A 56,186-nucleotide genomic window follows, 5' to 3' on the forward strand; every position below is an offset into this window, starting at 1 on the left:
CACATCTTCCGTGGTCTTCACCCGCATGCCCGGGGTTCGACTTCTCCTTGTCCTGCATGCGCAGGGGCTCTTGACGAAGCGGCAGGATTCACTTGATGTTACGATCTGTTCGTTTGCTGATCCAGGGCTCTAACCTTAAGATTTCTCTACCAGTTACCTGTCAGCTACCGAGCGTCTTGGCACTTACTCGGATTGGACTTTCACCAATAAGCAATTAACGGCTTGCTAGGCACGCGGCATGTGGTGAGCTTCCTCGGGCTTAACAGCCCTGCGGGATCTCACCGATCATGTTCATCCCGCAGGAGTCTACTTCATCCCCCTCCGGACCTGGCCGAATAAGAAACTCGAAATCCACCAAAAATGCCTGCTAAAATTAACTGGAGAGCAAAAAAATATCTAGCTTATTTAAGTGTACAACCCTTGATATATAAGGGTTTAAGGCTGTTCCAAAACGATTATCTCTCTTATACAAGGGGCCGTTCACTCCTCCATCATAGGGTAGCGGAGGAAACAAGGAGGCTCCCGCGGGAGAAGGAGCTAGGCGAGACCCCACAGGGAGTGTCAACGACCGAGGAGGCTTGCCAGTTCCCCCGCAGGAAAGCGAGTTGTTTCCGCAGCCAGCCTCCTCAAATTTTGGGCAACAGACCAAAGATATCTCGAAACTGAGTCTTCAAGTATCCGGCCCTTTAGCGTAATAAGTTTTTTAAATAAAATAGGCTCTTAGTTTAGAAGCTAAATCTAAATACCCTTCATGTTTTTCAAGATTAGAAGCCATTCCTTTGACCACCGCTACACGCGGAGACGTGCGTTCCAATTCAAGAGTGAGAACTTCAGCTGTATCTATAATATCCTGTTCCGCTTCTGACACAGTGACTTCTTTTAACTCGCGAATGAGCTCATCCAGTTGTGAAAGGCTGAAGTCATCAGGAGCCATTTGCTCGATGATCTCCTCCGTGATGACGGGGGCATCCTTGTTTTCCATAATCCCCTTCATCATGTAATCCACCTTCGTGACAATAGAGTCAGCTACTTCTAAAAAGTTAAATTCAACGTTATCGACGATGATTAAATCAATATAATTACTGACTAAGCTTTGAGTGATTAAGCTTCCTTCCCAGGCATATGTCTCCGCTTCTTTTCCGTAAATGGAGACCAAATGATTTTTATAAAATAAATACGAATGGTAGCGCATCTTTTTAATAAATTGCTCGATATTTTCATTAAAAGGAATAACCTGCTCACGGATCTGCATAATAATGAATTCCCTGTGATTCGCTACCTCCTCTATTGTAATTTTCAGCTGCTGGACTAATTTTTCACTCGGCTCAAGCGGCTCCGAAGAAACCTCGTTGACCCGACGCTGCATTCTTCTCCAGTAATGCTCAAACAATTCATATAACAACTCATCCTTAGACTTAAAATGAAGGTAAAAAGCGCCTTTTGATATATTGCATTCTTTTGCAATCTCCTGCACGGAGGTAGAGCTGAAACCTTTTCTTGCAAATAGTTTGATCGCTTGCTCTATAATATTCTTTTTCTTTGGATCCATATTGATCGTAACCCTTTCTATACGTTCAGAGTTTGGTTCTTGACTTATGACCAGTCAGTCATGTATATTTTAGACCAGGTTGACCGAGTGGTCAAATTGAAAGGAGAGGAACAAATGAAGCAGATTATAAATTTTTCCATGAACAACAAATTCGCTGTGTGGTTAATCACGATCATTATAACAGCAGCAGGTTTGTATTCAGGATTAAACATGAAACTGGAAACCATTCCAGACATTGATCCACCCATTGTTACCGTAACCACCACGTATCCGGGAGCAACTCCCGAAGAGGTAGCAGATGAAATTTCAGAACCGCTGGAGCAGCAGGTAGAAAATCTGAACGGAGTCAAGACCGTCAGTTCATCTTCCTTCCAGAATGCTTCAAGTTTACAGCTTGAATACAGCTATAGTAAAGATTTAGATGAAGCTGAGGATGAACTGCAAGAAGCGGTTGATTCCTTCACGCTTCCTGAAGCCGCTCAGCAACCCGAAGTATCCCGGGTGAACTTTAATGCATTCCCGGTTATAAGTATGAGCGTACTTAACGAAAACGGTAGCTTAGAAGATTTAACCACCACCGTTAACGATACCATCGTTCCAGAGCTGGAAGGATTGGAAGGAGTCGCTGATGTTCAAGTTTCCGGTCAGCAGGTTCAGGAAGTTCAAATGAACTTTGATGAAGAAGCCTTGCAGGAAAATGGACTTGATCAGGAAACCGTGACCAATTATATCCAGGGAGCAGATGTTGCTTTCCCATTAGGCTTATACACGTTTGATGACACGAAAAAATCGGTCGTTATGGATGGAAACGTTACGAATCTAGAAGACTTAAAGAATCTTGAAATACCAATCACCCCTTCCCAGAACGGACAAGGCGCCGGTCAGCAAGGTTCAGGGCAGTCAACTCAGGAGAGTGTCCCTACGGTTCCATTGTCTGAAGTGGCCAATCTCGAGATTGTAGCCCAGACGGATTCCATCTCCAGAACAAATGGAGAAGAATCCATCTCTATACAAATCGTAAAATCCCAGGAAGCGAACACAGTTGACGTAGTTAACCTTGTGAAAGATCAAGCTTCCGAGTTTGAAGAAGACATCAATGGAATAGAATTCGTTTATTCCTTTGACCAGGGTGAACCGATTGAAGAATCTGTCAGCACGATGTTAAATAAAGCTCTCTTTGGAGGACTATTTGCAGTTGCTGTCATTCTATTGTTCTTAAGAAACTTCCGAACAACGATTATTTCCGTTATCTCAATCCCACTATCCTTGTTTATCGCTCTTATTGTGTTAAATCAAATGGGCATTACGTTAAACATTATGACTCTCGGTGCGATGACAGTAGCCATAGGGAGAGTAGTGGATGACTCTATTGTGGTTGTCGAGAATATTTACCGGCGGATGTCGCTGACCGATGAAAAACTGGAAGGAAAAGACCTGATACGATCCGCTACGAAGGAAATGTTTATGCCGATCCTTTCCTCTACGATCGTAACGATTGCCGTCTTCCTGCCGTTAGGATTAGTTGAAGGCGTCGTAGGCCAAATCTTCCTTCCTTTTGCCTTAACGGTTGTATTTGCCTTACTTGCATCTCTGGTGGTTGCGGTCACCATTGTGCCGATGCTGTCTCACAGTCTATTAAATAAGAAGCAGGCAGCTAAGGGTCATAAAGAAGGTCCCGGAAGAATGGCTAAAGGCTATAAGAAAGTATTAAACAGTGTATTAAATCACAAAATCATTACTTCCCTGGCCGCTGTGGTTATTCTGGCTGGAAGTATTGCCTTAATCCCGCTGGTAGGAGTAAGCTTCCTTCCTTCTGAAGAGCAGAAAATGGTCATGCCAACATATAGCCCAGCGCCAGGCCAGACCGTAGAAGATGTGGAAGGAATTGCGGATAATGCTTATCAATATTTCGCTGATCGTGAAGACGTCGAAAATATCCAGTATTCCGTGGGTGGAGAAAATCCAATGAACCCCGGTGCCTCTAACCAGGCGGCATTTTTCGTAGAGTATAACGAAGATACGGAGAACTTTTCTGATGAGAAACAACAGGTTATGGATGATCTGAAGGAAATGACCGATCGCGGAGACTGGAGTAACCAGGACTTCTCATCAACCGGTTCCAGCAGTGATATTCAAGTCCAGATATTCGGAGATTCTACTGAGGAAATCAAGCCTTATGTAGAAGAAGTGACACAGATTCTAAACGACCAGGAAGACCTGTCGGATGCTGAATCAAGCTTATCTGAATCCTATGAAGAATATACGCTTGTAGCCAATCCTGACGAGCTTAGCAGCCTCGGACTCACAGCCGGTCAGGTTGGTCAGACGCTGAGTCCGAATCGCGAACGTCCGGAAGTGACCACCGTGCAGCAGGACGGAGAAGAGCTGCAGGTTTATCTGGAAATTGAGAACGACAGCTATGAAAGCATTGATGAACTGACAAATGAAGAAATTCAGACGCCGCTCGGTCAGACCGTGCAGGTAGATGATATTGCAGAAGTGGAAGAAGGCACTACAGAAGATACGATCAGCCGACAAGGCGGTCAGGTCTATGCGAGTGTAAGCGCGACATCTTCTTCCGATGACATCGGCTCGATTTCTGCCGACGTGCAGGAAGAGATTGATAGCATTGACCACCCGTCCTCTGTTGATCTATCCATTGGCGGAGTGACCGAGGATATCAATGAATCCTTCAGTCAGCTGGGTCTCGCCATGATCGCAGCGATTGCCATCGTTTATTTGGTACTCGTCATCTTCTTTGGCGGAGCGTTAGCCCCTCTTGCGATTCTATTTGCCCTGCCGTTTACCATTATCGGCGCAGTATTAGGACTGCTTGTCGGCGGCGAAACGCTGAGTATCTCAGCAATGATTGGCGGGCTCATGCTGATCGGAATTGTAGTCACGAATGGTATCGTATTAATCGACCGGGTGATCCAGCGCGAAAAAGAAGGATTTACAACTCGTGAAGCTCTTCTTGACGCGGGAACTACCCGATTACGTCCGATCCTTATGACTGCCCTAGCGACGATTGGTGCTTTACTGCCGCTCGCATTAGGATTAGAAGGCGGATCTATTATTAGTAAAGGTCTCGGATTAACGGTTATCGGTGGTCTCGCAAGTTCGACGCTGCTGACTCTGTTAATTGTTCCCGTAGTCTATGAACTGCTTTCTAAAATAGGCAGAAAGAGACGAACTAAAGTAGAAGACAAAATAGGAAAGGCCTCTCCTTCTTTTGATCGCGACAACGTTTACCAGGATGAACTGGCTGCAACGAGTCATAAGAATGGAGAATCTCAAAACCATATTTTAAACAAAGCTGAACACCTTTTTATCCAAAAAGGATACACAGCTGTCACCATGGCCGAAGCAGCTCAACAAAGTGAAATGAAGGAACAAGAATTGAACGGTTTCTTCACGACGAAGTTTAGTTTACTTTCAGGCTTGATGGACCATAGTCAGAAAGCTCTGAACCAGGAGTTGGCAGAGATCAATAAGGACGACAAGCTAACACCGTCTGAAAAGATCTACCACCAGATTGAAGCCCGCATCAAACGAGGTCTGTGGCTGCGTAAAATGGTTCATCAACCTGCTGATGCTGAGGCTATTGATATGGCCCTTGTGAAATTCAACGACAAAACCTTTATTGATCATCAGCAATTGCTTATCGCAAGTGTCTATGATCAAGCGGAGAAATCCTATTCAATGGATGCAGCCGTTATGCTGAATGGTTTGACCAAGGAATATGTGAAACAATTCATGGTGATAGATTCGAACGTTGACTCCTCCCACGTCACTTCGTTCTTAATGGAGTGTCTGGATGGGTATATGACTCAGTTGAACCAGAGTAATCAGGATCCAATTCTGACCTGGGCTAATATGAGTACAACAGATGAAGACAACCAGAATTTCAATTTGACCAGGTTAAGTATTAAGCAGCTGAGAGAAATGGTGCCTCACCTTAATCTTAGTGAAGAGAATCAGCATAAACTTCTCTCCACTCTGGATTCTGTGGAAGAAGAGGTTAATACTACCTCTCCGAATAAAAAAGCAATTAAATGGATGCTAAGTTATCTGACTACGATTAATAGTCCGGTCATCCGCGGCTACGTGGACCAGATGCTGGGTGATACCAGAAGTAAATAAGTAGTTTTTGAGTGTAGCTGAATACAAGAAATCAAATTCACCCCTGACCAATCAGGGGTGGATTTTTTCATTTTCACTGGGACCGCAGTTTATGCTTAGTTATGCAGGATGAGCCCAGGTATCTCTGCTAAACCATCAATCACATCATCCGCCTCTGCTCCATTCCATTGTTCGTTCCTTTTCCAGATCCCTTTCATTCCAAGCTCGCGGGCTGCTTTTACATCATTATCGGGGTGATCTCCTATAAACACACAATCTTCAGGCGATATCTTAAGCCTCTCTGCTGCTCTTTTAAAAATGGTAGGGTCAGGTTTCTTAACTCCTTCCCAATCCGATATAAGAATAGTATCTATATATCGATCAATTTCCAACGCTCTGATGTTATCCATTTGAAACTGCCCTTTTCCATTGGTAATCATTCCAATGAGGAAGTGGTTTTGTTTTAGTTCCTTTAACGTTTCTAAGAGATCGGGAAATGGCACACAACTGTCCTTAAAGAAGTACAAGTAATCTTCGAGTAACTCATGTAACGAAATCTCTTCAATTTCAAATTCCTTCATTAGTTGTTCAAATACCTCGTCTTTCCAAACATATCCATGGTCATCCAGTTCAATAAATCTTTGTATGTATTCTTCTTTAGGGATATGGCGCAGCCACTTATTCAATCGATCGTGCTGTTTAGATATAAAGATCTTCAAGGAGTCATCCCTGTTCAATAACGTTCCATCTAAATCAAAAATAATAGCTTTAATCATAAGAATTCCCTCCTATGAACCACGATCTTAATACAGGTCCCATAAAGGAATACCCCTTATCGGCTGTAACCTAAAAACAATTCAAAAATGGCATAGTTATAAATGAAAAAAAGAACTAAACCTATAATACTTGCAAAGATTTGCCTGTACCTTCTGCCTTCCTTTCCTTTAAACCAATAAATTAAAGTAAAGATGATAATAGCAAACCCAGGAATTAAATAGAGCCACATAATCGTATCTACTAACACCGAATTCTTTTCCCAATAGGTTACGGACTCTAAGTCATAATTGGATTTAATTCTTTCCCTGAGGATCACAAAAACCAGGGTAAGGATCAGGAAATATGCGTAACCTGTATATGTGATAAAGTTTGGAAATACCGAAGCCATATATAAGGAATAAAAAACAACCACCATCAATGGAAGCAAAACAAAGTATTCAAGCACAGCTGTCTTCCCTCCCCTTTTAAAGCTTAGTATCGAATCACGTTAAATCTTTCACTTGTAACTGAGTTATCGTCCCTTGATGAAAATACAACTGCCATCTGTCATCTATAAATTTCCAAATAGAGCTCCTAAGTGTATTCCTTTTTCTTGTGTGATCTTCGATGAAGTAAGTGGATAGGACAACATCTTCAGCTAATTGTTGAATGGCATAGTTGTGCAGGGTCATTTGTGATAATACTACTCCAAGATCCAGACAATCTTTTTTATCATACATAATGCCTGAACTGCCGATTTCCCAAAAGTCATCAGCCAATAGTTTATCGAGTTCCACCGGAGATTCTCTTACTTTAAGGCTTACATGCGCTTCCTCTAACTCTCTTATATGTGTTTTTAAAGAATCGGTCATGAATTTTCTCCTTTACTCCCTTTCGCCAGGCAGATCTGGGCTTAAATAATTCCTCTCATTCCTTTCTTTTCAATAATAACAGGTTAAAATCCTTCTTCTTCCACCTGGGCAATACGCTGATCCCGCCCATCACGAGAGGCGCTCAAAACCAAAAAACCAAAAAACCAAAAAAACCCACCTCAGGTCATCCAGAATCTGGATGACCTGAGGTGGGTTTATAAAGGGGATCGTAGGAAGGAATCTTCCAAACTCCTATTTGTGCTTCTATGAGTAAAAGAACACTGGTTTAGGGCGTTACTCTTGAATCGCTGTCTTTATTTCTTCCGCCATCTTACCTACTGGAGGAAGCCCGCTGGACAGATACCAAATTTCAGGATCCAAGTAGAAAATGTTCTCGTCCTGAGCAGCGTTTGTACCATTAACAAGCTCATTATCCAGCACTTCACTAGCTGCGGATTCCCCGCCCACTACCTGATCGCGGTCAATCACGAACAGATAGTCCGGATTTTGCTTTGAAATATACTCAAAAGAAATTTCCATCCCGTGGGTGGAAGCTTCAATTTCTTCCGTTACGGGGATTACTCCAAACACGTCATGAATGATACCAAAGCGTGAGCCTTTTCCGTAAGCACTCAACTTCCCGCCAGAAGACAGAACAACCAAGCCTTTCTTATCAGAATTTTGAGCTATATCCTGAACGGAGGTTGCAGTTTCTTCAAATTGATTGATCTTTTCTTCCACTTCTGTTTCTTTTCCAAAAATTTCACCAATGGTCTGGAGACCATTCTTATACGACTCCTCCAGCTTTTCCGTGTCAGTACTAATATAAACAGTCGGAGCGATATCACTCAAATCCTCATAAGCCTCGCCCTGACGTCCAGCCATAATAATTACATCAGGATCCATCTCATGAATGGCTTCAAAATCCGGTTCCTTCAAGGAGCCTATGTTCGTGTATTCTTCGCTGTCATATTGGGACAGGTAAGAAGGAAGGGTGCCTTTAGCCACTCCTTCTACGGAGATGCCCAAGTCATCCAGATGAGACAGCGTTCCATAATTAAATACCGCTACCTTCTCAGGGTTTTTCGGCACCTCGGTTGTTCCAAGCTCATGCTCTACACTGACAGTTTGGCTTGACTCATCACTAGCTTCACTTTCTTGTTCACTGGATTCATTACTATTATCTGACGCTGAAGCATCTTCAGAATTATTTCCACACGCGGCTAGAAACATCATGAAACACGCTAATACGATAAACCATATACTTTTTTTCATTTTCTCCACATCCTTTGATTAAAAATAAATACAGATTCGCTTTCCATCAATCAACTGCACAGGAATCTCCATATCGTACACGTCCCGCAGCACCTCGGTCGTAATCATTTCTTCCGTAGAGCCTTCTCTCACGATCTCGCCATTTTTCAAAGCGACGATGTGATCGGAATAGCAGGAAGCAAAGTTAATATCATGGATAACGATAACGACCGTTTTTCCTAACTCTTCTACCATCTTTCGCAAAGCCTTCATAATTTGAACGGAATGTTTCATGTCTAAGTTATTGAGCGGTTCATCCAGCAGCACATACTCGGTATCCTGGGCGATAATCATCGCAATATAAGCCCGCTGCAATTGGCCGCCGCTTAATTCATCAATGTAACGGTTCTCTAGTTCTTCAAGTTCCATGTACTGAATCGCCTGGTCGACCTGGTGCTCGTCTTCCTTAGTTAGAGTGCCTTGAGAATAAGGGAAGCGGCCAAAGCCGACTAAATCACGGACAGAAATACGAATATTAATTTGATTGGATTGTTTTAAAATAGAAAGCTCTTTGGCCAGCGCATTGGGCTTATAGCTTTGAATCTCCTGTCCGTCCAGCAGGATCTCTCCCTCGTCCCGGGAAATAAGACGGCTTACCATAGAGAGAAGCGTGCTCTTTCCTGCTCCGTTCGCCCCAATAAAGGAAGTCACCTTGCCTGGCTTTATATCGACGGATACATTTGATACGACTCTTGTCTTTCCATAAACTTTCGAAACATCTTTTACCTCTACCACGAGCGATTCTCCTTTAATAATAAGTAAAGAAAATAGATTCCTCCGGCTAAGTTAATGATCACACTGATGGGAATAGAAAATTCAAACAGCCGCTCGACGATTAACTGACCGCCTACAAGGGTGACAATACTCAGCAGGATAGCCCCTCCGATTAAATAGGAGTGCTTATACGTGCGGAACAATTCATGAGCAAGATTCGCGACCAGAAGACCGAGAAATGTGATCGGCCCGACCAGTGCTGTGGCGACTGAAACGAGGATCGCAATAATGATGAGCCACTGCTGGGCGATTCGGTCAAAAGGAACACCGAGGTTAACGGCCTGATCTTTTCCAAGCGACATTACGTTTAAATATTTCAACAGCTTCTTAGCCCACAGGCTTACTAGAAGAACCAATAGAAAAGATAGAACTAGTAAATCCTCATTCACATTATTAAAACTTGCAAACATGCTGTCCTGAACCAGGGTGAACTCATTTGGATCGATAAGCAGCTGCAAAAAGGAGGAAATGCTTGAGAAGAACGTTCCAAATATAATTCCTATTAGAAGCAGGAAATAGATATTACGGCCTTCTATCCGAAACACTAACTTAAACAGAAGAACAGCAAAGACTACCATAAGGCCCACGGAAATAACAAAATGAACTCCACTATCCATGAGCGCGAGCTCCTTGCCGCCAAAGAAAAACACGATAGCCGTCTGAATCAGCATATATAATGAATCCAGCCCAATCAGACTCGGCGTTAAAATCCGGTTATTCGTGATCGTCTGAAAAATAACCGTTGAAAAAGCAATGCACCCTGCCGTTAATACGATAGCCGCAACTTTCGTGAACCTTCTTGGCAGCACATAATCAAATGACGAACCAAGGTCCCAGAATAGGAACAAGAGAATAAAGGCAATTGATAGACCACTCAGCAGGATCACTTTAGATGAATTACGCATATCTTCCCCTCCTTATTAACAAATAGAGGAAGATTCCACTGCCGAGGACTCCGACCATAAGACCAATGGAGACTTCATAAGGGAAGATGATGATTCTTCCAAGAATGTCACATACTAATACGAACAAAGCACCAAGCAGGGCTGTATGGAGGAGGTTTTTCTTCAAATTGTCACCTTGATAAATTGAAACGATATTGGGAATAATCAAGCCTAAAAAAGGCAGCATTCCAACGGTCAGAATGACTACGGATGAAACAAAAGCAGCAATGATTAAGCCGATATTCACGACTTGCTGATAATTAAGCCCAAGGTTCTTCGCAAAGTCCTCTCCCATTCCAGCAATCGTAAACCGGTTAGCAAACAGGTAAGCCAGAAGTAAGGCTGGAATGCTGAAGTAAAGCAGCTCATATCTCCCTTTGAGAATCATCGAAAAATCCCCTTGCAGCCACGATCCGACACTTTGAATTAAGTCAAATTTGTAAGCCATGAAGGTAGTAATGGATCCGACTATGCTGCCAAACATCAAACCAACGAGTGGTATGAAAATCGTATCTTTAAATTTAATTCGTTTTAACAATTGCATAAATACAAAGGTGCCTGCCAGCGCGAACAAAAAAGCAATCGACATCTTCAAGAGCATTCCGGCACTTGGAAAAAAGATAAGGGCAACGAGAACGCCAAGCTTAGCCGAATCCATCGTTCCCGCAGTGGTAGGTGAAACGAATTTATTTCGGGTAAGCTGCTGCATAATAAACCCAATAACGCCCATGCTCATCCCAGCGATAAGAACACTGAGAAGTCTCGGAATTCTGCTGATAAATAAAATATCGAGTTGATGTTCGGTCAGCTCCCCTATGTCCAGGATGGAAAGGTCAGAGACTCCTAGAAATAGAGATAGTATAGATAAAGCACCTAATAAAATCAGTAAGTATAAAACCTTCATATGACTTGCTTCTTAATTAATCTAAATTCTTCCGCGATCATCGCGAAAGATAATCATTATCAATTAAAAAAGGTTGAACCTCCCCTCTGCCGTATGCTGAAACTTATTATATCGATAATGAGATTCATTATCAATTGTTTTTTGGTTTTTTTTACCCCTAGACAAGTACAGATTGCATCTCTTCCATCATCATGGAATTAATCCCCCATCTTTGACACCTTTTCCAAATGGCTAACTTTCAGGCAATCGAGATAGGAACAGAATATATAAACACGTAGAAAAGAATCGTAACAACGAAGCAGCTATTCTAGTAAAAATGAATCATACTTTCAAAAAAACTATCGGACAATTATCATCCACATTCAACCACTATGTAACGCAATCTGTAACTTTTTATCGCTCAAAACCTACTAATTACTACAACCAGTAAAGTATTATAGAGTTAGGTGATTAGCTTGAAAGCAGGAGGAGAAAATATGAGGAGATTAGCAGTGTACTTCGCCTTTCTTCTAATAGTAACTGGGTGTTATCCAGGCGCAAATGAAGGTGGACATCTATCAAGAAGCCAGGTGTTAAACCTGAACCCGGACGCTGATTTAATAGAGTTGGAAGATGGCGATGTTTATACTCAAGGAGCTGAATGGGTAAAAGAAAAAGGGTATCAAAAAGGAGAAAAATTAGGAGAAGTAAAAAAAGGAATGGCCACGAAAGCACCTGTGGGAGCGGATATCTATAAGACTAAAGAGAACTCGCCTGTGATCATAGTAGAATATAACGGATTATCAAAGATGTACTTACTAGCCATGGGAGAGTAAAAGGTAACAGAAGAAACACAGCGTAAAGGGGGATCACGATGACAGCGTTTCAAAACAAAACCACACCTCTCTTATCGGCTAACCAAACGCCGGATCAAACTACCCTTTCACTCTTCTACGTGCCCGAAACTCTGTCCCAAAGAAGACGCAGGCAACCAGGAATAACAGATTGGAAAGCATTAGAACAATTCCATTCCAATTTCCGTCAAAAAGTGTGACATTCACCAGGGTCATTCCATGCATAAGAAAAACAACCATAAACAAAATTACATAGGTTTTCAAAAAAACACCTCCCTCATAATCATCGCTCGCTATTAGAAACATTAATGCTCTTCCTTCTCTAATTCGCCGTTGTGATGATCTAACTTTTTTATTTCAAGCTCTATCTTCTTTTCTTCAAATTCCAGTTCTTTCTCTTTAAGGTCATTGTCTATTTTTTTGACATATCCATAATAGATAAGAGAAAAACCAACAATGATCGTAATATAGAAGAACAAATTCATTTGTTACGCCCCCCTGATTACATAGCTTTTATAACCGTCCCCTCATTTACTTTCGATCTTTCCATTCATCTATCTTTACGATTTGATTCCAGTATTGGTTGCAAAAAGAACAAAGATATCATAAATAAATCCTTATGAAGGCCGTGTGTCCCTTTCCATTAAATCCGAGTTTACCAAGTCCAGAATAATTTGTGAACAAAATGTGAACAAGAAAACGCTTGCATTTTATTAATAGAATTACTTTGTGAAAAAATTCACAAAACCTATTGATTCGATAAGCAGAATATTGCACAATAAGCATGTGATATATTTCACAATCATTCACAGATACCATTTAGGAGGAATTCATATGACTAGAGAACGAGTAAACCGTGTTGCACTTATTGGAGCAGGATCTGTAGGAAGCAGTTATGCATTTGCTATGTTGAACCAATCTATTACGGAAGAGTTCGTGATTATCGATTTGAACGAAGATAAAGCTATGGGAGATGCGATGGATTTGAACCACGGTAAGGTCTTTGCTCCAAATCCAACCAAAACTTGGTACGGTCAGTATTCAGACTGTAAAGATGCCGATATTGTTTGTATTTGTGCAGGAGCAAATCAGAAACCTGGGGAAACTCGACTGGATCTTGTGAAAAAGAATCTGACTATTTTTAAAGGCATCGTCGATGATGTCATGGCGAGCGGCTTCAACGGAATCTTCTTAGTTGCTACGAACCCAGTGGATATTCTGACGTATGCGACTTGGAAATTCAGTGGTCTGCCGAAAGAGCGCGTGATCGGAAGTGGAACAATTCTGGATTCTGGCCGATTCCGTTTTCTATTAGGAGAATACTTTGACGTAGCCCCTTCTAATGTTCACGCCAATATCATTGGAGAACATGGAGATACGGAGCTACCAGTATGGAGCCATGCATCTATCGGCGGGGTACCTGTATTTGAATTAATGGAACGTCATCAAGAATATGACATGGAAGACCTTGATGAGATTTTCACCAATGTTCGTGATGCAGCTTACCATATCATCGAGAAGAAAGGCGCAACCTATTACGGGATTGCCATGGGACTAACACGTATTTCAAAAGCGATTCTAAATAATGAGAACAGTATTTTAACCGTAAGTGCTTATTTAAATGGAGAATACAACGCGGAGGATGTTTATATTGGAGTACCTGCTGTTATCAACCGCACAGGCATTCGGAATATCGTGGAAGTCAGCTTAAACGAAAAAGAACAAAGCCAGTTCGATCACAGCGCTAAGGTTCTTAAAGAAATCTTAGATGCCAATTTCGAAAACCAGCCAACAACCTAGATTAGTCATAGAAAAGAGTTGATCGCCCGTGTGGTTACAGCAGTATGATCCGTTTGGGAATGTATTTATTAGTGCGCTGATCGCAGCTTTACCCATCTTTTTCTTCTTTCTAGCGCTGACACGCTTTAGAATGAAGGGAATCTTAGCCGCTTTTCTAACCCTTGGACTAAGTATTCTCGTATCCGTTATATTTTTTGACATGCCGATTGTAAAAGCAGTTTCTGCTTCCCTGCACGGCGTAGCTAATGGACTATGGCCGATCGGTTACATCGTCATCATGGCGGTCTGGCTCTACAAAATCGCCGTTCGCACCGGGAAATTTAGAGTAATTCGCTCAAGTATTGCGAACATCTCCGAGGATCAGCGTTTACAGCTATTACTAATTGGTTTCAGCTTTAACGCCTTTCTGGAAGGTGCGGCCGGGTTCGGTGTACCGATTGCCATCAGTGCCGCTCTTCTTGTAGAGCTTGGATTTCGTCCCCTGAAAGCAGCGGCCTTATGCTTGATCGCAAACGCTGCTTCTGGAGCATTTGGCGCCATCGGGATTCCTGTTATTGTAGGAGCACAGATGGGTAATTTGGAAACAATGGAGCTTTCCCGGACACTCGCTTACATTCTCCCGCTGATTTCCTTCGCTATTCCATTTTTGCTCGTGTTCATTTTAAGCGGAGTAAAAGGAATCAAAGAAACCTTGCCTGCGTTGTTCGTCGTCAGCGGAATTTATACAGGAACGCAAATCTTTACCATCTTATTCCTGGGACCTGAGCTAGCGAACATTCTTGCTGCGCTGACTAGTATGGCTGGACTTGCTTTATTCTTAAGAAAATGGCAGCCCAAAAACATTCACCGGGAAGAAAACGCTCCAGATGTTCAACTGAATGAATCTTACAGCATCAAAGACATCATTAAAGCCTGGTCACCATTTTACATTTTAACGGCAACCATCACGGTTTGGAGCCTGCCTTCCTTTAAAGCTCTATTCAGTGAAGGCGGCCTTTTAGAGAGAACAACGGCCTTCATACCTGTTCCTTTTCTTCATCAGCAAATTCAGAAAGCACCGCCCATCGCTCCAGATACGGTAGCTTTAGATGCACTTTTTAAACTAGACTTAATATCTGCAACAGGAACCGCCATATTAGTGGCCGTACTCCTTACTGGATTATTCAGTTCAGCGATCACCCTGCCGCAAGGGATGGACTCTTTAAAATTAACCATCCAGGATTTATGGATTCCCGTTTTGACCATTTGTTTCGTCATGGGTTTCGCGAACTTATCTAACTTCGCTGGTTTGAGTTCTTCCATTGGACTAGCTTTAGCGAAAACCGGCGCCCTATTTCCTCTATTCAGTCCTATTCTAGGCTGGCTCGGTGTGTTCATAACAGGTTCTGTCGTCAGTAACAACGCCTTGTTTGGCCATTTACAGGTGGTCACTGGGAATCAAATCATGGCAAACCCGGCGCTTTTACTTGCAGCCAATACGGCCGGCGGAGTGATGGCCAAGCTGATCTCCCCTCAATCTATTGCGATTGCAACAGCGGCGGTAAAACAAACAGGACAGGAGTCTACGTTGTTTAAAATGACACTGAAGTACAGCTTAGGGTTATTAATCGTTGTTTGTCTTATCACGTTCTTACTATCTATGATAGGAATTTAATAGATTCTTTTCACCACCCGTTTTTATACGGGTGGTGTTGTCTGGGGTCAATATGATTCTTCTTCAGCTTTTGTATGCATTCGCTCACCGTATCGTTTACGAAATTCTTGAATGATTTTATCCGCATCGGTTTCGCTTACGTTTTCCAAATAAATTTCTTTATCGTCTCCGCTTTCCTTCCGAATGGTAAGCACATCCCCAACCTGCTGCACCCGTTTCACTTCCTCATCGGCCGCCCGCCATCTTGGGCCGGTAATCCCACGACGGATATCAATGACTTGCTCTTCGAAACGAATGTAATCCCGCTCCGGCATTTTCAAGTAATGGATCATCTGCAAGACACTGATCACCGTCATTACTCCAACTACATACACCAGGAAATCCACTACGCGGCCGTTACGGAACAAAATAAAAAATAGAACGATTACCTGCGCTAACCAATTGAAGAAAGCTCCCCTGGCTTTCTTTTTCCAAATGGATGAATTGCTATACTGGATGTTCCACTCACTGATCATCATTACCACTCATCAATTTTCTCCCCTTCTTCATTTCTATCCTGTCTCATCTTTTCAAGAATTGAGCTTTACATAATAAATGCTGAGTTGAATAGCATGAATCTCTCATCGTATTGAACTTATTTTCTCATATTTATTACTTATTTTGTTATTAAATGTAAAATAAAGCTTTGCCTACAAAAGTGAAGTCTTTAATGGTTGGCTTTGTTAAACTTCCGTGTTGATATTAAGGCTAAGGTCCCGTTTGTGTAAGACTCCGTTTTAAGCCTCTTTTAAAAATCAACCATAAACTTTAACAGAGTCTAATGGTTGAAAACAACAATTATGTATCTATTTCCCACTAGAATAATGTAGTAAAATATCATTATTTTCCCTAACAAATTGTAAACAAAAATAAACCATTCCTACTATCTTTAGCTCTTCAGGGTACCGTTTGCACGAAAAATGTTATACGCCTTCATTATTAATTTATCAGTTTAAATACGACTTTATGCTCCTTTTTCATTTGCTAAATCCCACCATTGACGGATGAAATTTCTATCCTTAAAGTTAGACTCGTGTTCCGGAGCACATACATCATCCAGTTCTACGAGGAGGTAATTGAATGAAACGCACTAAATCTTCTAAATTTTCTTTAACTAAATTAGTTTTAGCAACCGCTCTATTGGCAGGAACGTTTATCCAGCTTCCATCTCTAGTAAGCGCCGCCGAAACTACGGATACTCCAGTATGGTCACGTGAGGATGTCCAGGACTTTAACCTGACCGAAGATAACACCGCACCAAACATCGACTCTTTTACAGACATAGCTCCAGATTACTGGGTATGGGACACATGGCCTCTGCGTGATCGAGATGGCTCTATTGCAAAAATTAACGGGTATTACGTTACATTTGCACTTACAGCAAGCAAAGAACATACATGGAGCGGGCGTCACGATCATGCCGTTATCCGTTACTTCTATTCTAAGAATGGAAAAGACTGGACGATGGGCGAAGTTCCATACGACAAGGAAAAAGCACTTGGTTACCGTCAATGGGCTGGATCTGCCATGATGGAAAAAGACGGTACTATCCACTTATTTTATACCGCAACTGGCCGTAAAGACGAAGGCCCTACATTTGAACAACGCTTAGCGAAAACCACATTCGAAATGGATGCAAAAGGAAAATCTGGTATTACTGTTTCTAATAACGGCGATCACGTTATCCTGGCAGAAGCTGACGGAGAATACTACGAAACTCAAGAACAAAGAACAGGCGATATTCTATATTCCTTCCGTGATCCATGGTTCTTCCAGGATCCACAAACAGGTGAAGAATATATCATCTTCGAAGGAAACAGCGGCGGATTTGATAAAACGCTGGAAGATAAACACATCGGTGACATAAACGAAATCGTACCTGACGGAGCTGAGAATTACAACGGTAACATTGGTATTGCCAAAGCAACCAATGACGAGCTTACTGATTTCGAATTAATGGCTCCTCTTTTAGAAGCGAACGGCGTTAACCAACAGCTGGAACGTCCTCACATCGTAACTAAAGGAGACGATTACTACTTATTTACGATCTCTCACCAGTTTACATTCGCACCTGGTCTAGACGGACCGGATGGACTTTATGGCTTCAACGCTAATTCCCTATTCGGTGATTATGAGCCGCTGAACGACACAGGGCTTGTCGTAGCAAACCCTGAAGAAGATCCTTTCCAGGCTTACTCCTGGGCAGTTCTTCCACACGGTCAAGTCATTTCTTTCGTAAACGAATTTCATGATGAAGATGGGAATTTCCAACAAGGCGGTTCTTTCGCTCCGACGCTTCGAATCAACCTTAAAGGCGATACGACAGAAATCACAAATGTTATGCGCGAAGGTGAAATCCACGGTTAATACACAAAACACATGGGAGAAGCTAGTTTATAAGCTGGCTTCTTTCTTTCAAAATAAGGAGGGTACACCTATGCCAATGAAACAAAGAGTGCTGCGAACGATTTTGGCAACGACGACGCTAGCATCGTTCAGTCTGGGATCTGCGCAGTTTGCTTCTGCGGAAGAACAAACTCAGCAAACGTCCAACTGGACCATTGAAGATGCTTCTCAAATTGAACGAACAGATGATAATACAGCCCCATACATTGAGCCTGATTTCGAAAAGATTGCTCCTGAATTGCACGTGTGGGATACATGGCCATTGCGTAACAAAGATGGTTCAATTGCTAAAGTCAACGGGAACTATGTCATCTTCTCTCTTACGGCTTCCGCTGACCTCTTACCAGGGAAGCGCCATGATGTAGCTACGATCCGCTATTTCTATTCTAAGAATGGACAAGACTGGACACTCGGTGGAAAAGCTTTCGAAACCGAAGAAGCGTACGGGGCTAGACAATGGGCTGGCTCAGCTATGATCGAAGACGGCGAATTGAACCTGTTCTACACAGCAACCGGACGTAAAGGCGAAGAAAATGTATCCTATGAGCAGCGCCTTGCTCTTGCTAAAGGAGATATCCAGGCAAACGCTCATGATGTTTCTTTCTCTAACTTCGACCATTCTATTATTCTTGAGCCTGAAGGCGAATACTATCAAACAGAAGAGCAATCGAATCAAGGTGATATCTCTTATGCCTTCCGTGATCCATGGTTCTTCGAAGATCCTAAGACGGGCAAAGATTATATCCTGTTTGAAGGAAATTCTGCAGGTACACCTGTCGAGAGAAGTTTAGATCCTGCTTACATCGGCAGTGAATCTTTCCAAAACGACTACGAGCTCGAAATGGAAGATTTCGCTAAACTATTCAATGGCAGCATAGGGATTGCCAAAGCAACAAACGACGAATACACAGAATACGAAGCACTCCCTCCACTATTAGAAGCGAACTATGTAAACCAGGAACTAGAGCGTCCTCACATTGTGACAAAAGGAAACCAGTATTACCTGTTTACTAATACGCATGAACATAAATTCGGTCCTGGCGTAGACGGACCTGATGGTCTATATGGTTTCTCTTCTGATCAACTGCTGGGTGAATATGAACCCTTGAATGACAGCGGTCTAGTACTGGCAAACCCAGAGGACAATGCTTATCAAGCGTATTCCTGGATGGTTCTGCCTAATGGAAAAGTGATTAGCTTCTACAACTTCCACGACCTTGACGGCAGGAATATTGCAGATTTAGGAGCTACATCACCTGAGTACCAGATGAATCATTTTGGCGGTACGCTCGCCCCGACGATTAAACTAGCGATTCAAAACGACTCAACTAAAGTCCTGAATGCTGGTAAGCCTGGGAAAATCAAATAACACTAAAAAAAGAAATGCCTATCCAAGGCATTTCTTTTTATATATATGTTTCATTTAAAATGATCATCTTGCAATCTTTTAAGGTACAATATGCTTTCACATTACTAGTAGGTAGGCTAACACTATCTCCCTTAGTGTAAATTATAAAAAGCCTTATTTCCTATTCATATATCCATCTTACCTCCTTCAAAGAATTCCTCTTTAATAAGCACCCTCTGAGTAGGTTAATTCGTAACTATGCGTGTAGATCTCAAAAATGTTACCAAACGGATCTTCTACATACACCATCTTGAACGGCTTCTCCCCAGGATAATATTCGCGGATCGGCATACGCTGTTTCCCGCCATGCTGTTTTATTTTTTCCACCATTCCTTCGATGTCCGGATCCTGAATACAGAAATGGAAGATCCCCGTTTTCCAGTATTCAAAATTATTGTCCGGCTGCTCGTTTTCCGGAAATTCAAATAGTTCAATACCGATCCGGTCTCCAGTTGATAAATGGGCAATTCTAAATTCGTCCCAATCACTGCCGAAGACGTCACGGCACATTTGGCCAATCGGTGTTTCATCATTTTTCACCTCTGAAGGCTCCATAATGACATACCAGCCAAATACATCTGTATAAAATTGAACCGCTTCATCCAGATTAGGTACGGATAATCCTATATGAGAAAATGCTCTCGGATAAGTGTGCATATTATCGTTCCTCCTCATTTCTTTTTTGGTACAACATCCATTATAATTTTTAGTAATAGACGATGTAAGTATGCACTTTTTAGTGAGACACTTACTAAAAAGTAAGGAAGGACGGTTTAAAAATGGATGCTCCAATGGATAAGGACGGTAAATTGAAATGTTCGATCGAATACACGCTGAAGAAAATAGGCGGTAAGTGGAAAACGGTCATCTTATGGCACCTAAATGTAGATGGAACTCTTCGGTACAATGCCTTAAGAAGATTGCTTCCCGGCGTCTCGCATAAAATCTTAAGTCAGCAGCTTAAAGAGCTTGAGGAGGATAATTTTATTCAACGCGTACAGTTTAACAGTATCCCTCCCAAAGTAGAGTACTCGATTACAGACTTCGGTAAGACGCTGATGCCGATTCTTGAGCAGATGCACATGTGGGGGACGGAACATGGGACCTTAGAATAAGTCGTCCTATCTTCCACTTAATAAGTTGGAATCTTTGATGAATACATGGAAAGGCACAGGGAACCCCCCCCTGTGCCTTTCCCGTGATTTTTTTGATCAAGCTACTGTATGGTTTTCAAAAGTTTATAAGCTTCTTCTTTCGTCGTACAGTTCATAAGTTGTTCTCGATAAGAGTCATCCATTAATTTTCTGGAAAGCATCTGTAATATTTTCAGATGATCTTCTCCTTCTCTATCCTTAGGAACAGCGATCATGAATATCAGTTTTGCTTCAGATCCATCCATACTGTTCCAATCTACACCTTCACGTTTGATACCAAACATTACTGCGGGTTTCGTAACAGCTTCGGACTTCCCATGAGGTATCGCAATTCCCATCCCGAGACCTGTACTGCTTTCAGCTTCCCGGTTTAATATAGCTTCCTTGAACTTTTCGCGTGATTTCAGCGCACCCTGGTTCGCCAGTGTTTGAATCATTTCATCCACGACCTCATCACGCGTCTGCCCGTTCAAATCAATATCGATTAACTCCGGGGTCGTAATATCTGTTAATTGAGTGATCGAAGGCTTCTCCTCCAGTTCTTCCTCTTTTAGTACGACCGTTTCCTGTTCATGAGTCTCTTCTTTATCTGTTGCGGCAGCCATGGAACCGGCCGGAGCACCTGCGACAGCTACATCCTTTTTCAATGCATTGACCATAAACGCCGTAATCACCACACCAATAATTGCAGCAACGAAAAACATAAGTACGTTATCCACCGCTCCAAGTACAGCCACAATTGGACCTCCATGGGCTACTCGATCCCCTACACTACTCAGCATCGCTATAACCGAACCTGCCATCGATCCCACTACTATACTTGGAATTACGCGTAATGGATCCTGTGCAGCAAACGGGATTGCCCCTTCGGTGATACCAAAGAGTCCCATAGTGAAAGAAGCTTTTCCGGTCTCACGTTCAGCAGGCTGGTACTTCTTCTTGTTAAGGAAAGTAGCGAGCCCCATGCCTAGAGGAGGAATACAAATGGCAACAGCAATCGGTCCCATGATGCCGTAGTTTCCTTCTGCAATCATCGCTGCCCCGAATAAGAAAGCCACTTTGTTAAAAGGCCCTCCCATATCTACTGCAATCATGCCGCCCAATATTAGAGCTAGTACGATAGAACTTGTTCCTTGCATACCTTCCAGCCACTGCGTTAATCCTTCAAAAATTGCTGCGACTGGCGCACCAATAACAAAGATAAACAGTAACCCAACAATTAATGAGGCAATCACTGGAATGAAGATAATAGGCATAACTGGTTGTATAGCCTGTGGAACTTTAATCTTTTTAATACCTAGTACTACATAACCAGCTAAGAAACCAGCAATAATACCGCCTATAAATCCTGCTCCTGCTTCACTTCCATAAAAACTTCCATTGGCAGCAATATACCCACCGATGATACCAGGCGCAAGACCGGGCCGATCAGCTATACTCACAGCTATAAAACCAGCTAAAATAGGTACCATAAAGCTGAAGGAAGCCGCTCCGAGACTCTCAATCTGTTTCCAGAACGAATCTTCCGGAATTTTTAAGCCTCCAGGAGTCTGTTCTCCCCCAACTGCCAGGGCAATCGCAATTAGCAACCCACCAACCACGATAAAAGGAATCATATAAGAAACGCCGTTCATCAAATGTTTATAAATGGGATTCTCTTTATCCTTTTTCTTCTGCTTAACGGTTTCTGCAGATGGCATCGAACCTTTGTAAACGGATACATTTCCTTCCATAATACGCTCGATTAACTCCTTCGGCTGACGTATCCCTTCCTGCACGCCGACTACGATGAGAGGCTTTCCTCCAAAACGCTCTTTTGTAACTTCTTTATCACTAGCAATAATGATTCCATCAGCTTCAGCTATATCCTTCTCCGTTAATTCATTTTCCACACCAATAGATCCTTGTGTTTCAACTTTAATATCCACACCCATTTCTTCAGCTGCTTTCTGCAGATTCTCAGCAGCCATGTATGTATGCGCAATTCCAACAGGACAAGCTGTTACGGCTAAAACTTTCATAATTACTCCCCCTTTTGTCCTTTTCTAAGTTCATTTTAATACTAAGAACCCATAAAAAAATCATTTATTTTTACCGGACTTCCGGCAAAATAAATGATTATTTCAAAACCTGCTTTAAATCTTCCAGATCCGCGGCTTCTATAATCTCCTGGACCAATTCAGGCTTGGAACTTATCCGAGAAATGATATGCATCACCGAGCGAATCTTTGTTTGATCTTCTTTGGAAATCGCTAATAGAAAGACAACGGAAACACGTTCGTTTCCCCATTCGATCGGTTCTTTTAATACTGCTGTAGAAACGTTAGACTCATAGACCTCTCCCGGGGGAGCATGAGGGATAGCTATACCTCCCCCTATCGCTGTAGAAGAAGTTCGCTCTCGCATAACCGCCCGCTGGGGAAAGATCTGTGAAACCAGCTTTTTTTCTACAAGTTCTCGCCCAAGCATCTCAATGACTTGATACCGGTGCATTGGTTCAACTTCGAAGTGAGACGTGCCGCTGTTCAACCATTGCCATAAGTCACTGGAGATTAAAGGTTTTTGCGCATCTTTCTGAAGAAACTGGTCTAGTTTTTTACGATCTTCTGCTTTTAGTAATGGAGAAATGACAAGGGTAGGTATTCTCTGCTCCCCAAGGTCTCTCGTCGATAAAATAAAATCTATGGATGCATTTTTCAATTTTCCATCTAAATCACGGACTCCGATACAATCGACAATTTCCATTCCTTTGTAAGACTGCTCCAGTTTGGCCTGCAGCAGGTGAGACATCCCTACGCCAAGTTCACATACAATCAATACCTTCTTCTTGATATCCCGTTTCTTCTGCAGACGCTCGACAGAAGCCTGGAAATGGAGGACCAAATAAGCCGCTTCATCTTCAGGGATCACAATGGAATACGTCTTGTTCACTTCCTCAAGGGCCATTACCATCATGCTGAACATATAAGGATACATTTTTTTAATTTCATTTAGCATAGGGTTCCGAATGGACAGCCCGTGACGTACGCGGTGAATGGTTGAAGAAAGGTGAACATTTAAGCCGTCCATAAGAATCGGATCATTCCTGAAATTCGTCATGGTCATAATTTGAAGCTGTGCCGTTAGTTGATTTACAACTTCACTCATCAATCGATCAGTATCGGTATCCCGCTTAGTCAATAAATCTTGATGGGAAAAGCTCATGAGGTGCCATGTGAAATAAACTTTTTCAGATTGAGGAAGCTCAAGCTTCATTACGTTCTTAATCGAGGTTAAGAAGTTTTCGGTCATTTGGTACTCCTGGGAGCTCTTCGCTTGATCGATTTCTTCCTCTGTTAGAACCATAGAAGCAGATTGTCTCACCCTTTTCATCATGACAAGCGCGTGGATCGTTAAGCTTTCAACTTCATCATCCGCCAGTTCCCATGCCCACTGCTTTAACATCCTCGTGATGGACTGACGAACGAGGTCTGTCTCGTACTTCGGAAACAATTGTAAAATATACTCTGTTGAATTATCCGCTTCTGTAACCAGTTCAGGCAGGTGAGCCAGAGCATTCCTTTTATCGAGCTCCTTACCTTGAATCGTACTGCCCAGACGCTGTTTAGATATGATTTCAAGCCCGAAGGAATAGAGCCATTTGGACAAAGTCACCATATCATTCCTAATCTCTGCAGGTGTTGCAAAATAAGAATCTGCTAATCCCTGCAATGTTAGTGGCTTTTCTTCTACAAGTAAGCGATACCCGATTTCCAAAAGCCGATCATGTTCATTATTCCAGTCAAATCGATATAGCTCATGGAATACTTTCCTTTTATCCTCTTCACTGATGGAAATATGCAATCCAATGCCAGGTTTACGGCTGAGTTCGGCATTTCCATGTACTGATAAAAACTGTTCGATAACTTTCAAATCATTGCGAATCGTTTTTTCTGAACAGTCAAGTTCATCAGCGAGATACTGTACGCGGATCGATTCTGTTGTATGAAGCAATAGTTTCTGAATTAATTTTGTCTGTCTCTTATTCAATCCATACACCTCTATCTTTATGAAACCACTTTCATTCTATCTTATATCGGCTTACTGTCAATCAGCTGAGGATTTCATCCGAGAGAGATTATAAATCAAAGAATTCTTAATTATTCACGAAAAAGGTTTAAATAGCTAGATGAATTTTAAGCTTCGTCCATCAATCCTGATGTATTTTTCAGAAGTAATAACTATATATTCTGGTTTAAATGGTTATAAGAAAGGCTAAATAATTTGAAGAAAAAAACATTGGATCGTTCTTAAATACAATATAGTTTGTTGAAAGGAGAAAAACGTTGAAAAAACTTGTTTATATAATTCTACTAATGTTATTAGCGGCCTGTCAGCCCGGGGAAACGGAAACTTCTAATTCAAACTCTAATTCCAGTGAATCAGAAAGCGAAAGCAAACAAGCTTTAGAAGAAAAGCCGAGCGTAACCTTTACATATAAAGGGGAAGAAATTGAAGCGAATAGTATACGCCAGTGTTTTGCCCCTGACTGTTCGGAGAATTCTGCCACCGTCGACCAGATGAACCATAAGGAGATGGCGGAAGGATTGGAACCTACTCAAGTAGAGGATGGGGAGAAAATCCAAGTTCATATTGATGGTAAACAGCCCACTCAGACTCATTTGTCCAGATATTATGGGACAACGATTGAAGGGGGAACATTGGAAGAAAATGAAATAACGATCCATAGCGCTAGTAAAGATGAACGTAAAGAAAGCTTTTTTGTAAGATTGGATTGGTATAATGAGAATCAAGAATTCCTTGGTTCAGTTTCCAAAGCTTTTATAGTGAATGTAGATGGAATATCCTCTGAAAAAATTGATAAACAGGATCCCAATCATTGATGGTTGGGTTCCTGTTTATATTGTAAGGTTCATTCGAAAAGCTTTATTCTTCCTACAAATTTTCGTCTGGAAACACTAGTTCTCTAGGAAGCATTCGGCCACCCGTCACTTACTCATTTTGCTCTCTAGCCTCAAATAATCTCTTGTTTTATGTAATTCAACCTCATGCTTGTTGGCAAACTCCGTTAAATAATCAAAAGCTGTTGGAGGATAGAGTTCAACTAAACGAATTTTTCTTCCGTTCTTAACATCTATCATCACAGCCCTTTTAACCCACATTTGTCGGACAAAGCTGATTTGACTGATATCCCCGGGCGATAGTTTTCTTGAATGAATTGATTTTTTAAAGAATAAAAGTCGGTACACCACTTGCTCTTGATCTATTTCGAATTTAAATCGAAACGCACTGAATAATACCAAAAGTAATAAAATGATGGCAAATGATAGTATGGAATATCCATAAATATCGGTCAGTATATTCCATAGGAGGATAAGCCCAAAGACACCAAACATAGATAAACGTTCTGATCTAACATTAAATTCCATATACCATCCCTCTTGCACCGCATAATTTCTTCAACCTTAACCTATCTACCTGCCCTATTTGAAACGAAAACTACAAATGCTTATCGCTTAACCACCATAATGGAAATTTCTTTAAACAAAAGCTGATTTCCGTTTATCGTGAGGTTCACTCACGAGGCAGCCTGGTCGGAAAAAACAATAGATACTCTTGACCAAAATCATTGTCGAAACGGATTATTTCCTGGGAAATTTTCACGACTTTGGCAGACAAGTAACTCATTTGAATGATGGCTTCTCTCTCGATACTCTTATGCTATGAACGATCCAGGTCACTAAAGGTAAAATAGGAATAAGGTAAAATAGCGTCGTAACCTGCAATAAATAACCAACTATGAAAGGTAGACTGGCGCTGATGGCTAAACCAAAAGAGAAATTTATTCTAGTAAACAATAAGCCTAAAGCAATACTACATAGACTGATTACGACGAAAGCAAACAGTACTATCACCACGCCCATTCTTCCCACCACCTTTCTTGAGCACGAAAGACGTTCTAACCCAATTTCTATCATTCAAAAACACGACACTGATAAATCTACTCAACTTCACTTTAATACAGGCGTTTCTTATAACTTTCTTTCAAATCTTCCTCTACCGATTCTTCAGTTATACTCCGTGTACTAGCATGAGCAGCCATTATTTTAGCAGCAGATGGAAGCTTCTCTGTTTTCGGCCAGTGCTCCGGTTCCCATAGTTTCGAACGTTTAAAGGCTTTCGCACAATGGAGGAAACACTCTTTCACTTCAACTCCTATACCCAACAATGGAGCTTTTCCTTGAACGGTCATCTTCTCAAGATATTCAGGGTCTCTCGTTATATAAGCTGTTCCGTTTACTCGCAAGGTTTCTCCCGTCCCTGGGATCATAAAAAGCAAACCCACGGATGGCTGCGATAATATATTTTGTATAGAATCCAAACGTTTATTGCCTTTTCTTTCAGGAATAATAAGCCTTGCAGAATCTAATACGTGGACAAAGCCTGGCTGATCTCCACGAGGAGAAGCGTCGCAATCTCCAAATTGGTTCACCGTAGAAAGAACTAAAAACGGAGAATGGTTCATAAATTCTATACAGTTTTGATCCAGGTAAGAAATTACTTTATTCTTAGCTAATCCCCCGGGATCACCTGCCACTTCACGCAGTTCAGCTATCGAATGGACGAGATTTTTGAAAGGTGGCTCGCTTTTCAAAACATTCACTCCCTGAGAGACTCGTATTTTAATAGATTCTGATCACAAGTGGTAGTTACAACTGTTTTATAAAGTCTTAAGAAGTAACAGAGGCATTTACAAAAGCTAATACCGCAAGGACAGAATACCAACCGATCGATCCTGCACTAATGGAAAGTACCATCACCGAGCCAATAGAAAGGAAACTCTTAGGCTGGCGCCTTTTCTTCACAAAAACATATCCGGAAAACAGAAGACTGAATAGCAGAAATGTGCCGAAGAATAAAAGCCAGAATCCGTTTAAGCGTATGGAATTCCAAAATAATGTTGTTGTTATAAAAAAGACATTACCGGCAGCGGCCAGAAGTAAGAGAAAAGCTCTCATTCGATCCTTCCTTTCTTTTTAAGAAGCGCCTGTTTCCAGTAATTTTGGACTATTTCCTTCAACTAGCTGCTTTAAAGCTTCGATTCGTTTAACCTTTTTTAAAGTGAGCAGTGAAATTAAGGTTACGAGAAGATGTGTTCCATAATGTTAGGTTTATTTTAACATTATTAACCAGCAAAAGCATAAACCTATTACCAATGTTCCCCACTAAAAAAAGCCGCATATCACTTTGGAATCCGGGCCCTGTTCATATTCACGAACTTCCTGATGATCGGAAGTACACTAATCCGCATCGTAACATCACGAATGAAGATCCTCCATCGTGTATCCGGGAGAAAGTAATGAGCAAATCTTCTTCCAGATGCCTGCGTTTTCATAACCTGCGGTTTTAAATCGACTTCGTACTTATCCAATGCCTGTGTTACGTCGTTATTCTCCTGCAAACAGCGCGCCAATACATAAGCGCCAGTCATAGCGAGAGACGCTCCCTGGCCCGCCATCAGTGAAACCGCCTGGCAGGAGTCTCCTGCCAGGACGACTCGCCCCTTGCTCCAGTGAGGCATGACCACCTGGGAAACCTCGTCATAATAAAAATCTGATGTTTCCTCTGCTTTATTGAGCAATTCCGGGACGATCCATCCCATATGTTTGAAGTGATTTTTCAACTCATCTTCAGCTTCTTCTCTAGATAAATGCTCCTCTTTTTTGGAAGATTTATATAAAAAGAACGTCGCTGACCGGTCTCCTCTGATCGGATAGACGGAAGCCTGGAGTCCCGGGGATGATAAGGAATAAAAAGCGTTGTTTAATTCCTTATTCATATTGGAATTTTCTATAATATATGCAGCTGTATCATACCCCATGTGCTTGATATAGTTCTGATGATCGCCAAATACTAAAGAACGCACGCGGGACCTTACTCCATCAGCTCCCACTACTACATCTGCAGTATCCCGGCTGCCATCGGATAATGTTACATGCACTTGATCGTCATCCTGCTGGATATCATCTATCGTTTCTCCAAATTTGAAATCGACCCGATCCTTCACCAGATCATATAAAACCTGCTCTAAATCTCCTCTCAGGAAGTTAAAATGGCGTCCATTAAATAAATATCTGAGAGAAGGGTAAGGAAGCTTGAACTTAAACTTGCCATCCTCGTTCAGAAACTCCAAACCTGAAATGGGATAATGGATGCGGCTAAGCTGATCCAGAATTTCCATTTTCTCTGCTACGTCATAGCCAGGTCCAAAAAAGTCCATCATATACCCTTCTGTTCTTAATTCTGAAGCCTTTTCTATGATCTGCACATCATTTCCATTCCTATTCAGCCAATAAGCCAAAGTCAACCCAGCGATACCTCCGCCTACAATAATGACTTTCATTACGCAAGACTCCTTTCTAATAGGTTTCTACTCGCTTAACGTTCCTTCATTTACTTTACCGGAATCCATATTTCTGAATAATAGTCTTTGCTAAAAGGATCATCCGCAGAATAGACCTCCAGATCTGGGGTTCCGGCATGTTCGTACCCGCTGGACGGAAACCATTCTGAATATATTTGCTTCCACACCTTCTGGATAGACAAAGGCATGGGACCATGTACTTCGAATACGGCCCATTTAGAAGCAGGCAGCTCCAGGTTTGAGAAATGTTCAGGCATCTCTCCTTTGTGAGCAGCTGCAATCCAATAATCCATCAGATTAGCCTGGACATGACTTTTATCCACACATACACCGAGAAGTCCCTGAATATCTCCATCATTTAATTTGTTTAACTCCTCAGACGTTCCATCTTCATTCACCTGCTCCCAAAGCTTAGGAATAACTCGCTGATTCTCTCCATTTTCGCAGGACAGCTCTCGCTTCATTCCCACTACTTGAATGGGACCTTTTTCTACCATGTGATATACCATAGGTTCTGCTCCTTTCACATTCACCTGGATCACCAGGCGGTTATAAGATTGCACCTTTCCTGTATAGCACTTCGCTTCTCTAGGTGTGATACCGTGCTGTTTTTTGAATGCTTTCGCGAAAGATTCAGGAGTGTCATATCCATACTTTAAGGCTATTTCGATCACTTTTAAACTGGTTTTGGAAAGTTCATGAGCAGCAAGCGTCAATCTTCTTTTCCTGAGATACTCAGCCACTGGTACCTCTGTCAAAAGTGTAAACATACGTTGAAAATGAAAGACAGACATATCAGCGTGGTTTGCGACTGCTTCAACCGAAATGTCCTCAAGGATATGGTTTTCCATATAATCAATCGACCGCTGCAATGAGTCAACTAACGTCATATGAATCACTCCCTAAGTCTATGTTAACCTGTAGCGATGGTGAAATCCTGTCTATTTCTGCTTGGATGGAACAGGTTTAGGAAAAGTTTTCTTCTATTATACCACCGCCAGTCTATCTCAATTGTAAAAGGCTCACGCTTCATTATGGTTTTTTATTAACTTAAAAAACCTTCCAATTAGTAAATTACTTCTGGGCCTAAAACTAAAAAGAGAACTGTTCCACACTTTGCCGGTTACCTTGCTCAAGCGATGCGATTTTTTTATAAAACAGTATAACGTCGATAGCACTATCACATAATACCCTTGAAAATACTTACACAGGAGTGAACTTTAAATGGGAATTCTGAGTGGTAGTCAACAAAAAGAACCGTTGCATTATGGTGAAGTGTTTAGTCTTTGGAGTTACTTAACCGCAGTTAAGGGAACTTCAGCAACGTATCAAACCCTTTACAACCATGCCGGAGACAAAGAACTGAAAAGACTTTTAGAAGAACTCGTACAAGGTATTAAGCAAGAATCGAGAGATATTGAAGATATCCTTAAAGCTAATGGTATTGTATTGCCTCCTACTCCGCCAGAACGTTCGGTTGCAGATTTAGAAGATATTCCCGTCGGCGCACGGATGAATGATCCCGAAATAAGTGCAGCTATTTCTCTGAACATTGCTCAGGGACTTGTTGCCTGCAGCCAAGCTATCGGCCAATCAACACGTGAAGATGTTGCTATGTTATTTGGCCAGTTGCATATGAATAAAGCGCAAGCTGGAGCTAAAGCTCTCCGATTAAACAAAGAAAAAGGCTGGCTTATCCTCCCTCCTATGCATAAGAGTAAGTAAAAACTAAGAAAGGCAAGCAGTCATCCTGCTTGCCTTTTCTTCATTATTTTCTTCCGATTCCAATTGTCCGTCCAGCCTGCTTGATATACTCTCCGTTATCCTGCGCCTGATAAATCTCATGAATGGTATCAGCTACGGGTCCCGGGAATGAAGCACCCCGGCCCTCCGTTTGATCAATTCCCATTAGCATCTCCTCTAAAGTGGCTACAAGATCGCCCGCCTGATTTTTCATCGTTCGTGCTGCTTCATCAAGAACAATGTGTTCGATAAAAGCGTCGGTAGCCAGGCTGAAAGCGCGGCTATATTCCGCATCATTCATGTACCCGTTATAATCAACCCATTCCGCCGGGACGGATTTACAGTAGAGAAAGGATGGTTTCATGTTTGAACGCTCCTTTAATAGTGAGTTTTCTCTGTCTCTTTCGGCCAATATTCCTGAACAAGATCATAAAGAAGAACGAGAAACTCATTTCGGTTCTGATCAAAGGCATAATGCCAGAAGTACTTGAACCAATGATCGCATCTGCTTTCGCGTGCCGATCAATTGCCCCGCTTAGGCTCTGTTATTTATTTCATAAGCGGTTCGTATTCCTGACTCTATCGCCCCTTCCAGCCACCCATGAAAGGATGAAGTATGTTCTCCGGCAAAATGTAATCTTCCTTCTGGCTGCCGGATCACTTCAGAAAAATCCTGCCCCTGTCCCGGAAGAAACAAGGTGAAAGCCCCGGCTGAATATTCATCCAATGACCAGTTATAGGAAAATGCTGTCATAAATTCCTGATAGACAATCTTTCCATATATTTTGGATAAGTCATTCAGCAATTCACGGACCATCTCATCGTGTGGGAGGCTGGCCCACAGAATAGCATCCTGCCCCCAACTGTAACTGGCCAGTAAAACGGCAGGTCCTCCTGTACCTATCCCTTGACTTGGAATATAAGAAAATCTTGAAGGTTGATCAGAGATGGCATTCCCCACTCCGGCCTTCTCCCAAAAACGATGTCTAAATTCAATCCCAATTTTAACAGCAGGCACATTGATAAGTTCCCGAATAATCTGCCATTTCTCAAACGATATCGAATGATAAGGGAAGACATCTATGAACTGAAAAACTGGAAAAGGAACCGTAACAATTCCGTAGTCTCCCTCATAATGATGCCATGTTCCGCTAACCCGGTCTCTCGCCTGTATCCTTACGCCCTGGGAACTTTGATAAATTCTCTCAACTTTTCTGTTCAGGCGGATCTCATGTAAAAGCTCTGGTACGAAGGAGTAAGGAAGACGGTCATTCCCTCCCTCAATTTCAAAGAAACGCTCACTCTTACCAAAGATCGGATAAATAATATCGGTCAAAATATCTACAAAGGAAAACTCCGGAAAACCTTCAAGACCTAACATGACACCGATACTCCTGATAGTATAGGTGGATAATGGCTTTCCAATCGGATTAAATTCAAGAAACTCCCCCATGGAGTAATGGGCGTACTCCGCTTTTAACCGCTTCTGTTCTTCCGGGGAACTGTTGGAATAGAGGTCCAGAAATGGTTGAACCGCCTCCAGAAATAGATTAGTGGCGGTTCTGCCTTTTTCATTATCATTGACAGGGAATTGCAAGATATCTGGATTTTCCTCATACACTTTTCTTGTGGTAAGTACGTTATTAACGTATATCAAATCCACTGGAGAGGAGTTAATGAAAGGATGAAGCGGCAGCAGGTATCGTCTACTGTATTCCAGCACTAATTCATGGTTATCCGGGATTCTCATGGCGCCAACATCTATATAATTTCCAGGGGTAAACGGTTTTCTTACCGTATATACTCGCCCTCCGATCCGGTCGCTGCCCTCTAATAAGGTTACGTGATGTCCCGCTCTTTTTAACAAAGAGGCGGCAACAAGACCAGCCATCCCGGCGCCGATAATCAAAACCTTTTTCGAATAGTCTTTTCTTTCTAACCCGTTTTTTATGATAGAAAGCATTTGATCAGGATAGTTCAATACCTCATCAGTCCGTACAGTCATACATCTTCCACCTCATTTAATACATGTATATTAAATAAAGAGGGGCAATATTTGCGCCAGCATATCTCAAAACTTCTTTCGGTTAAATATGAATAAGTAAAGATCTATTTCGTGGAATATTTTTTGAGTCATTCATCTCTTGCCTTACCAAACATAATGTTGTTAGAGGAGTCTGGTCAATATAAGTCGGCTCTAATCATAACCAAAGGTTTAATTCATCTGTAGGTATAATCAACCTAAAAACTGCTTCGTATAAAATGTAAGAAGAAAATCATAATAGAAAGGAAGCTAAAGTCCTGTGTTCTGCGCTTTTTAAGTGCAGCGGTTGGTTAGTTAGAGAAAGGATCAAAAGGCGTGCGAAAGGAAAGGTTATTTCATGTTAGATCGAATTTTTGTTTTATTAGCAGCCACGTTGCTTTCCCTTATGAGCTTTACCACGCTTTCCAGTGCCCACCCGGCTCATTACCCATTACAAACCGAATTCCCTGACCATATGCTCTATCAGGGTCAGATCGAGGGTAAAATGATAGCTCTTACGTTCGACGATGGTCCAGACCAGCAGTACACACCTGAGATATTAGATATTTTAAACGAACACAAGGTGAAAGCCACCTTTTTTTTAATGGGATCCCGTGTGGTTAAGCATCCTGATGTTACAAAGCGAATAGTCAACGAAGGGCACGCGATTGGGAATCATACGTACTGGCATCCGAATCTGGCTGAAGCTGATATTCATCAAATGGAATGGGAAATTAATCATACTAATAATCAAATATATCAAGCCACCGGGAAAACCACCCAATGGTTTAGAGCCCCCTATGGCGCTTTAAACCAGCAGCAGGTATTGAGCCTCGGATTTTTGGGATATAAGGGGATAGGCTGGTCTATTGATACAGAAGATTGGAAAGGGCCGGGCAAAAAAGCAATAACCCGGCAAGTTATCAATAATGTGCACCCCGGCGCGATTATTTTAATGCATAATGCGGGCCACTGGACGCAGGATTTAAGTGGTACTGCAGAATCTCTCGATGAGCTGATTCCCCTGCTTAAAAGAAACGGGTACCAATTCGTTACGATCCCGCAGATGTGGCAGCTTAATCATCACGGTCAAATTTCTTCTAAGCAAGCAGATGAGCGACCATTAAAATAGTAACGTTGTTATACTTGATCTTTAACCTATGTAGATATCTTTAAATTCCTTAATTGTTGTTCTTTCTTTATTCAGTGTCTCTTTCATTTTCTTGCCACACTTTTCACTGCAAAGAGCGAACATCGCGTCGGCTCCATCCTTTTTAGCATCAGAGCCTGCGGCCGTTACAATTATAGGAACACTAGTATTCCGAGTCTCTAACCACAATTGAGTGATGGATCCTTCCTGATCTGAATAATCTACACCTTCAGCAAATTTAACACTTAAACCAAATACAGGATGATTTTCTTTAATTTTTTTCATGCACCAAGAACATCTCAACATAAGATCACGTCCTTACCTATAATAGATTTGGATCCAAAGGATAATGTTGCCGTACTCTTGTTATAAAGGTCAATGAATTATCAGACCTCTTCTCCTATAATTATAAACAAACCATCAAGGTACACAACCATTCATTAAACGAGATTAAAAAACCTTGATCAGCTGAATGATCAAGGTAGAACTTTTAGTATTGAATTATTCCCATTAATAAGTGCCTGCTAAAATACTCTGTATATCATTCAAGCTTGACATTAACGTTATGGTGGGGTAAATCATAAGAAACAATACAGCGAACAAGACGATCCTCTTTTGTTTTCCCCGGTATAACTCCTTAATGATCAAAAGAGGCACGGCAAAGATCGATGCGAAGAATAAGAGGTAATCCTGCTTCAGATACCCTACCCTGTCTACCAGCATATCGATATGCCATTCCTTATAGTCAACTGGATGAAAGTTGATCTTCTCTTCTTTTAACCCCAACAAATTATGAGACTGCACGAGAACTGTTTCTTCTTTCTTCTCAATGATTTCATATCCCAGAGGCGCATAACCGATCTGATAGGCCATGATGTAGGACATCACAAAAGCTATGATCATAAATAAAACATTGAGGAGAAAACCTCTAATTTTACTTAGTGTCTTTTCACTCATACTCCCTCACCACGCTCCACGGAATGTTTCCTTTTAAATCGCAACCTGATACCTTAATGATATCTGACCACTCCTAATGTTTAATATTTCGTAATGTACGTTAGCAGATCTCTAATGTCCTTCCATCCATATACCACTTCATCCAGCGTTTTACCGGACACTTCAATCTCCGTAGTATCTATTTTCTCTGCTCCTAATCTTTCATAGAAGAACCGTGAATTATTATCTGCCAATACGAAGACGAGCATAGAATGAATATTCATCTTGTTTAATTCGTGAATAATGGGCTCTAACAACCGTTTCCCCACTCCGCTTCTTTGATGCTCTTTTAACACATATATGGCATATAGTTCACCTTCATAATCGGGGTAGTTTCTCGATCTTTCCTGCCCACCGTTTGAGAAACCTATAATATTCCCTTCACGATTTTCAGCTACATAAACAAGCTGTTTCGTGATCATTTTCTTCCATTTCTGCGCTCTATTTTCGTAGGTCATGCTTGTTAAATATTCCTCAGGAACGATATGTTCGTAGGTGGAACGCCAGCTATCGACTTGAACTCTTGCCACACCCTCTGCATCCGTTATAGTTGCTCTTCTAATCTTCATTCTTCACATCCTTATTTTTACACTTTTTGGACAGAGATTACTTAACAATTAGTTCAAAATTATGTAATAGACTCAATTATATTATCTATTAGCGATGAAGGAATTACGATCTAATCTGGTTTCTATTCTCCTTTCCTTACTGTTCATCCGGAAAAGGGGGACTTAATGTGTCCTGAGCCAAAAGCACATAACATTCTTATTTCTTATACAGCAGTTTTAACTTTTCACAAACCACTGGAATTTTATAATGAAAGTCTTGATTTATCTCTTCCAATTCTTTTCGAAAAAAGGATTCATGAACGTCGCGCCAATATCTTAATGTACGGTCCCCTTCACCTTCCATAAAGGCATGTTCTTCCGTAACTTCATCAAACGGAACAACTTTTACGGAAGTGGTTTCCATGATCGCCATGGCTTCTCCATCACCATTAAGAATAATATTGTGAAGACCCTCGGACGGTAAGGCTTCGTTTTCCCATTCGTAGATGGTGTAGTTCGATGAGGTGGCGGTCTTTTTTCCTTCCAGAACCAGCTCTGCCAGTTGATCAGCCATTTCTTTGGAATCGCCAAAAGCCCACGCTTCATAATGGTCTGGTGCATGTGGGTGTGTTTTACGATAGTCTTCCCACAGCTGAATGATTGAATCTTTAGCCATCGCAATAGCCCTCCTTCTATATTAAATACTTTTAGTTAAACTTATAAACGGATGCTCTTTATTTTTTTAGTGATTAATTGTACAAGAAATTCGTATCCTTCTTCGCCAAAATGAAGACCATCATTTTTTATACCTTGCAATTTAACTGGATAATCCTCTAAAGAAATCATCTGATGAAAGAAATCTATGAAATGACATCCTGTGTCTTTCGCTACTTCTCTGACGGCAGAAGCGTATTGATATAAGACTTCATTTGTTCTTGCCTTTTGAACTTTTTCATCAACAGGAGCAGGCGAGATTAAAATGGTTTTCTCAGGACTGATACGCTCCACAATTTTATACAGATTCTTTTGGTAGAGATCAAGAGGAACATTTTTATGAAAAGCAGCGTCGTTCGCACCAAAAAAGACGGTTACTCCGTCTGGCTTATGGATCATCACATCCCGTTCCATTCTATCCAGCCCGTCTACGGTGTTATCTCCCGATACACCTGCATTAATAACTTCATATTGATTCAATTGTTCAGCGAGTTTCGTTGTAAGCATAGGCTCTTCAAAGCCTTCTTTCCTCGCTGTTAAACTATCTCCAAAACACACCAGGGTTTTCATAGAATTCTCCTTTCCCGCGGTCTTACAGACTACCTTAATCATTATTCCCCATATCTTATTTACACCGTTTGCATGAACATTCCACTTCTTTCACGATGGTTTCTGAATAACGGTCATGCGGCATAAGAGCCCCTTCTTCTAATTGAAATCCTTTCCTGTCCTTCAAGTAATCTAAACTGCTTATGAAGTCACGATAAGCCATACGCTTCACGATTTGTCCGGACATTGGCCTGCCTCCTTCTTGCTTTTCCAGTTTTAACCCCAATGCTTGATACCCAACGGTCGAGCCGCAGGTTTTTAACTGGGCATACTCTAGAGACCACATCACCAAAGTTGGCGTAATTAAAGCATGAAACGCTTCACTTTTCACTTTCTTCCTGAGCAGTTTTTCTACACCAAAGGTTACGGCTGTAGAAATAGCAAGGTCTATAGCGAACGCAGCGCTTCTCTTTTTTGTCACCGATTCCATACCTTGTTCCTCCTCGAGTAATAATAGATACCATGTACTAACGATTTCACGCATTGAAAAGTTTCATAAAAACTTTCTCCCCCCAAAATATGCCACCTCAGGTCATCCATAATATGGATGACCTGAGGTGGAATATTTTGGGTTTCAACTGTTTTGTTCTTTATTTCCAGCATTCAGGTGAACAACCTCCTTTTATAGCGATACAGGTAATCCATCTTCAACTCGTCTGTAAACGTCACGATAGCAGTGTAGAGAACCTCTTTCTTTCACACGTTAGCGATATACATATCGGCAATATCCGCTTCGCTATTGTATCTATGTTGGGGTAAGTGCATCTTGTTGTTCCCCCTGAGTCCGGCTTTTTCCTGACTGGCTAAGCCCACACGTACTTCCATAAACGTCCGTACGAAAACCAGCGTACCCCTTAGAATTAGATACTGTTTTCGAATGCTAACCCTCTCTATTTCATATGTTTTACTCATTAATATGATGCTGGAACCACTGGTCCGTTTTATCGGTGTACTCCTCCACATAGCTGTTCAGAAGATGCTGTCCGTCTTCATATTCCACATATTCATAATGGGCATTTTCTCGCGAAAGCTTGCTGCTTAATTCTCTTGCCTGTCCGACGGGCACTCTCCAATCATCTTCTCCATGCATGATCAGAAGAGGGACATCAAGCTGATCCGGCCAGTACACAGCGGAACGTTTTTTAAAAGCATCCCTATTTTCCTCTGGATCCCCAACGAGTTCGTCTAACATTCCCCGCACGACAACTCTTTCCTTATAAAAGTTAAATAGATCCGTAATCCCTCCTACGACGGCAGCCGCTTTAATATCTACTCCTTCTTTTATAGCGAGATATGTCATCATTCCTCCTCTGGATAGTCCTAGCATAACCTTATTCTCTACATCAACATTTGGGAGTTCTTCAGCTGCCTGAACGAGATTCAGGACATCATTCACATCCGCTCCTCCAAACTCTTCCTTGCCTTCCCCGCCATCATTTCCACGATATTGGGAAGCTAGCACTACGTACCCTTTCTTCGCCCATAAAGATAAGTATGTAGCAAGTAGCTTCTCATCAATCTCTCCATATTCCTGATTCCCGCCCCGATTAAAGATCAATAGAGGAAGATCTTTTTCTATCTCTTTGGGTCTGACCATAAACCCTGTAACTTCAAGTCCATCACTTCGATAGGTAATTTTGTAGGTTTCTGTAGTTCTAGAATGCTTTGTTTCTGGCACCTCGATTATTTCGTTACTTAGAATGATATCATGGTTGTCTGTTTCACACCCGACGAGCAGTAAGATAATTACAATAAACAGCAGCTTCTTCATTTTACTCCCCCTCTTTTAGATGAATCCTTCTAAAATAGATACGAAACCATGCAAAAAACGTTTCAACTAATAGGACTTTCTTCCAACCATTTATTCAATAAATATTTATCGTTTTTCAATAAAAAGTTATTGTAAATTATATATAGGTGTCTTATACTGAGTTACAGAAAATCCATACATATTCTTACATAAGGGGAAATTTATTATGAATTTAAATCTGTTTTACAAGCTCGGCTCGATCCTATGTATAACCCTATTTTATTTCGTATCACTGACCGGCCTATTCGCGATAGCAAGCCATATCGGTTACCTGTACTTTCCAAACAGCGCTTTTACCGATTCTCTTGGCTCCTTTGACCCCATTTACTCTTACTTAGTCTTGAATTTTGAAGAACAACCCGATCTTTATGAAAAAAAGTCTTTCCTGCAGTTATCTTTCTTGAGTGAATTAACTACGATTCTTTTTGCGGCCGTCTTTCTCTGGTTAATGCACAAGTTTTTAAAAACGCTCGATCAGGAAGGCCTATTTACTTATAAAAATGTATCCATTTTGACAAAGCTAGGCCTTACCATCGGCATTTTAGGTACAGGGTTTACCTATACAAGTGAACTACTTACCTCAAAAGCCGTAGAGGAATTAGAGATAACGAATGCCTCTGTCCATTATTCCAGTTGGTTTTTCATAGATACCCTTATTGGAGGCATCATCCTGATCATTATCGCAAGTGCTTTAAAAACGGCTGTCCATGCCGTTAAAGAAAACAAACAAACCATTTAAGGCGGTTTATTATGATCCGAATTAAGCTAGACGTAGTCATGGCTCAAAGGAAAATTTCACTAAATAAATTATCGGAGTTAGTAGGGATTACGGCTGCCAATTTATCCATCTTAAAAAATGAAAAAGGGAAAGCTGTTCGCTTTTCAACTCTGGACGCTTTATGTAAAGCATTGGATTGTCAGCCCGGTGACTTAATGGAGTATATAGAAGATGAATCAAACGGTAAAACTGAGCAATACATTGAAGAATAGGTGGGATTCTATGAAATTAGCTTGGCCTGTAACAAAAAGAAAAAGAATAAACGATTATATTGAATCCCACAAACATAATGTGTTTGAGCTCAGTCTCCTATTAGTAGGAAATGCATCGGTTGCTGAAGAAATTTCCGCAAATGCTTTTCTTCAAGTCTGCCGACAAACAGGAGATCATCGAACTCTTCACCAAAACCATCTCCCTCTTTACGCAAAAGTTGTCCACCTTGCAGAAGGGTATGTGAAACAAGTAAAACAGGCAGATCTAGACCTGGAAGGTGGACACGAGGATAGCTGGGATATGCCGTTATCCAAAGAGAGGAAGTTGTTATATGAGGCTTTGATGGGCTTACCGATGAGAGATCGAGTCATCCTCACATTAAAACACACTTGCTCGCTTTCGACGGAAGATGTTCAGAAAATATTAAATACTGCATACGCACAGATCGAATGAGTACAAATTCAGTATAGAAGAGTAGAGTTATCAAAAAAGAGGTGATTAACTTAATAAAATAATCACCTCTTTTTGCTGCCTGCAATATATTTAGATGGTCAACTTTCGCCCTCTTTCTTACTCTGCTCCACTTGTTTCTGAGCGTGCGAAGTCCGGATCATACTCGGAACCCCCGCCGCTATACTCACTAGTAAACTCCACATCACATAACGCCATTCCCCGGTATAGAATGATACTCCGATGAAAAAGAGCAACTGGCCCACCAGCGCAAACCACGAAGCTATCCAGGCATATTTCAAATTTTCTTTCATTCTGTACCTCCTTTATTTCAAGCGTGTAAAACAGTTAAAAGAACGGGCATACTTTTTTAATTGACTGTCTTTGTTGGGGAGTCAAACTTATTCTGTCTGGTAAGCCAATATCTTCGATTTAATGAATTGCCGAAATCTTACCTTGTTCATTCATATTAATTCTTTCAGTAACATTCCCTGCCATGACTCTCCGACCTTCGTCCATTCCACTTCACCTTCGAAGCAATATACATCTTTTTCTAAATCATCTACTTTTTTAATTTGAACCTCTTTCGATTCTAATTGATAGTCATTTCCTTGAGCGCTTGGCAGCCACATCAGCATATAATTTTGATCGATAAACGTTTCATGGTTATCTTCTTGAAGGAGAAGCTTTTTTGCCCATGATTTTAATGTCATCATCCGCTCTTGAAGTCTTGAAGCGCGAAGCGAAATCCGGGTGGAATAAATATGTATTAGCCCTGCCAGTAAAGCGAGAAAACGTGGTACAAAGCCATTACAATTTCTTCTCTCTCCTACGAACACAGGCTTGTTGATCGCCTGTACAGGTTATGCCATCGCTCAATTTGTAGTAGAGCAGCCCCCAGGGAACGCGTACACGCATTCGTTAATGAATATCATTGGAATTATGCCTATTCAGGCACTTCAGGGTCGGATCTGCTCTTTTCGTCAAGCTTTATGGTCATTACATTCCTATTGTTCGCTCTCTCTTATATGAGCTCTATCCAAACCCAAACTTTTTCAAAACAGCCCCCTATTATTTCTTATTTTATTCTTGTACGTAAAAACAGGTACAAAGTTCCACCTTTTTACATTTTTTAAGAAAATACTTCCAACTAACTATTAGCAGAGGCAAAAATATAAGAAATTAGGAACCTCAAAATCTGTTTAAAATACTTTATTTTCTAAAGCTAATATTTCCCTTCGTTCAACCCGTCTAAAAAACAGATTTCAGCCCCTAATCAAAGGTCGAGCACATCCAAGCCTCTATAAACGTTTATATAAATTCTTCACGGGAACAGTATTGTACAATAATAAAAAGGAGGATTTTTACAATGGCTGGAAAAGATCCGAAACATGCAGCAGCACAGATGAGTGAAGACAAAAAAGATGACATTATGAAAAGCTTCGAATCGTTCAAGGATTATTTAGGAGATCAAGTTAACAAAGGTGAAAAACTGGGGCTTGGCTCAGAAGGTCTTTCTAAAGGAGCTAAACGCGTAGCGGATTACCTTGCTAAGCATGAAGAACCCCGCAACCGCGAAGAGAAAGTCCTCAATGAACTATGGGGCGTAGCAAACAAAGAAGAGCGTGAACACATGGCTCATGTACTTGTTAAACTTGCTGATCAAACCAACTAATATAGTAAGAGTAAGGCCGGCTCTCTGGCTCAGAGAGCTGGCTTTTTTATGGGTAAAAAGGAGGGGCATCCGTAACAAGAAACGTATTCATTGTCCTGTCTTTCGTTGGTATTTAAAAAAAATTGTAGTATAACGTTTAGATGGGCTCTTCTTATGGAATACACATGAGACATCAATTATAATTAACAACATTTGTAAATAGGAGGGTGTACATGAGATATGGTGGTATAATCTTAGTTATGACAGCTGCAATCCTTTGGGGTATAACCGGGGGAATCGCTGATATATTAATGAATAAAGGCTATAGTCCTTCCATTATTTCGTTTTATCGTGGAGCCGTAGGGCTTGTATGTGTTTTAATTTGGTTTCTTCTTCGCGCCAAACAAAATTTCCCAACTTCTTCAACCGTGTATTTATGGTCGATTCTTGCGGGCCTCGGCGTAGCAGGTAATTTCACCTTTTATTTCCTGAGTATTGAAGCGTCCAGTATCGCTATTGCAGCTACATTAATGTACACCGCACCAGTATTTGTCCTTTTAGTTTCATTTCTTCTAAGAATAGAACGCTCGAGCTGGTTAAAATGGGGATGCATTGCTGGCGTAATTGTCGGAATTATCCTGCTTACAGGAGCATATAACACCGGTTCTTCTTCTGTAACCCTATTAGGCGCGGGTGCAGGACTTGCTGCCGGTATATCTTACGCCGTGTTTATTTTCGGTTTTAAAAATGCTTCCAATTACGGTAAGCCGCAGACCGTACTAACCCTCGCTTTCCTGGCATTTACTGCCTTGCTTTTACTATTCATTGACCGTCAAGCAGCTTTTTCTGTTCTCACTTCAGGTGATTTATGGTGGTTTATCCTGCTCGGGCTTATCGGAGCAGGGATATCTTTTGTTCTTTATGTAGTCGGCGTTCGATGGACAGCTCCTTCGACGGCTTCGATGATCGCCATGATCGAGCCGGTGACAGCTTCCTTGTTTGGTGTAGTAGTTCTAGGGGACAGCCTGTCGTTTGTTCAGCTTATTGGCATGGTTCTTATTCTGGCCACCATTACATTCTTAAGTGTGAAGAAGTCTGGCTAAAGACTTTCAAGCCCTATAAAACTTTTGGAATTGCGTTAGGCTCCTTACATGATAAGACTGATCTGTCTTTCATGTGGAGGAGCCTTTTTAAAATCTTCTAAACTATACGTTATTTTTCATTGAAATAAAGAGACGTCTCACTTGGTATCGTTTCCGATAAAATCCTTCCATGACGGATAGAGTACCGGACAACTGCCTGCTTTCTGACTGCTTCATATTCATCCTCAGCGTCGAGAATAATAAGATTGGCTGGACGCCCAGGCTCAAGACCATACTCTTCCTTCAGATTCAAGATGCGGGCACTATTTTCCGTGATAAAATCCATGCCCTGTTTGATCTGGTCATATCCCATCAGGTGAGATAGGTGAAGTCCCATATGAAGAACCTGGAGCATATTTCCCGTTCCAAGCGGATACCATGGATCGAAAATGTCATCATGGCCGAACCCGAGGTTAATGCCGGCTTCATTTAATTCTTTCACGCGTGTTAATCCTCTGCGCTTAGGATACGTGTCAAAACGTCCCTGCAGATGAATGTTAACGAGCGGATTCGCAATGATATGAATTCCCGACATCTTGAGCAAGCGGAACAGTTTGGACGTATAAGCGTCATTATAGGACCCCATGGCAGTTGTGTGACTTGCGGTCACTTTGTCTCCCATACCTCTTTCTAACGCTTCCGTTGCGACCATTTCCACAAACCTCGACTGTTCATCGTCAATTTCATCACAATGCACGTCGACAAATCGATCGTATTTCTCAGCGAGGTCAAATGCGATTTTCAATGATTCCACGCCATACTCACGTGTGAATTCAAAGTGAGGGATGGCACCGACTACGTCCGCTCCGAGTCTTAAAGCTTCTTCCAACAGCTCCTGCCCGTTGGGATAAGAAAGGATTCCCTCCTGAGGAAACGCTACGAGCTGCAGATCGACGTCTTCTTTTACTTCTTCCCGCACCTCTATGAGAGCTTTTAAAGCGGTCAACTCTGGATCGGTAACATCGACATGGGTGCGGACATGTTGGATGCCATTTGCAATCTGCATAGAGAGCGCCTGCTTCGCTCTTTGCTTTACATCAGCTTCGGTGAGCTTATCTTTTCGCTCGGACCAGCGCTGAATGCCTTCAAACAGAGTTCCGCTTTTGTTCCACTCTGGATCTCCAGCGGTTAATGTAGTATCCAGATGAATATGAGGTTCCACGAACGGAGGGATCACGAGTGATCCACCTGCGTCAATCATATTTGAATCTTCCTCGCGGATGGGTTCTTGCGTGATCTCCTGGATCACTCCATGGTCGATCCGTAACGACCATAAGCCTTCTTTTCCACGAAGTTTCGCTTGTTTAATTATCATGCAACTTCTCCTTCTTCGATCTTATTATGGGCTGGCTGCTCGGCAAATTTAGAGGTAACCGTGTAAATAAGAACAGAAGCAATCACGGCATTTACAGGAGCGATGCCCGGTACCCATTGAGCAGCCGCAACACCTGCCGCCCAGGCGATGATCCCTGTCCATCTTACCTTTTTGAAACTCTGCTGTTCAAAAGCAGCTGTACGTTCACGTCTATATAGATAATAATCGATTAAAATGATCGCTCCAATGGGAGGGATCGCGGAACCAAGCATGGTAAGCCAGCCGACGAAGTTGTTATACAGCCACATCGCCGTCAATGTTCCGATGACACCGTTGAAAATAACCACTTTGTTTTTAGTGATTTTCGTGATGCTTGAGAATCCCAGTCCTGACGCATAGAGTGCATTATCGTTCGTTGTCCAAATGTTTAATCCCAGTACCAAAATGGCCGGAATGATCAGTCCCTGCGTAAACATAACTTCCGAAATGTCCGCATTTCCGGTCGCCATCGCCCCAATAGCACCGAATAAAAACATGAGAGAATTTCCAATGAAGAAAGCGATGACCGTACTTGTAACCGCTGATTTCTTCGTTTTTGAAAAACGGGTGAAGTCAGGCGTAAGCGTACCAGCGCTGATAAAGGAGCCAATGCAGATCGTAAGCGCCGCTGCTAGTCCGAGTGATTCAGAAGGATTATGCTGCAGCAGCTGTTCGAACCCGCCCATACTTTCAGTCGCTTTGAAAACAGAAAAGCTCCCTAAAATTGTAATCATCGGAACAGCGATGAAACTGAGAAGCATCAGAGCTTTCATCCCGAAAAACGCAGTCGCTGTCATCAATATTCCGGATCCGGCGATCAGCCAGATCATATCGATACCGGTTACTTTTTGCACCGGCAAAGCGAACATAACCACGCCTACACCGAACCAGCCGACCTGCGTTCCGCCAAGCAGCAGGGAAGCAAGGTAAGAGCCTTTTTCACCAAAAGCATAGCGGCTCAGCAAGTGAGTGGATAAACCGGTTTTCGCAGATACATAAGCAAGTCCGCCCGTGTACGCCCCGAGAATAAGGTTCCCAGCTAAGACCACCGCCATGAATTGAACGAAAGTTAACCCTGCACCAAGCGTACCTCCTGACCACATGCTGGCGGAGAAGAAAGTAAGGCCCATCATCACCATCAACATCTTCCAAAATCCTTGTCGCTCAGACTGAGGCACAGCCGTTAATGCAAAATCACCATGTGTCGTTTTCATATTTCATTCCTCCAGTATCTTTTAGTAAGACACCGGTACCGGGAGCGAAAAAGATCGCAGACAAAAAGGCTTCCTGCCGTTTTCATCCGACAAGAAGCCTTAAGATTCTGCATGAAAAAGGCATGGCACTCTTGCGATGAGCGCGCACGTTTTCCACCGATCTTTCTTTAAACGCTGTCCTTGTCAGCCTCACGGGACTGAATTAAAGGTACCAGTATGTTGTTGAAGATAGTATGACAAACTTCAGGAAGGATTGTCAACTGCTTTTAAGGGAAACACGGGATGGTAATTTCAAATATCCATTCTTATTTTTCAATGGAAACCTACTTAACAGTGGGACTAAGGATTGGAAATGCAGGTATCGACGCTTCCTGATTGACCACCGCTGCCCAGACATAAGATGACTGTTTTATAAACAAAACTCACAACTTAAAAACGTTTTCACTTTTCTGAAAAATTTGTTAATATATGTGGTAATTAATCAAAGGAGGGGGAAATATGGAAGTTATTTCGGCTGATGAAATTACAAAGAAATTCTCCATGAAAGAAACCATGGACAGCATTGAAACCTTTTATTTAGAAAAAGAAAAAGCCTACATTTCACCAGACCGTATGCACATTGAGGACGGAGATAATACCGCATTACTCATGCCGGCCTTTTACGGAGGTTATTATGCGACGAAATTGGTCGGCGTCGCTCCTAACAACTCACGTCTAGGAAAGGATACGATCCACGGGTTAATGGTTCTGTATGACCGAAAAACGATGGTGCCTTTATTTATGTGTGACGCTATGGCCATTACCTCTTTAAGGACAGGTGCCCTGGGTGGTCTTGGAATGAAGTATCTAGCCAGGGAAGATGCTAAAACCTTAGGTATCATAGGGACAGGAACGCAAGGCTGGAGTCATTTGCATTCGGCCCTTGTGGCCAGGGATATAAAGCATGTACATATTTTTAACCGAACAGAAGAGAAAGCGTACCAATTTAAGTCCAACGCTGAAAAAGAGTTCCCTGACGTAAGTTTTACAGTTTCTTCTATAAACGAACTAGTTGAACACTCAGATATTGTTGTAACGACTACGACCTCTACCACCCCTGTTCTCCCTGAACTAAGCGTTTCCGATTGGAAAGGCAAACTGGTCGTAGGTGTGGGCTCCTTCCGACCTTCGATGCAGGAAATATCTGATCAAGTATTGAGTGAAGCTGATGAAGTGTATGTAGATAAGGAATCTGCCCTCCGTGAGTCAGGAGATATGATTCGTGCAGAGAAGTTACGAACCGATACAGAAGCAGCCTGGGATCTTGAAGAAATTATAACAAACAATCACCATCCAGAAGATTTGGAGAATAAAACGATCGTCTATAAATCTGTCGGAGCTGCGATTTTTGACTTGGTGGTTGTCCAATCTATTTATGAACGGCTTTATAAGTAAGAATGGAGGGATATAATGAGGAAACTTACCCGTAAAAAATGGAAGGATCCTGGAATTGTTATGGTTATCCTTCTATCCTTGATCGCGTTGATCGTCTGGATTTGGTGGCCGACCGATACGTATTTGGCTGGTATATCTTTAGCAGGATGGGCCATGTTTGTTTGCTTTTTCATATGGTTAGCTTTAACCGTCGCTTACGTCGTATGGATGGAAAAATTAGAAAAGAAAGAAGTTGAGTAAAGGAGTGAGCATTTATGCAGATAATGGAAACAATTATATTAGCGATCTATTTAATTATCATGACAGGTATAGGAATTTGGTTTGCTAAGCAGGCTCATTCCTCTGAAGGAGATTACTGGACGGCTGGCGGTAAAATTAACAGCTTTGTAGGTTCGTTCGCCTTTTTCGCAGCCGTCGCAAGTTCGAGCTCCTTGATGGGAGCGGTAGGTTCTGGAGTAGCACTCGGTGTTCCGTTTTTGCTCGCCTACGGGTTTGGTGCCGTAGCCATTCCTTCCTTTGCGATGTTCTTAATTTCCGGACAGATTAGAAGGACAGGCGTAAAAACACTGCCTGAGTTTTTCAAGCATCGGTACGGCAAGTCCGTGCAAATTGTTGCGGCAATTCTAGTCGTACTTAGTATGACCTTCTACATGATTCCGCAGCTGACAGCTTCCGGTCTCATTGGTTCGTATGTGCTAGGTATTGATTATGTGACAGCGGTCATTATTCTAGGATTGGGCTTTACCTTATACGCGGCTCTTGGCGGCATGTGGGCGATTACATATACAGACTTAATCCAGGGGGCCGTTATGGTCATTGGAATGTTCGTGTTAGCTATTATTATATTAATGGATCATGGTGGCGCTGGATCGCTCATTCAAGATGCATTAGCTGTTGATCCACAATTCGGCTCGATTACTCAGCCCTGGATGTCCTACTTTGGGTTGTTTATTGCGTTTCTGTGGTTCGGTGTCGTTTCCCCTTCCGCTGTTATGAGGAACTTTGCAGCCCGCGATGCAAAGACAGCCCGTCGATCTGCGTTAGGTGCCTGCTTTCTTTATGTGACCGTATTTATCTTCGGATTTGTCATTGCTTCTGCCGGAGCAAGTTTAGGGATCGCAGACACTTTAAACAACCAGGATATGATTTTTATCTCTGTGATTGAGCATTACATGCCTGCTTTATTAGCCGGGATTATGTTAGCAGGTTTACTGGCAGCCATCATGTCTTCTGCAGATGCCATGCTCTTAGCGGTAGCAGCAGGAATTGCTCACGACATTTACAAAGAACATATCAATAAAGATGCTTCAGAAAAAACAGTCACACGGCTTGGTCTTGCCGTGATGATTCTCGCTAGTATTGTAGGGATTATTTTTGCTATCGATCCACCACAGTTAATTGCCGTCATGGTAGGGTGGGTAAGCGGCGCGATGTTATCCGCATTCGGCTTCCCGCTTGTGCTAGGATTATGGTGGAAACGGGCGAATACTCCAGGAGCCCTGGCAGGCATGGTCGGCGGGACCGTCACTTTTATCATTATGGCCCTACTCCCTTTCGCATTAGTTTCCGAACACCTCGTATCTGCACCCGTTTCCGCTATTTTAACCGTGGTAGTCAGTTTAATGACGGCTCCTCCTTCTGAGGCTAAGCAACAAGAGGTAGACCATTATCACATGAATTTAGACGCATAAGTAGGTGACGATATGAAGGTCAGCATTATAGGAGAAGATCATTTACCTGAAGAAGATCTGGCGAAGCATATGTACAGAAGTTTGAAACCTTCCTTGAAATGGAACCGGCAGTTGAATGAAGAGAGCCTGAATCGAGGGATTGTCAAAAAAGAAAAGGTATATCATCCTATGTGGACGGTAAAGCTGCTTGTCATCGCAGACAGAAAACCTTTTCCTCCTAAGAAGAAACCGAATATGGCTTTTGTAGATGCTCTCTCTGGTTATCGTGGATTATTCACAAGTGTGCCGCCTATAACAGCCAGAGAAGTATCTCAGGCAAATGTACAAAGGGCGGATATAACCAAACAGGAATTGCTGGACAAGTACGTGATCGATGTCCAGGATAAACAAATTAATAGAAGCTATATATTAAAAAAGCCAAGGTATGAAATTAAAGAAGCAGAACTTGTGTACTTGCCTTTATGGAGAGTTGAAGTAGATACAGACTTCCTATCCAAAACCTTTGTTATCAACGGAAACACCGGGGAGCCAGAAGATTTATTATACAAATTGAGGGAAACCGGCGAGTGGAAATTGTAAAGGAAAGCCTAAGCATTCGATGCTTAGGCTTTTTTACTTAAAATCCTTGAGCAACTGCTATTCATATCGGACTGCTCTACTTCAAGCTCTACAGCTAATTGTATAGAAATCTCCGTATGCGCAGCATGAAACGTTTTTACCACCCGATAACGGCCTGAACTTAGAGAGAATGATCCTAAATCTATTTGCTGGATAAAGGTGTTTTGAGACTCGAGTCGATAACCAATAGAAGATCTATCTTATGAGAAGCAACAGGTTAAATACCCAAAATATCCCACCTCAGGTCATCCATATTATGGATGACCTGAGGTGGGATATTTTGGGGCAAAAGAGGTTGCTGAATACCAAGATGCCTTATTTATCTTTAATACTTTAAAGCGTGTTTACACCAGAGCAGTATTGTATTACAATTTGTATTGAACACACTTTCTCACGTTTCTAACCAATTTTGTGAGAATATGTAGAAAAAGACCATGCCGATCAAGGACTCCACCTGTAAAAGGGAAGTCCTTGATTTTTTTATGGAACATGACCACTTACCTGCGTATCGGGATTTTATTAGATTTGGCTAAGGATTTATCAGAATCCCCTTCACCGCTCAAATATGTACAGATCTTAGTTAGTTGATGAAAGATACCTAATAATACACCTAAAATAGCTCCCAGCAATAATGTGTTTCCAAACCCTTCCGGAATAATTCCGAGAAAGAACGCAGCGCCTAAGCTGATGAGCATATACATCACAACAATCATGACATTCCTCCTTATGAATACAAAATAAATTAACTAACCCCGTATTCAAATTTTGGATTCACTTGTAAATCGTTCAGTGAAAATCCACTACCCCTTCAAAGACTTTTCCTTACTGGACCTAACAATGAGGTATTCCCGCTTCCCATATGCATTTGTCTCCTTCTGCCCAAAAGCCCTGGACATAATTCAGCCCCTATTCATCAAACTCTTATTAATTGCTTTCGCATACTCTATAGATTTCTCATCCTTCAAGACATCCAAAGGTTTCACACCATTTCCTAAGATATAGTCAATGAAATTCAAATTCATGAATTCACAGATATACTTAAATTGCTGAACGAGAGGCAGACCTTTGATTCGTGGTTCATCTCCTCCCACGGCTGTTAAATACACATGCTTGTTCGCCATGGTCTCTTTAAAATTTGGAAATTTATCATCTCTTGCTGTTTGAGACCAACGATCAATAAAGGTTTTCATGACACTGGACATCCCGTACCAGTAAATCGGCGTAGCAAAAATCAGTACATCGGCGTCGATCATCTTCGAAACAACGCTATCATAATCATCTTCTACGTTATCAAACCCTTTTTTATCATGTCTTTGATCGATAATGTGGTTCATCTGGTAATCTTTTAAAAATATTCTGTTGACCGATAAATCTCCTATAACGGTTTCTGTTAATAATTCTGTGTTTCCTCCATCACGCGTTCCTCCATAAAGTACGACAATGTTCAATCCAGTCACCTCATCCATAATTTTATTCATTATAGGTTATCGACCACAAATGCTTCAAGAGGTTTAAAACCAATAAACATTAATACATATCTTACCTATGTTTCATCCATCAGTAAAACAGATATCTATGATGATACCGATTAGTATTTTCGATTAAGTAATTAAAAGGATGTTAGTGAGTGGCTAACATCCTTTTAAACACACGCGTCCCTATAGAAGACGCAGGTGATGATGCTGTAATGAAATAGTTTGATAATATCCTAAGAGAAGCAGGACTCCTAACATTTAACACTGACACACCATCAACATATTTCCATCGGGATCTTTGAAAACAAAAAAGTGATCATGCATGACCTCCGTCACGAGCTCAACACCCTGCTCTTTCAATAATTGATAAGAGGCATGAATATCATTCGAACTGAATTGAATAGCCGGCACGTTCAAGGTAGGCAATTCACCATTTTCCCCTCGCCACATCGGCATCTCATCAAAAACTAAATCTGTTCCATTCATATCTGCTACAAAAAGATGTCCAAACTGTACTTCTTCTCCCTTAATTCCCAGCACATTTTCGTACCACTCTTTTGCTTTTTTAATATTTTCTACGGGGATAAATACAGTATTCACATGTTGATTAATTGGACTACTAGCCATTCGTTCCCCTCCTATTCCTTCTTCTCTTATACCTGTAAGTAAAGTCATCCGGTCGTACACACGAGCAGTCTATTGCCTTCCGGATCATAAAAATGACACCCATACAATTGACCACCAAAGTTTTCAATCTCTTCTACTTTTACATTCTTTTCTCTCAGTTTCTTTTGGGTCAACCCAATATCATCTGTTTCAAAAAGGAAAGGCGAATATGGTAAAGAAGTGAGCTCTTTCACTTGAGCCTGCAATAGAATGAACGAAGGGCCGTTCATTTTAAATTGCAAGAATCCTTCTCCTTCAACTTCGACCTCAAAATCTAAAACATCCTTATACCATTCTTTCGTGCTTTCAAAGTTCACCAGGTGAATAAAACAGCTACTAACTTGATTTTTCATGAAGCAAACTTCTCCTCTCTACTTTGATTAACGAACGTCATAGTTGAAGAATGATTTATGTATTACTCTTGGAGGTTTACTTTTATGTAGTATAAAACAAAAATGAGGTTCTTTTTACCTTTTCTGACTTCCTAACGTTTAATTTTCATGTCAATTATTTCAAGATATTCTGTGAAGGGCAACTATCCTATCTCATTAAAAAAGAAGCTTACCCTCTACGGTAAACTTCCCTGTGCTTACGATAATTCCTCAAGTTCATAAGTTTATTGTCCTAACTTAACCTGCTTATAATTAGTCACAAAAGGACTAATGAGCATACCTAATACAAATATAAATAAACCTGCCACTATGGTGAAAAACGTATTGTCGAAAGGTGTTAAAAACAACCCGAATACAAGGAATGGAACAACACTTACAAGCGTTACTTTAAACCTGGAAGGAAAATCCATTGTATGTTCACAACCGCATTTTCTGCAGGAAATTAAACCATAAAGCAAATTTCTATTTAAGATTTCACCCCACTGAAACTCGGTATGGCAACATTCACAACTAGTCATATCAAAACACCACCTTTAAAACGCTTTCTTTCCACCATCATATCAGATGGAATCATCTCCCCACATCATAAAGACTGGTTTCCAGATATTCCTTACCTACAACCTTATTAATAGAATCAGTGATATTTAAAAAAAGCCTACACCCGCGGGCTTTTAACCAGTAAGAATTTCTTCACTTGGATACTTCACAGGATCTGGAGTTTGTTTGGCAAAGGCAAAAGCAAAGGTTAAAGGACCAAGTTTTCCAATAAGCATCGTAAAAATAATCGTTATTTTTCCGATTAGTGTCAGGCTCCCCGTTAACCCCATGGATAACCCTACAGTGCCAAAAGCAGAAACACTTTCAAACATGATCGTTAGAAACGAGGCCTCTTCCGTTAGGTTTAGAATAAAAATGGTTATTACCACCACGCAGAGGCTGCCCACTGCCAGGGCCAAAGCCTTGTTAATCACATGGCTGGTGAGACTTCTTTCATAGACCACCACATGTTCTTTATCTTTGAAGAAAGAGAGAGTGGCAAGAAGAATGGCCAGGGCTGTCGTGAGTTTGATACCGCCAGCTGTGGAAGCGCTCCCTCCACCTACAAACATAAGAGTAATAATATAAAAGAGAGAGGCTTCTTCCATTTGTCCAATGTCCAGCGTATTAAATCCAGCGGTTCTCGGTGTAACGGCTTGAAAATAAGCGGCTTGAATTTTACCAAGACTGGATAAGTCCGCTAATGTATTAGGGTTATTATACTCGAGAAAGAAAATCATGAAAAAACTAAAAGTATTAATGGCTAAAGTTCCTACAATCATTAGCTTCGTTTGTAAGGACAACTGCTTAAATTCTTTGCTTTTCCACATATCAAACACGACAGTAAAACCTATTCCTCCAATGATAAAGAGAAAGGTAATCACAATATTAACGATCGGGCTGACTACATAAGAGGACAGGCTATCGGACCAAATCGAAAAACCAGCATTATTGAACGCAGAGATCGAATGAAAGACGCTGGCGTAAAAGCCTGGCCCCCACCCCATTTCAGGTATCCATTTGAACGAGAGAAAAATCACCGCAATTGCTTCAACCACTAGAGAAAACACCAGTAATTGTTTCGCTAAGCGGACCACTCCTCCTATAGCTGACTGATTTAACGCTTGCTTAACGAGCAATCTTTCCTTAATCCCTATTTTCTTCCCAACGGCCATATAAATTAGCACAGCAAATGTCATAATCCCAAGGCCGCCTAGTTGAATGAGCAGAAGGATAATAATCTGACCGAACAATGTGTAGGCTGTGCCTGTATCCACCACAATTAATCCGGTAACCGTCATAGCGGAAGTAGCCGTAAATAAAGCATCTATCAAAGAAACGCCTTCCGTACTGGCAAACGGAAGCTTCAAAAGGAAAGTACCAGATAAAATCAATACGACAAAAATGGATATAATCATCTGCGGAGGATTCAAATCCAATTTATACATCATCAGTTCCACCTATCACTGAATATTAACTACGTTTATATATTCTATAGCGATTTAATTAACTTCTAAACCCCTTTTATAGAATTGTTATGGACAACCTATCTATTATCATACCCAAGTTCATTTATACTTTCCTTTTCACCAAAAGGGTCCTCTGACACAAAAACCTAGATAATTAAAGAAAATGGAAGGTATCAAACCCTATTTACTATCAAACAGTTTTTTTCATGATATTTAGGCTTATTTTTATACTTTACTAAAGAATTAATGGAGAGTAATATTTGTCAACATAATATGATTCATTGTTTCCAAAAATCTTAATCGCTTAATTCCGACATGGAAGCGGAGGAACCAGTTTTTACGTGGTCAAAACCACTTGGGGTGAATCCATAGCAATGGCAGGGCGACTCTTTATCCCCGAACCCGACAGCTAACTCCGTAAGCGTCTAGAGAGAGGATGGTGGTAACTTGTGATCAACCATTTAATGACCGCAGGGTAGCTTCCCCCTGTGTTTTTTGATGTCAAAATTTAACCCCACCAGATTAATAAACGGATGCGAAAATCAGTAAATGAAATAAAACGTATGATTGACCAAGCTGTGACTCAAAATAAAGAAGCTGAACTACTAGCACGATTCGTACAATAATCTAATAAGACCTATCACAAATTTACTTATGACAAGTATCGTTAATATAGTATATTTAGGGGTTCCATTTTATGAATATAGGCTTTTTTTCTACTGTCTGAAGAGAAAGTGGTCTGAAATGGAAGACATGCTGGAACTTTCGGTAAACCAAAATTTCGTTCCTGTAGTGGAGGACCAGCAAGTATTTATCGGCATCCTCAGAAGGAAAGATATTATTGGTTATTTTCAATCATTGAAAAAATAACTAGTAAGAAATTATCATTTTCCATGTACTTGTTGGAGGAGGAATTGTAATGAAGAAGGAATTTGCCGTAATTGGTCTAGGACGATTCGGCGGAAGTATTTGTCGCGAGTTAATTCGAGAAGGTATGCATGTACTGGCCCTGGACTTAGATGAGGATAAAGTAAATGAATACAGGGATATTGCTTCGCACGCAGTAATTGCCGATTCCACGGACGAAAATGTGTTACGAGAATTAGGATTAAGAAACATAGATCACGTGATCGTTGCGATTGGTGATAATATTCAAGCAAGTATGCTGACTACCCTAATGCTGGAAGAAATGGGCATCAAAAAAATCACGGTGAAAGCTCAAAATGATTACCATGAAAAGATTTTAAATAAAATCGGGGCCGATCATATTGTCCACCCTGAAAGAGATATGGGGAAAAGGATTGCACACAATATCATTTCTAATAACATTCTTGATTATATTGAGCTTTCCGATGACCACAGTGTCGTTGAGGTAATAGCAGGGAGTAAATTAAGCGGGCAGTCTCTCATCGAGTTAGATATTCGCGCCCAATATGGATGCAATGTCGTGGCGATCAAGAGAGGGAAAGAAATCAATGTTTCTCCAATGGCCACTGAAGAAATTGTGGAAGGTGACATTTTAATTGTTATCGGTGCCGACAAGGACATCAGTCGTTTCGAGAAGAATCTTATTACTGAGGACTAACCTATACGTATAAACAACCGCGAATGCCTTAAAACAGGTGGTTTTCTCCTAAAATCCACTGTTTTAAGGCATTACATATGTATTGAACTATACTTTTTCAACCCCCACTTGCCTCACTAAGCAGCTCGAATTACCTCTATCAAACTTCCTTGATGATGGATTTTCCTTTCGTTTGGTCATGGTCAAGCCACTGCCACTCTTCATGTAGCTCTATCTTCCCTTTAGAATTAAAGTTTGGGACAGATATGCACTTACCTCCTCTGATTTCATTGGAGGTATTGACATGATTATACCGGAATTCCAAAGTATCATCCTCATGTACGATTCCTATCAATTTTCCTTTAACGATCTCTCCACCAGAGTAATCGGCATGAAGAATGTTACCATCTTGATAGTAGAAAAAATATGTTTTAGCAGAAACTTCACCACTCTCCGTATTTTCTATGGATACGAATTGACGATTATTATAATCAAACATGTAAAATCCCTCCTTGAAATTGTGACCTCACACACTATCATATAATTTGTAAAATTCCAATAATTAATCCGGCTATTCACTATTTTATAGATGAAAGCAGGATAATCGCGATCCATTATAGTATTAATAAAAACAAGGATCTAAATTTCTGGATCCTTGTCGTCCTCCCAATTTTTCTCACGAATTTAGTTATCTAACGAACTTGACTGGGAAAATAGTAGGTAAGGAACAATATTAGACAAGGAGGCATTTAAAATGGCAGAAGTATCTTCCATGCAGCAAGCGGTTGAGGTATTACGAGGTAAAGGGCTTTCCAATAGGGACATCCTTAGCAACGTAGATAACAGCCATTTCCCGTTTGATGATGAAGAAGTGGTGATGACCTTTATTGATTTGCAGATTGAATGTTCCTCTGATAAAGATTTTAACAAATTAGTGGCTTACTTATATGATTTTGACTTAAAGGAAGAGTAATCATTTGAATCCATG

At 41.4% G+C, this 56,186-nt stretch carries 62 protein-coding genes, 1 pseudogene and 1 riboswitch; of the genes and pseudogenes, 23 read left to right on the forward strand and 40 right to left on the reverse strand.

The features are described from left to right. Window positions 1-703: 703 nt before the first annotated feature. Window positions 704-1,549, reverse strand: a complete 846-nt coding sequence (locus BMZ06_RS01505; protein WP_089749443.1) for a TetR/AcrR family transcriptional regulator — start codon at window positions 1,547-1,549, stop codon at window positions 704-706. A 114-nt stretch (window positions 1,550-1,663) separates the two neighbouring features. Here BMZ06_RS01505 and BMZ06_RS01510 point away from each other — a divergent pair. Continuing rightward, window positions 1,664-4,744 (forward strand): annotated as a pseudogene (locus BMZ06_RS01510) (efflux RND transporter permease subunit); the annotation flags it as partial. A gap of 1,043 nt (window positions 4,745-5,787) precedes the next feature. On the opposite strand, the gene BMZ06_RS01515 reads toward BMZ06_RS01510, so the two are convergent. The 7 genes from BMZ06_RS01515 to BMZ06_RS01545 form a co-directional block, all read right to left on the reverse strand. Continuing rightward, window positions 5,788-6,447, reverse strand: a complete 660-nt coding sequence (locus BMZ06_RS01515; protein ID WP_089749446.1) for an HAD family hydrolase — start codon at window positions 6,445-6,447, stop codon at window positions 5,788-5,790. A gap of 56 nt (window positions 6,448-6,503) precedes the next feature. Next, window positions 6,504-6,893, reverse strand: a complete 390-nt coding sequence (locus tag BMZ06_RS01520; protein WP_089749448.1) for a hypothetical protein — start codon at window positions 6,891-6,893, stop codon at window positions 6,504-6,506. A gap of 37 nt (window positions 6,894-6,930) precedes the next feature. Next, window positions 6,931-7,299: a nuclear transport factor 2 family protein gene (locus BMZ06_RS01525; protein ID WP_089749450.1), complete on the reverse strand. Its 369-nt coding sequence runs from the start codon at window positions 7,297-7,299 to the stop codon at window positions 6,931-6,933. A 294-nt stretch (window positions 7,300-7,593) separates the two neighbouring features. Continuing rightward, the gene (locus BMZ06_RS01530) at window positions 7,594-8,574 is read right to left on the reverse strand and encodes a siderophore ABC transporter substrate-binding protein (RefSeq protein WP_089749451.1); all 981 of its coding nucleotides are present in this window, start codon (window positions 8,572-8,574) and stop codon (window positions 7,594-7,596) included. 18 nt (window positions 8,575-8,592) lie between these two features. Next, on the reverse strand, window positions 8,593-9,348 hold the full coding sequence (locus tag BMZ06_RS01535) for an iron ABC transporter ATP-binding protein (RefSeq protein ID WP_089749453.1): 756 nt from the start codon (window positions 9,346-9,348) through the stop codon (window positions 8,593-8,595). Then, a complete protein-coding gene (locus BMZ06_RS01540) occupies window positions 9,342-10,292 on the reverse strand; it encodes an iron chelate uptake ABC transporter family permease subunit (RefSeq protein ID WP_089749455.1) in 951 nt (316 codons plus the stop codon). Before BMZ06_RS01540 ends, BMZ06_RS01535 begins: the two co-directional genes overlap by 7 nt. Next, complete coding sequence (locus tag BMZ06_RS01545; protein ID WP_089749457.1) at window positions 10,285-11,235, reverse strand: ABC transporter permease; 951 nt, start codon at window positions 11,233-11,235, stop codon at window positions 10,285-10,287. The genes BMZ06_RS01540 and BMZ06_RS01545 overlap by 8 nt, the downstream gene beginning before the upstream one ends. 476 nt (window positions 11,236-11,711) lie before the next feature. Between BMZ06_RS01545 and BMZ06_RS01550 the strand changes: the two genes are divergently transcribed. Beyond that, entirely contained in the window at window positions 11,712-12,050 is a 339-nt protein-coding gene (locus BMZ06_RS01550; RefSeq protein WP_089749460.1) for a hypothetical protein, read from the forward strand. A gap of 99 nt (window positions 12,051-12,149) precedes the next feature. Here BMZ06_RS01550 and BMZ06_RS01555 read toward each other — a convergent pair whose 3' ends face one another. Further along, window positions 12,150-12,332: a hypothetical protein gene (locus BMZ06_RS01555; protein WP_089749867.1), complete on the reverse strand. Its 183-nt coding sequence runs from the start codon at window positions 12,330-12,332 to the stop codon at window positions 12,150-12,152. A 41-nt stretch (window positions 12,333-12,373) separates the two neighbouring features. Next, the gene (locus tag BMZ06_RS01560; RefSeq protein ID WP_089749462.1) at window positions 12,374-12,553 is read right to left on the reverse strand and encodes a hypothetical protein; all 180 of its coding nucleotides are present in this window, start codon (window positions 12,551-12,553) and stop codon (window positions 12,374-12,376) included. Window positions 12,554-12,902: 349 nt separating this feature from the next. On the opposite strand from BMZ06_RS01560, the gene BMZ06_RS01565 reads away from it, so the two are divergent. After that, entirely contained in the window at window positions 12,903-13,868 is a 966-nt protein-coding gene (locus tag BMZ06_RS01565; protein WP_089749464.1) for an L-lactate dehydrogenase, read from the forward strand. Window positions 13,869-13,896: 28 nt separating this feature from the next. Then, a complete protein-coding gene (locus BMZ06_RS01570; RefSeq protein ID WP_089749466.1) occupies window positions 13,897-15,522 on the forward strand; it encodes an L-lactate permease in 1,626 nt (541 codons plus the stop codon). 47 nt (window positions 15,523-15,569) lie between these two features. Here BMZ06_RS01570 and BMZ06_RS01575 read toward each other — a convergent pair whose 3' ends face one another. Further along, complete coding sequence (locus BMZ06_RS01575) at window positions 15,570-16,046, reverse strand: hypothetical protein (RefSeq protein WP_089749468.1); 477 nt, start codon at window positions 16,044-16,046, stop codon at window positions 15,570-15,572. A gap of 595 nt (window positions 16,047-16,641) precedes the next feature. On the opposite strand from BMZ06_RS01575, the gene BMZ06_RS01580 reads away from it, so the two are divergent. Beyond that, window positions 16,642-17,928 carry a glycoside hydrolase family 68 protein gene (locus BMZ06_RS01580; RefSeq protein ID WP_089749470.1) on the forward strand — a complete coding sequence of 429 codons (1,287 nt, stop codon included), beginning with the start codon at window positions 16,642-16,644 and terminating at the stop codon, window positions 17,926-17,928. Window positions 17,929-17,998: 70 nt separating this feature from the next. Beyond that, complete coding sequence (locus BMZ06_RS01585; protein WP_089749472.1) at window positions 17,999-19,336, forward strand: glycoside hydrolase family 68 protein; 1,338 nt, start codon at window positions 17,999-18,001, stop codon at window positions 19,334-19,336. Window positions 19,337-19,537: 201 nt separating this feature from the next. Here the strand turns inward: BMZ06_RS01585 and BMZ06_RS01590 are convergent, their stop codons facing one another. Beyond that, window positions 19,538-20,032, reverse strand: a complete 495-nt coding sequence (locus BMZ06_RS01590) for a lactoylglutathione lyase family protein (RefSeq protein ID WP_089749474.1) — start codon at window positions 20,030-20,032, stop codon at window positions 19,538-19,540. A gap of 122 nt (window positions 20,033-20,154) precedes the next feature. On the opposite strand from BMZ06_RS01590, the gene BMZ06_RS01595 reads away from it, so the two are divergent. Beyond that, window positions 20,155-20,490, forward strand: coding sequence for a winged helix-turn-helix transcriptional regulator (locus tag BMZ06_RS01595; protein WP_089749476.1), 336 nt, complete (start codon window positions 20,155-20,157; stop codon window positions 20,488-20,490). A gap of 101 nt (window positions 20,491-20,591) precedes the next feature. Here BMZ06_RS01595 and BMZ06_RS01600 read toward each other — a convergent pair whose 3' ends face one another. Both BMZ06_RS01600 and BMZ06_RS01605 read right to left on the reverse strand, forming a co-directional pair. After that, entirely contained in the window at window positions 20,592-22,550 is a 1,959-nt protein-coding gene (locus tag BMZ06_RS01600) for a PTS fructose transporter subunit IIABC (RefSeq protein ID WP_089749479.1), read from the reverse strand. A 97-nt stretch (window positions 22,551-22,647) separates the two neighbouring features. After that, a complete protein-coding gene (locus BMZ06_RS01605; RefSeq protein ID WP_139205786.1) occupies window positions 22,648-24,558 on the reverse strand; it encodes a BglG family transcription antiterminator in 1,911 nt (636 codons plus the stop codon). 296 nt (window positions 24,559-24,854) lie between these two features. Here BMZ06_RS01605 and BMZ06_RS01610 point away from each other — a divergent pair, with 296 nt between their 5' ends. Then, window positions 24,855-25,412 carry a hypothetical protein gene (locus BMZ06_RS01610; RefSeq protein ID WP_089749483.1) on the forward strand — a complete coding sequence of 186 codons (558 nt, stop codon included), beginning with the start codon at window positions 24,855-24,857 and terminating at the stop codon, window positions 25,410-25,412. A gap of 105 nt (window positions 25,413-25,517) precedes the next feature. Here BMZ06_RS01610 and BMZ06_RS01615 read toward each other — a convergent pair whose 3' ends face one another. From BMZ06_RS01615 to BMZ06_RS01640, 5 genes are all read right to left on the reverse strand, one after another. Next, complete coding sequence (locus tag BMZ06_RS01615; RefSeq protein ID WP_089749485.1) at window positions 25,518-25,958, reverse strand: hypothetical protein; 441 nt, start codon at window positions 25,956-25,958, stop codon at window positions 25,518-25,520. Between the two features lie 587 nt (window positions 25,959-26,545). Next, the gene (locus BMZ06_RS01625; protein ID WP_089749489.1) at window positions 26,546-27,184 is read right to left on the reverse strand and encodes a pyridoxamine 5'-phosphate oxidase family protein; all 639 of its coding nucleotides are present in this window, start codon (window positions 27,182-27,184) and stop codon (window positions 26,546-26,548) included. A gap of 76 nt (window positions 27,185-27,260) precedes the next feature. Beyond that, window positions 27,261-27,548 (reverse strand): hypothetical protein, encoded by a 288-nt coding sequence (locus tag BMZ06_RS01630; RefSeq protein ID WP_089749490.1) that lies wholly within the window; start codon window positions 27,546-27,548, stop codon window positions 27,261-27,263. Between the two features lie 224 nt (window positions 27,549-27,772). Further along, window positions 27,773-28,933: an FAD-dependent oxidoreductase gene (locus BMZ06_RS01635; protein WP_089749492.1), complete on the reverse strand. Its 1,161-nt coding sequence runs from the start codon at window positions 28,931-28,933 to the stop codon at window positions 27,773-27,775. Window positions 28,934-28,983: 50 nt separating this feature from the next. Continuing rightward, complete coding sequence (locus tag BMZ06_RS01640; RefSeq protein ID WP_089749494.1) at window positions 28,984-29,844, reverse strand: AraC family transcriptional regulator; 861 nt, start codon at window positions 29,842-29,844, stop codon at window positions 28,984-28,986. 334 nt (window positions 29,845-30,178) lie between these two features. On the opposite strand from BMZ06_RS01640, the gene BMZ06_RS01645 reads away from it, so the two are divergent. Then, on the forward strand, window positions 30,179-30,679 hold the full coding sequence (locus BMZ06_RS01645; protein ID WP_089749495.1) for a DUF3231 family protein: 501 nt from the start codon (window positions 30,179-30,181) through the stop codon (window positions 30,677-30,679). A 43-nt stretch (window positions 30,680-30,722) separates the two neighbouring features. Here BMZ06_RS01645 and BMZ06_RS01650 read toward each other — a convergent pair whose 3' ends face one another. Together BMZ06_RS01650 and BMZ06_RS01655 are read right to left on the reverse strand one after the other, a co-directional pair. Continuing rightward, window positions 30,723-31,061, reverse strand: a complete 339-nt coding sequence (locus tag BMZ06_RS01650) for a thioesterase family protein (protein WP_089749497.1) — start codon at window positions 31,059-31,061, stop codon at window positions 30,723-30,725. Window positions 31,062-31,232: 171 nt separating this feature from the next. Continuing rightward, window positions 31,233-32,702: a flavin monoamine oxidase family protein gene (locus BMZ06_RS01655; protein ID WP_089749499.1), complete on the reverse strand. Its 1,470-nt coding sequence runs from the start codon at window positions 32,700-32,702 to the stop codon at window positions 31,233-31,235. A gap of 376 nt (window positions 32,703-33,078) precedes the next feature. Between BMZ06_RS01655 and BMZ06_RS01660 the strand changes: the two genes are divergently transcribed. Next, complete coding sequence (locus tag BMZ06_RS01660) at window positions 33,079-33,852, forward strand: polysaccharide deacetylase family protein (protein WP_089749501.1); 774 nt, start codon at window positions 33,079-33,081, stop codon at window positions 33,850-33,852. Between the two features lie 21 nt (window positions 33,853-33,873). On the opposite strand, the gene BMZ06_RS01665 is transcribed toward BMZ06_RS01660, so the two are convergent. The 7 genes from BMZ06_RS01665 to BMZ06_RS01700 form a co-directional block, all read right to left on the reverse strand. Continuing rightward, complete coding sequence (locus BMZ06_RS01665; protein ID WP_245755925.1) at window positions 33,874-34,155, reverse strand: hypothetical protein; 282 nt, start codon at window positions 34,153-34,155, stop codon at window positions 33,874-33,876. Between the two features lie 225 nt (window positions 34,156-34,380). Beyond that, window positions 34,381-34,827, reverse strand: a complete 447-nt coding sequence (locus BMZ06_RS01670; RefSeq protein ID WP_089749505.1) for a hypothetical protein — start codon at window positions 34,825-34,827, stop codon at window positions 34,381-34,383. Between the two features lie 80 nt (window positions 34,828-34,907). Beyond that, window positions 34,908-35,435, reverse strand: coding sequence for a GNAT family N-acetyltransferase (locus tag BMZ06_RS01675; protein WP_089749506.1), 528 nt, complete (start codon window positions 35,433-35,435; stop codon window positions 34,908-34,910). Window positions 35,436-35,631: 196 nt separating this feature from the next. Beyond that, on the reverse strand, window positions 35,632-36,090 hold the full coding sequence (locus tag BMZ06_RS01680) for an ASCH domain-containing protein (protein ID WP_089749508.1): 459 nt from the start codon (window positions 36,088-36,090) through the stop codon (window positions 35,632-35,634). Between the two features lie 41 nt (window positions 36,091-36,131). Next, window positions 36,132-36,698, reverse strand: a complete 567-nt coding sequence (locus BMZ06_RS01685) for an SGNH/GDSL hydrolase family protein (protein WP_089749510.1) — start codon at window positions 36,696-36,698, stop codon at window positions 36,132-36,134. Between the two features lie 55 nt (window positions 36,699-36,753). Continuing rightward, window positions 36,754-37,167 carry an RDD family protein gene (locus BMZ06_RS01690; protein WP_089749512.1) on the reverse strand — a complete coding sequence of 138 codons (414 nt, stop codon included), beginning with the start codon at window positions 37,165-37,167 and terminating at the stop codon, window positions 36,754-36,756. Between the two features lie 474 nt (window positions 37,168-37,641). After that, window positions 37,642-38,508 (reverse strand): alpha/beta hydrolase family protein, encoded by an 867-nt coding sequence (locus BMZ06_RS01700; protein WP_089749516.1) that lies wholly within the window; start codon window positions 38,506-38,508, stop codon window positions 37,642-37,644. A 205-nt stretch (window positions 38,509-38,713) separates the two neighbouring features. Between BMZ06_RS01700 and BMZ06_RS01705 the strand changes: the two genes are divergently transcribed. Genes BMZ06_RS01705 through BMZ06_RS01715 form a run of 3 tightly spaced genes read left to right on the forward strand, consistent with a single transcriptional unit; the run spans window position 38,714 to window position 39,991 of the window. After that, a complete protein-coding gene (locus tag BMZ06_RS01705) occupies window positions 38,714-39,286 on the forward strand; it encodes a DUF2975 domain-containing protein (protein ID WP_089749517.1) in 573 nt (190 codons plus the stop codon). A gap of 11 nt (window positions 39,287-39,297) precedes the next feature. After that, entirely contained in the window at window positions 39,298-39,537 is a 240-nt protein-coding gene (locus tag BMZ06_RS01710) for a helix-turn-helix domain-containing protein (RefSeq protein ID WP_175477760.1), read from the forward strand. Window positions 39,538-39,547: 10 nt separating this feature from the next. After that, window positions 39,548-39,991, forward strand: a complete 444-nt coding sequence (locus BMZ06_RS01715; protein WP_089749520.1) for a hypothetical protein — start codon at window positions 39,548-39,550, stop codon at window positions 39,989-39,991. Window positions 39,992-40,089: 98 nt separating this feature from the next. On the opposite strand, the gene BMZ06_RS01720 is transcribed toward BMZ06_RS01715, so the two are convergent. Both BMZ06_RS01720 and BMZ06_RS01725 read right to left on the reverse strand, forming a co-directional pair. Then, window positions 40,090-40,302 (reverse strand): hypothetical protein, encoded by a 213-nt coding sequence (locus BMZ06_RS01720; RefSeq protein ID WP_089749522.1) that lies wholly within the window; start codon window positions 40,300-40,302, stop codon window positions 40,090-40,092. Window positions 40,303-40,452: 150 nt separating this feature from the next. After that, window positions 40,453-40,701 carry a hypothetical protein gene (locus BMZ06_RS01725; protein ID WP_089749524.1) on the reverse strand — a complete coding sequence of 83 codons (249 nt, stop codon included), beginning with the start codon at window positions 40,699-40,701 and terminating at the stop codon, window positions 40,453-40,455. Here BMZ06_RS01725 and BMZ06_RS01730 point away from each other — a divergent pair. The 3 genes from BMZ06_RS01730 to BMZ06_RS01740 all read left to right on the forward strand — a co-directional run bounded on the left by BMZ06_RS01730 (window position 40,695) and on the right by BMZ06_RS01740 (window position 42,745). Continuing rightward, the gene (locus tag BMZ06_RS01730; protein ID WP_245755932.1) at window positions 40,695-40,838 is read left to right on the forward strand and encodes an ABC-2 transporter permease; all 144 of its coding nucleotides are present in this window, start codon (window positions 40,695-40,697) and stop codon (window positions 40,836-40,838) included. The genes BMZ06_RS01725 and BMZ06_RS01730 overlap by 7 nt on opposite strands. Before the next feature lie 519 nt (window positions 40,839-41,357). Beyond that, the gene (locus tag BMZ06_RS01735; protein ID WP_089749528.1) at window positions 41,358-41,663 is read left to right on the forward strand and encodes a DUF3243 domain-containing protein; all 306 of its coding nucleotides are present in this window, start codon (window positions 41,358-41,360) and stop codon (window positions 41,661-41,663) included. 212 nt (window positions 41,664-41,875) lie between these two features. Continuing rightward, window positions 41,876-42,745 (forward strand): DMT family transporter, encoded by an 870-nt coding sequence (locus tag BMZ06_RS01740; RefSeq protein WP_089749530.1) that lies wholly within the window; start codon window positions 41,876-41,878, stop codon window positions 42,743-42,745. Between the two features lie 109 nt (window positions 42,746-42,854). Here the strand turns inward: BMZ06_RS01740 and codA are convergent, their stop codons facing one another. Both codA and codB read right to left on the reverse strand, forming a co-directional pair. Then, window positions 42,855-44,099, reverse strand: a complete 1,245-nt coding sequence (gene codA / locus BMZ06_RS01745; protein ID WP_089749533.1) for a cytosine deaminase — start codon at window positions 44,097-44,099, stop codon at window positions 42,855-42,857. After that, a complete protein-coding gene (gene codB, locus BMZ06_RS01750; RefSeq protein WP_089749534.1) occupies window positions 44,096-45,352 on the reverse strand; it encodes a cytosine permease in 1,257 nt (418 codons plus the stop codon). The genes codA and codB overlap by 4 nt, the downstream gene beginning before the upstream one ends. Window positions 45,353-45,850: 498 nt before the next feature. Here codB and BMZ06_RS01755 point away from each other — a divergent pair, with 498 nt between their 5' ends. From BMZ06_RS01755 to BMZ06_RS01770, 4 genes are read left to right on the forward strand one after another with little or no spacing between them, the layout of a single operon-like run. Then, window positions 45,851-46,786 carry an ornithine cyclodeaminase family protein gene (locus BMZ06_RS01755; protein WP_089749536.1) on the forward strand — a complete coding sequence of 312 codons (936 nt, stop codon included), beginning with the start codon at window positions 45,851-45,853 and terminating at the stop codon, window positions 46,784-46,786. Window positions 46,787-46,801: 15 nt separating this feature from the next. Next, the gene (locus BMZ06_RS01760) at window positions 46,802-47,026 is read left to right on the forward strand and encodes a hypothetical protein (protein ID WP_089749537.1); all 225 of its coding nucleotides are present in this window, start codon (window positions 46,802-46,804) and stop codon (window positions 47,024-47,026) included. Window positions 47,027-47,040: 14 nt separating this feature from the next. Beyond that, on the forward strand, window positions 47,041-48,477 hold the full coding sequence (locus BMZ06_RS01765) for a sodium:solute symporter family protein (RefSeq protein WP_089749540.1): 1,437 nt from the start codon (window positions 47,041-47,043) through the stop codon (window positions 48,475-48,477). A gap of 12 nt (window positions 48,478-48,489) precedes the next feature. Beyond that, the gene (locus BMZ06_RS01770; RefSeq protein WP_089749543.1) at window positions 48,490-49,056 is read left to right on the forward strand and encodes a hypothetical protein; all 567 of its coding nucleotides are present in this window, start codon (window positions 48,490-48,492) and stop codon (window positions 49,054-49,056) included. 23 nt (window positions 49,057-49,079) lie between these two features. Here BMZ06_RS01770 and BMZ06_RS21235 read toward each other — a convergent pair whose 3' ends face one another. The 7 genes from BMZ06_RS21235 to BMZ06_RS01800 form a co-directional block, all read right to left on the reverse strand. Next, window positions 49,080-49,283, reverse strand: a complete 204-nt coding sequence (locus BMZ06_RS21235; protein ID WP_425431747.1) for a hypothetical protein — start codon at window positions 49,281-49,283, stop codon at window positions 49,080-49,082. A gap of 309 nt (window positions 49,284-49,592) precedes the next feature. Further along, a complete protein-coding gene (locus tag BMZ06_RS01775; protein ID WP_089749545.1) occupies window positions 49,593-49,808 on the reverse strand; it encodes a hypothetical protein in 216 nt (71 codons plus the stop codon). 186 nt (window positions 49,809-49,994) lie between these two features. Continuing rightward, window positions 49,995-50,543 carry a flavodoxin family protein gene (locus BMZ06_RS01780; RefSeq protein WP_089749548.1) on the reverse strand — a complete coding sequence of 183 codons (549 nt, stop codon included), beginning with the start codon at window positions 50,541-50,543 and terminating at the stop codon, window positions 49,995-49,997. A 285-nt stretch (window positions 50,544-50,828) separates the two neighbouring features. After that, the gene (locus tag BMZ06_RS01785) at window positions 50,829-51,197 is read right to left on the reverse strand and encodes a VOC family protein (RefSeq protein WP_089749550.1); all 369 of its coding nucleotides are present in this window, start codon (window positions 51,195-51,197) and stop codon (window positions 50,829-50,831) included. Window positions 51,198-51,241: 44 nt separating this feature from the next. Continuing rightward, entirely contained in the window at window positions 51,242-51,589 is a 348-nt protein-coding gene (locus tag BMZ06_RS01790) for a VOC family protein (RefSeq protein ID WP_089749553.1), read from the reverse strand. 263 nt (window positions 51,590-51,852) lie between these two features. Further along, on the reverse strand, window positions 51,853-52,146 hold the full coding sequence (locus tag BMZ06_RS21240) for a TIGR04104 family putative zinc finger protein (RefSeq protein ID WP_089749555.1): 294 nt from the start codon (window positions 52,144-52,146) through the stop codon (window positions 51,853-51,855). Window positions 52,147-52,299: 153 nt separating this feature from the next. Then, window positions 52,300-53,613 (reverse strand): TrkH family potassium uptake protein, encoded by a 1,314-nt coding sequence (locus BMZ06_RS01800; RefSeq protein ID WP_425431746.1) that lies wholly within the window; start codon window positions 53,611-53,613, stop codon window positions 52,300-52,302. 312 nt (window positions 53,614-53,925) lie between these two features. Next, window positions 53,926-54,074: riboswitch (cyclic di-AMP (ydaO/yuaA leader) on the forward strand. Window positions 54,075-54,378: 304 nt separating this feature from the next. Between BMZ06_RS01800 and BMZ06_RS21095 the strand changes: the two genes are divergently transcribed. Both BMZ06_RS21095 and BMZ06_RS01805 read left to right on the forward strand, forming a co-directional pair. After that, window positions 54,379-54,504: a CBS domain-containing protein gene (locus tag BMZ06_RS21095; protein WP_139205787.1), complete on the forward strand. Its 126-nt coding sequence runs from the start codon at window positions 54,379-54,381 to the stop codon at window positions 54,502-54,504. Window positions 54,505-54,553: 49 nt separating this feature from the next. Next, window positions 54,554-55,219 (forward strand): potassium channel family protein, encoded by a 666-nt coding sequence (locus tag BMZ06_RS01805; RefSeq protein WP_089749558.1) that lies wholly within the window; start codon window positions 54,554-54,556, stop codon window positions 55,217-55,219. Between the two features lie 139 nt (window positions 55,220-55,358). Here the strand turns inward: BMZ06_RS01805 and BMZ06_RS01810 are convergent, their stop codons facing one another. Further along, window positions 55,359-55,697 (reverse strand): avidin-fold protein, encoded by a 339-nt coding sequence (locus BMZ06_RS01810; RefSeq protein WP_089749560.1) that lies wholly within the window; start codon window positions 55,695-55,697, stop codon window positions 55,359-55,361. Window positions 55,698-55,952: 255 nt separating this feature from the next. Here BMZ06_RS01810 and BMZ06_RS01815 point away from each other — a divergent pair, with 255 nt between their 5' ends. Next, entirely contained in the window at window positions 55,953-56,171 is a 219-nt protein-coding gene (locus BMZ06_RS01815; RefSeq protein WP_089749562.1) for a hypothetical protein, read from the forward strand. Window positions 56,172-56,186 lie beyond the last annotated feature (15 nt).

It is taken from the genome of Halobacillus alkaliphilus (genome assembly GCF_900113125.1).
GTDB lineage: Bacteria > Bacillota > Bacilli > Bacillales > Halobacillaceae > Halobacillus > Halobacillus alkaliphilus.

Excerpts from the sequence above, each read along its gene's own strand:
- BMZ06_RS01505 (WP_089749443.1), bottom strand. The coding sequence starts at position 1,549 with ATGGATCCAAAGAAAAAGAATATTATAGAGCAAGCGATCAAACTATTT.
- BMZ06_RS01515 (WP_089749446.1), bottom strand. The coding sequence starts at position 6,447 with ATGATTAAAGCTATTATTTTTGATTTAGATGGAACGTTATTGAACAGG.
- BMZ06_RS01525 (WP_089749450.1), bottom strand. The coding sequence starts at position 7,299 with ATGACCGATTCTTTAAAAACACATATAAGAGAGTTAGAGGAAGCGCAT.
- BMZ06_RS01530 (WP_089749451.1), bottom strand. The coding sequence starts at position 8,574 with ATGAAAAAAAGTATATGGTTTATCGTATTAGCGTGTTTCATGATGTTT.
- BMZ06_RS01540 (WP_089749455.1), bottom strand. The coding sequence starts at position 10,292 with ATGCGTAATTCATCTAAAGTGATCCTGCTGAGTGGTCTATCAATTGCC.
- BMZ06_RS01545 (WP_089749457.1), bottom strand. The coding sequence starts at position 11,235 with ATGAAGGTTTTATACTTACTGATTTTATTAGGTGCTTTATCTATACTA.
- BMZ06_RS01550 (WP_089749460.1), top strand. The coding sequence starts at position 11,712 with ATGAGGAGATTAGCAGTGTACTTCGCCTTTCTTCTAATAGTAACTGGG.
- BMZ06_RS01560 (WP_089749462.1), bottom strand. The coding sequence starts at position 12,553 with ATGAATTTGTTCTTCTATATTACGATCATTGTTGGTTTTTCTCTTATC.
- BMZ06_RS01565 (WP_089749464.1), top strand. The coding sequence starts at position 12,903 with ATGACTAGAGAACGAGTAAACCGTGTTGCACTTATTGGAGCAGGATCT.
- BMZ06_RS01580 (WP_089749470.1), top strand. The coding sequence starts at position 16,642 with ATGAAACGCACTAAATCTTCTAAATTTTCTTTAACTAAATTAGTTTTA.
- BMZ06_RS01585 (WP_089749472.1), top strand. The coding sequence starts at position 17,999 with ATGCCAATGAAACAAAGAGTGCTGCGAACGATTTTGGCAACGACGACG.
- BMZ06_RS01590 (WP_089749474.1), bottom strand. The coding sequence starts at position 20,032 with ATGCACACTTATCCGAGAGCATTTTCTCATATAGGATTATCCGTACCT.
- BMZ06_RS01595 (WP_089749476.1), top strand. The coding sequence starts at position 20,155 with ATGGATGCTCCAATGGATAAGGACGGTAAATTGAAATGTTCGATCGAA.
- BMZ06_RS01600 (WP_089749479.1), bottom strand. The coding sequence starts at position 22,550 with ATGAAAGTTTTAGCCGTAACAGCTTGTCCTGTTGGAATTGCGCATACA.
- BMZ06_RS01615 (WP_089749485.1), bottom strand. The coding sequence starts at position 25,958 with ATGGAATTTAATGTTAGATCAGAACGTTTATCTATGTTTGGTGTCTTT.
- BMZ06_RS01630 (WP_089749490.1), bottom strand. The coding sequence starts at position 27,548 with ATGAGAGCTTTTCTCTTACTTCTGGCCGCTGCCGGTAATGTCTTTTTT.
- BMZ06_RS01635 (WP_089749492.1), bottom strand. The coding sequence starts at position 28,933 with ATGAAAGTCATTATTGTAGGCGGAGGTATCGCTGGGTTGACTTTGGCT.
- BMZ06_RS01640 (WP_089749494.1), bottom strand. The coding sequence starts at position 29,844 with ATGACGTTAGTTGACTCATTGCAGCGGTCGATTGATTATATGGAAAAC.
- BMZ06_RS01645 (WP_089749495.1), top strand. The coding sequence starts at position 30,179 with ATGGGAATTCTGAGTGGTAGTCAACAAAAAGAACCGTTGCATTATGGT.
- BMZ06_RS01650 (WP_089749497.1), bottom strand. The coding sequence starts at position 31,061 with ATGAAACCATCCTTTCTCTACTGTAAATCCGTCCCGGCGGAATGGGTT.
- BMZ06_RS01655 (WP_089749499.1), bottom strand. The coding sequence starts at position 32,702 with ATGACTGTACGGACTGATGAGGTATTGAACTATCCTGATCAAATGCTT.
- BMZ06_RS01660 (WP_089749501.1), top strand. The coding sequence starts at position 33,079 with ATGTTAGATCGAATTTTTGTTTTATTAGCAGCCACGTTGCTTTCCCTT.
- BMZ06_RS01665 (WP_245755925.1), bottom strand. The coding sequence starts at position 34,155 with ATGAAAAAAATTAAAGAAAATCATCCTGTATTTGGTTTAAGTGTTAAA.
- BMZ06_RS01670 (WP_089749505.1), bottom strand. The coding sequence starts at position 34,827 with ATGAGTGAAAAGACACTAAGTAAAATTAGAGGTTTTCTCCTCAATGTT.
- BMZ06_RS01675 (WP_089749506.1), bottom strand. The coding sequence starts at position 35,435 with ATGAAGATTAGAAGAGCAACTATAACGGATGCAGAGGGTGTGGCAAGA.
- BMZ06_RS01680 (WP_089749508.1), bottom strand. The coding sequence starts at position 36,090 with ATGGCTAAAGATTCAATCATTCAGCTGTGGGAAGACTATCGTAAAACA.
- BMZ06_RS01685 (WP_089749510.1), bottom strand. The coding sequence starts at position 36,698 with ATGAAAACCCTGGTGTGTTTTGGAGATAGTTTAACAGCGAGGAAAGAA.
- BMZ06_RS01690 (WP_089749512.1), bottom strand. The coding sequence starts at position 37,167 with ATGGAATCGGTGACAAAAAAGAGAAGCGCTGCGTTCGCTATAGACCTT.
- BMZ06_RS01700 (WP_089749516.1), bottom strand. The coding sequence starts at position 38,508 with ATGAAGAAGCTGCTGTTTATTGTAATTATCTTACTGCTCGTCGGGTGT.
- BMZ06_RS01705 (WP_089749517.1), top strand. The coding sequence starts at position 38,714 with ATGAATTTAAATCTGTTTTACAAGCTCGGCTCGATCCTATGTATAACC.
- BMZ06_RS01710 (WP_175477760.1), top strand. The coding sequence starts at position 39,298 with ATGATCCGAATTAAGCTAGACGTAGTCATGGCTCAAAGGAAAATTTCA.
- BMZ06_RS01715 (WP_089749520.1), top strand. The coding sequence starts at position 39,548 with ATGAAATTAGCTTGGCCTGTAACAAAAAGAAAAAGAATAAACGATTAT.
- BMZ06_RS01720 (WP_089749522.1), bottom strand. The coding sequence starts at position 40,302 with ATGAAAGAAAATTTGAAATATGCCTGGATAGCTTCGTGGTTTGCGCTG.
- BMZ06_RS01730 (WP_245755932.1), top strand. The coding sequence starts at position 40,695 with ATGTCATCATCCGCTCTTGAAGTCTTGAAGCGCGAAGCGAAATCCGGG.
- BMZ06_RS01725 (WP_089749524.1), bottom strand. The coding sequence starts at position 40,701 with ATGACATTAAAATCATGGGCAAAAAAGCTTCTCCTTCAAGAAGATAAC.
- BMZ06_RS01735 (WP_089749528.1), top strand. The coding sequence starts at position 41,358 with ATGGCTGGAAAAGATCCGAAACATGCAGCAGCACAGATGAGTGAAGAC.
- BMZ06_RS01740 (WP_089749530.1), top strand. The coding sequence starts at position 41,876 with ATGAGATATGGTGGTATAATCTTAGTTATGACAGCTGCAATCCTTTGG.
- codA (WP_089749533.1), bottom strand. The coding sequence starts at position 44,099 with ATGATAATTAAACAAGCGAAACTTCGTGGAAAAGAAGGCTTATGGTCG.
- codB (WP_089749534.1), bottom strand. The coding sequence starts at position 45,352 with ATGAAAACGACACATGGTGATTTTGCATTAACGGCTGTGCCTCAGTCT.
- BMZ06_RS01755 (WP_089749536.1), top strand. The coding sequence starts at position 45,851 with ATGGAAGTTATTTCGGCTGATGAAATTACAAAGAAATTCTCCATGAAA.
- BMZ06_RS01760 (WP_089749537.1), top strand. The coding sequence starts at position 46,802 with ATGAGGAAACTTACCCGTAAAAAATGGAAGGATCCTGGAATTGTTATG.
- BMZ06_RS01765 (WP_089749540.1), top strand. The coding sequence starts at position 47,041 with ATGCAGATAATGGAAACAATTATATTAGCGATCTATTTAATTATCATG.
- BMZ06_RS01770 (WP_089749543.1), top strand. The coding sequence starts at position 48,490 with ATGAAGGTCAGCATTATAGGAGAAGATCATTTACCTGAAGAAGATCTG.
- BMZ06_RS01775 (WP_089749545.1), bottom strand. The coding sequence starts at position 49,808 with ATGATTGTTGTGATGTATATGCTCATCAGCTTAGGCGCTGCGTTCTTT.
- BMZ06_RS01785 (WP_089749550.1), bottom strand. The coding sequence starts at position 51,197 with ATGGCTAGTAGTCCAATTAATCAACATGTGAATACTGTATTTATCCCC.
- BMZ06_RS01790 (WP_089749553.1), bottom strand. The coding sequence starts at position 51,589 with ATGAAAAATCAAGTTAGTAGCTGTTTTATTCACCTGGTGAACTTTGAA.
- BMZ06_RS21240 (WP_089749555.1), bottom strand. The coding sequence starts at position 52,146 with ATGACTAGTTGTGAATGTTGCCATACCGAGTTTCAGTGGGGTGAAATC.
- BMZ06_RS01800 (WP_425431746.1), bottom strand. The coding sequence starts at position 53,613 with ATGTATAAATTGGATTTGAATCCTCCGCAGATGATTATATCCATTTTT.
- BMZ06_RS21095 (WP_139205787.1), top strand. The coding sequence starts at position 54,379 with ATGGAAGACATGCTGGAACTTTCGGTAAACCAAAATTTCGTTCCTGTA.
- BMZ06_RS01805 (WP_089749558.1), top strand. The coding sequence starts at position 54,554 with ATGAAGAAGGAATTTGCCGTAATTGGTCTAGGACGATTCGGCGGAAGT.
- BMZ06_RS01810 (WP_089749560.1), bottom strand. The coding sequence starts at position 55,697 with ATGTTTGATTATAATAATCGTCAATTCGTATCCATAGAAAATACGGAG.
- BMZ06_RS01815 (WP_089749562.1), top strand. The coding sequence starts at position 55,953 with ATGGCAGAAGTATCTTCCATGCAGCAAGCGGTTGAGGTATTACGAGGT.